This window comes from Pseudomonas sp. AC239 (genome assembly GCF_979258545.1).
On the sequence record NZ_OZ409864.1, the window covers coordinates 3,403,581 to 3,459,246 of the forward strand.

The 55,666-nt window shown below is 61.2% G+C and carries 54 protein-coding genes (1 of these 54 running past the window's edge); 38 read left to right on the forward strand and 16 right to left on the reverse strand.

The annotated features are described in order from the left end of the window. On the reverse strand, positions 1–2,083 hold the 5' portion of the coding sequence (rapA, locus tag ACZ0AZ_RS15470; protein ID WP_415763440.1) for an RNA polymerase-associated protein RapA. The gene continues 764 nt to the left of window position 1, outside the view; the window shows 2,083 of its 2,847 coding nt (coding positions 1–2,083); its start codon is at positions 2,081–2,083; its stop codon lies beyond the left edge, outside the window. Positions 2,084–2,322: 239 nt separating this feature from the next. On the opposite strand from rapA, the gene ACZ0AZ_RS15475 reads away from it, so the two are divergent. The 3 genes from ACZ0AZ_RS15475 (at position 2,323) to ccoM (ending at position 3,178) form a co-directional block, all read left to right on the forward strand. After that, a complete protein-coding gene (locus tag ACZ0AZ_RS15475; RefSeq protein ID WP_024011931.1) occupies positions 2,323–2,664 on the forward strand; it encodes a hypothetical protein in 342 nt (113 codons plus the stop codon). A gap of 94 nt (positions 2,665–2,758) precedes the next feature. Then, complete coding sequence (locus ACZ0AZ_RS15480; protein WP_165368411.1) at positions 2,759–2,920, forward strand: hypothetical protein; 162 nt, start codon at positions 2,759–2,761, stop codon at positions 2,918–2,920. 144 nt (positions 2,921–3,064) lie between these two features. Further along, positions 3,065–3,178, forward strand: coding sequence for a cytochrome c oxidase subunit CcoM (gene ccoM, locus ACZ0AZ_RS15485; protein WP_016771346.1), 114 nt, complete (start codon positions 3,065–3,067; stop codon positions 3,176–3,178). A 381-nt stretch (positions 3,179–3,559) separates the two neighbouring features. On the opposite strand, the gene ACZ0AZ_RS15490 is transcribed toward ccoM, so the two are convergent. From ACZ0AZ_RS15490 to ACZ0AZ_RS15500, 3 genes are all read right to left on the reverse strand, one after another. Next, positions 3,560–3,910, reverse strand: coding sequence for a hypothetical protein (locus tag ACZ0AZ_RS15490; RefSeq protein ID WP_463537682.1), 351 nt, complete (start codon positions 3,908–3,910; stop codon positions 3,560–3,562). 25 nt (positions 3,911–3,935) lie between these two features. Next, the gene (locus ACZ0AZ_RS15495; protein ID WP_016771345.1) at positions 3,936–5,411 is read right to left on the reverse strand and encodes an inorganic phosphate transporter; all 1,476 of its coding nucleotides are present in this window, start codon (positions 5,409–5,411) and stop codon (positions 3,936–3,938) included. Between the two features lie 371 nt (positions 5,412–5,782). Then, the gene (locus ACZ0AZ_RS15500) at positions 5,783–5,983 is read right to left on the reverse strand and encodes a hypothetical protein (protein ID WP_008080067.1); all 201 of its coding nucleotides are present in this window, start codon (positions 5,981–5,983) and stop codon (positions 5,783–5,785) included. A 631-nt stretch (positions 5,984–6,614) separates the two neighbouring features. Between ACZ0AZ_RS15500 and pcaR the strand changes: the two genes are divergently transcribed. The 11 genes from pcaR to pcaC all read left to right on the forward strand — a co-directional run bounded on the left by pcaR (position 6,615) and on the right by pcaC (position 17,687). Next, positions 6,615–7,457, forward strand: a complete 843-nt coding sequence (gene pcaR, locus ACZ0AZ_RS15505; protein WP_016771343.1) for a pca regulon transcriptional regulator PcaR — start codon at positions 6,615–6,617, stop codon at positions 7,455–7,457. Between the two features lie 293 nt (positions 7,458–7,750). Further along, positions 7,751–9,097 (forward strand): 4-hydroxybenzoate transporter PcaK, encoded by a 1,347-nt coding sequence (gene pcaK / locus ACZ0AZ_RS15510; RefSeq protein WP_463537683.1) that lies wholly within the window; start codon positions 7,751–7,753, stop codon positions 9,095–9,097. A 269-nt stretch (positions 9,098–9,366) separates the two neighbouring features. Continuing rightward, complete coding sequence (locus tag ACZ0AZ_RS15515) at positions 9,367–10,224, forward strand: CoA transferase subunit A (protein ID WP_073475850.1); 858 nt, start codon at positions 9,367–9,369, stop codon at positions 10,222–10,224. After that, positions 10,224–11,003 (forward strand): CoA-transferase subunit beta, encoded by a 780-nt coding sequence (locus tag ACZ0AZ_RS15520; RefSeq protein WP_039762659.1) that lies wholly within the window; start codon positions 10,224–10,226, stop codon positions 11,001–11,003. The genes ACZ0AZ_RS15515 and ACZ0AZ_RS15520 overlap by 1 nt, the downstream gene beginning before the upstream one ends. Further along, positions 11,000–12,205, forward strand: coding sequence for a 3-oxoadipyl-CoA thiolase (gene pcaF, locus ACZ0AZ_RS15525; protein ID WP_463537684.1), 1,206 nt, complete (start codon positions 11,000–11,002; stop codon positions 12,203–12,205). Before ACZ0AZ_RS15520 ends, pcaF begins: the two co-directional genes overlap by 4 nt. Positions 12,206–12,241: 36 nt before the next feature. Next, complete coding sequence (pcaH, locus tag ACZ0AZ_RS15530; RefSeq protein WP_463537685.1) at positions 12,242–12,946, forward strand: protocatechuate 3,4-dioxygenase subunit beta; 705 nt, start codon at positions 12,242–12,244, stop codon at positions 12,944–12,946. 1 nt (position 12,947) lies between these two features. Next, positions 12,948–13,514, forward strand: a complete 567-nt coding sequence (pcaG, locus tag ACZ0AZ_RS15535; protein ID WP_129998852.1) for a protocatechuate 3,4-dioxygenase subunit alpha — start codon at positions 12,948–12,950, stop codon at positions 13,512–13,514. A 261-nt stretch (positions 13,515–13,775) separates the two neighbouring features. Next, positions 13,776–15,071 carry an MFS family transporter gene (locus ACZ0AZ_RS15540; RefSeq protein WP_039762664.1) on the forward strand — a complete coding sequence of 432 codons (1,296 nt, stop codon included), beginning with the start codon at positions 13,776–13,778 and terminating at the stop codon, positions 15,069–15,071. Positions 15,072–15,116: 45 nt separating this feature from the next. Further along, complete coding sequence (locus ACZ0AZ_RS15545; RefSeq protein WP_463537686.1) at positions 15,117–16,481, forward strand: 3-carboxy-cis,cis-muconate cycloisomerase; 1,365 nt, start codon at positions 15,117–15,119, stop codon at positions 16,479–16,481. A gap of 11 nt (positions 16,482–16,492) precedes the next feature. Then, complete coding sequence (gene pcaD, locus ACZ0AZ_RS15550; RefSeq protein WP_463537687.1) at positions 16,493–17,284, forward strand: 3-oxoadipate enol-lactonase; 792 nt, start codon at positions 16,493–16,495, stop codon at positions 17,282–17,284. Between the two features lie 10 nt (positions 17,285–17,294). Beyond that, complete coding sequence (pcaC, locus tag ACZ0AZ_RS15555; RefSeq protein WP_129998855.1) at positions 17,295–17,687, forward strand: 4-carboxymuconolactone decarboxylase; 393 nt, start codon at positions 17,295–17,297, stop codon at positions 17,685–17,687. Between the two features lie 175 nt (positions 17,688–17,862). Here the strand turns inward: pcaC and ACZ0AZ_RS15560 are convergent, their stop codons facing one another. From ACZ0AZ_RS15560 to emhA, 4 genes are all read right to left on the reverse strand, one after another. Further along, on the reverse strand, positions 17,863–19,122 hold the full coding sequence (locus tag ACZ0AZ_RS15560) for an OprD family porin (protein WP_129998856.1): 1,260 nt from the start codon (positions 19,120–19,122) through the stop codon (positions 17,863–17,865). Positions 19,123–19,564: 442 nt separating this feature from the next. After that, a complete protein-coding gene (emhC, locus tag ACZ0AZ_RS15565; protein WP_129998857.1) occupies positions 19,565–21,025 on the reverse strand; it encodes an efflux RND transporter outer membrane subunit EmhC in 1,461 nt (486 codons plus the stop codon). After that, positions 21,022–24,186, reverse strand: coding sequence for an efflux RND transporter permease subunit EmhB (gene emhB / locus ACZ0AZ_RS15570; protein WP_039762672.1), 3,165 nt, complete (start codon positions 24,184–24,186; stop codon positions 21,022–21,024). The genes emhC and emhB overlap by 4 nt, the downstream gene beginning before the upstream one ends. A 3-nt stretch (positions 24,187–24,189) precedes the next feature. After that, positions 24,190–25,347, reverse strand: coding sequence for an efflux RND transporter periplasmic adaptor subunit EmhA (gene emhA, locus ACZ0AZ_RS15575; RefSeq protein ID WP_039762673.1), 1,158 nt, complete (start codon positions 25,345–25,347; stop codon positions 24,190–24,192). 266 nt (positions 25,348–25,613) lie between these two features. On the opposite strand from emhA, the gene emhR reads away from it, so the two are divergent. Further along, positions 25,614–26,246, forward strand: coding sequence for an efflux system transcriptional repressor EmhR (emhR, locus tag ACZ0AZ_RS15580; protein WP_016771330.1), 633 nt, complete (start codon positions 25,614–25,616; stop codon positions 26,244–26,246). Between the two features lie 211 nt (positions 26,247–26,457). Here emhR and ACZ0AZ_RS15585 read toward each other — a convergent pair whose 3' ends face one another. Genes ACZ0AZ_RS15585 through ACZ0AZ_RS15595 form a run of 3 tightly spaced genes read right to left on the reverse strand, consistent with a single transcriptional unit; the run spans position 26,458 to position 29,044 of the window. Beyond that, a complete protein-coding gene (locus ACZ0AZ_RS15585) occupies positions 26,458–27,507 on the reverse strand; it encodes an alkene reductase (RefSeq protein ID WP_016771329.1) in 1,050 nt (349 codons plus the stop codon). 33 nt (positions 27,508–27,540) lie between these two features. Beyond that, the gene (locus ACZ0AZ_RS15590; RefSeq protein WP_016771328.1) at positions 27,541–28,707 is read right to left on the reverse strand and encodes an MFS transporter; all 1,167 of its coding nucleotides are present in this window, start codon (positions 28,705–28,707) and stop codon (positions 27,541–27,543) included. Positions 28,708–28,741: 34 nt separating this feature from the next. Next, positions 28,742–29,044: an ArsR/SmtB family transcription factor gene (locus tag ACZ0AZ_RS15595; RefSeq protein WP_016771327.1), complete on the reverse strand. Its 303-nt coding sequence runs from the start codon at positions 29,042–29,044 to the stop codon at positions 28,742–28,744. Between the two features lie 168 nt (positions 29,045–29,212). Here ACZ0AZ_RS15595 and ACZ0AZ_RS15600 point away from each other — a divergent pair, with 168 nt between their 5' ends. Continuing rightward, on the forward strand, positions 29,213–29,791 hold the full coding sequence (locus ACZ0AZ_RS15600) for an acyl carrier protein phosphodiesterase (RefSeq protein ID WP_415763428.1): 579 nt from the start codon (positions 29,213–29,215) through the stop codon (positions 29,789–29,791). Between the two features lie 125 nt (positions 29,792–29,916). Here ACZ0AZ_RS15600 and ACZ0AZ_RS15605 read toward each other — a convergent pair whose 3' ends face one another. Next, the gene (locus ACZ0AZ_RS15605) at positions 29,917–30,708 is read right to left on the reverse strand and encodes a lysophospholipid acyltransferase family protein (RefSeq protein ID WP_463537688.1); all 792 of its coding nucleotides are present in this window, start codon (positions 30,706–30,708) and stop codon (positions 29,917–29,919) included. Further along, entirely contained in the window at positions 30,708–31,463 is a 756-nt protein-coding gene (gene olsB, locus ACZ0AZ_RS15610) for an L-ornithine N(alpha)-acyltransferase (RefSeq protein WP_101158428.1), read from the reverse strand. Before olsB ends, ACZ0AZ_RS15605 begins: the two co-directional genes overlap by 1 nt. A 153-nt stretch (positions 31,464–31,616) precedes the next feature. Here olsB and ACZ0AZ_RS15615 point away from each other — a divergent pair, with 153 nt between their 5' ends. From ACZ0AZ_RS15615 to ACZ0AZ_RS15635, 5 genes are all read left to right on the forward strand, one after another. Next, the gene (locus tag ACZ0AZ_RS15615) at positions 31,617–32,495 is read left to right on the forward strand and encodes an acyl-CoA dehydrogenase middle domain-containing protein (protein ID WP_463537689.1); all 879 of its coding nucleotides are present in this window, start codon (positions 31,617–31,619) and stop codon (positions 32,493–32,495) included. 181 nt (positions 32,496–32,676) lie between these two features. Then, positions 32,677–33,756: a serine hydrolase domain-containing protein gene (locus ACZ0AZ_RS15620; RefSeq protein WP_463537690.1), complete on the forward strand. Its 1,080-nt coding sequence runs from the start codon at positions 32,677–32,679 to the stop codon at positions 33,754–33,756. Next, a complete protein-coding gene (locus tag ACZ0AZ_RS15625; protein ID WP_129998861.1) occupies positions 33,753–34,049 on the forward strand; it encodes an amidase in 297 nt (98 codons plus the stop codon). The genes ACZ0AZ_RS15620 and ACZ0AZ_RS15625 overlap by 4 nt, the downstream gene beginning before the upstream one ends. 170 nt (positions 34,050–34,219) lie before the next feature. After that, positions 34,220–34,810 carry a YceI family protein gene (locus ACZ0AZ_RS15630; protein WP_076566324.1) on the forward strand — a complete coding sequence of 197 codons (591 nt, stop codon included), beginning with the start codon at positions 34,220–34,222 and terminating at the stop codon, positions 34,808–34,810. A 1-nt stretch (position 34,811) separates the two neighbouring features. Next, positions 34,812–35,969, forward strand: a complete 1,158-nt coding sequence (locus ACZ0AZ_RS15635; RefSeq protein ID WP_039762686.1) for a phospholipase D-like domain-containing protein — start codon at positions 34,812–34,814, stop codon at positions 35,967–35,969. Positions 35,970–36,110: 141 nt separating this feature from the next. Here the strand turns inward: ACZ0AZ_RS15635 and bglX are convergent, their stop codons facing one another. Next, a complete protein-coding gene (gene bglX / locus ACZ0AZ_RS15640) occupies positions 36,111–38,402 on the reverse strand; it encodes a beta-glucosidase BglX (protein ID WP_463537691.1) in 2,292 nt (763 codons plus the stop codon). A gap of 258 nt (positions 38,403–38,660) precedes the next feature. On the opposite strand from bglX, the gene ACZ0AZ_RS15645 reads away from it, so the two are divergent. The 6 genes from ACZ0AZ_RS15645 (at position 38,661) to ACZ0AZ_RS15670 (ending at position 43,342) form a co-directional block, all read left to right on the forward strand. After that, positions 38,661–39,269, forward strand: a complete 609-nt coding sequence (locus ACZ0AZ_RS15645; RefSeq protein ID WP_325720121.1) for a LemA family protein — start codon at positions 38,661–38,663, stop codon at positions 39,267–39,269. A gap of 13 nt (positions 39,270–39,282) precedes the next feature. Then, positions 39,283–40,032: a TPM domain-containing protein gene (locus ACZ0AZ_RS15650; protein WP_129998865.1), complete on the forward strand. Its 750-nt coding sequence runs from the start codon at positions 39,283–39,285 to the stop codon at positions 40,030–40,032. A gap of 33 nt (positions 40,033–40,065) precedes the next feature. Further along, entirely contained in the window at positions 40,066–40,683 is a 618-nt protein-coding gene (locus tag ACZ0AZ_RS15655) for a TPM domain-containing protein (RefSeq protein WP_463537692.1), read from the forward strand. A 256-nt stretch (positions 40,684–40,939) separates the two neighbouring features. Continuing rightward, positions 40,940–42,166: a class I SAM-dependent methyltransferase gene (locus tag ACZ0AZ_RS15660; protein WP_415763425.1), complete on the forward strand. Its 1,227-nt coding sequence runs from the start codon at positions 40,940–40,942 to the stop codon at positions 42,164–42,166. A gap of 169 nt (positions 42,167–42,335) precedes the next feature. After that, complete coding sequence (locus ACZ0AZ_RS15665; RefSeq protein WP_039762696.1) at positions 42,336–42,917, forward strand: DJ-1/PfpI family protein; 582 nt, start codon at positions 42,336–42,338, stop codon at positions 42,915–42,917. An 80-nt stretch (positions 42,918–42,997) separates the two neighbouring features. Then, the gene (locus ACZ0AZ_RS15670; protein WP_039762698.1) at positions 42,998–43,342 is read left to right on the forward strand and encodes a YegP family protein; all 345 of its coding nucleotides are present in this window, start codon (positions 42,998–43,000) and stop codon (positions 43,340–43,342) included. A 164-nt stretch (positions 43,343–43,506) separates the two neighbouring features. Here ACZ0AZ_RS15670 and ACZ0AZ_RS15675 read toward each other — a convergent pair whose 3' ends face one another. Further along, positions 43,507–44,526, reverse strand: coding sequence for a DUF4917 family protein (locus ACZ0AZ_RS15675; RefSeq protein WP_039762700.1), 1,020 nt, complete (start codon positions 44,524–44,526; stop codon positions 43,507–43,509). Between the two features lie 154 nt (positions 44,527–44,680). On the opposite strand from ACZ0AZ_RS15675, the gene yiaY reads away from it, so the two are divergent. Beyond that, complete coding sequence (yiaY, locus tag ACZ0AZ_RS15680) at positions 44,681–45,829, forward strand: L-threonine dehydrogenase (protein WP_463537693.1); 1,149 nt, start codon at positions 44,681–44,683, stop codon at positions 45,827–45,829. Here yiaY and ACZ0AZ_RS15685 read toward each other — a convergent pair. Continuing rightward, complete coding sequence (locus ACZ0AZ_RS15685; RefSeq protein ID WP_463537694.1) at positions 45,790–46,185, reverse strand: hypothetical protein; 396 nt, start codon at positions 46,183–46,185, stop codon at positions 45,790–45,792. The two genes, yiaY and ACZ0AZ_RS15685, sit on opposite strands and share 40 nt — an antisense overlap. A gap of 19 nt (positions 46,186–46,204) precedes the next feature. Here ACZ0AZ_RS15685 and ACZ0AZ_RS15690 point away from each other — a divergent pair, with 19 nt between their 5' ends. The 10 genes from ACZ0AZ_RS15690 (at position 46,205) to ACZ0AZ_RS15735 (ending at position 55,665) form a co-directional block, all read left to right on the forward strand. Continuing rightward, the gene (locus ACZ0AZ_RS15690) at positions 46,205–47,308 is read left to right on the forward strand and encodes a hypothetical protein (RefSeq protein WP_463537695.1); all 1,104 of its coding nucleotides are present in this window, start codon (positions 46,205–46,207) and stop codon (positions 47,306–47,308) included. A gap of 87 nt (positions 47,309–47,395) precedes the next feature. After that, positions 47,396–48,307 (forward strand): LysR family transcriptional regulator, encoded by a 912-nt coding sequence (locus tag ACZ0AZ_RS15695; RefSeq protein ID WP_463570782.1) that lies wholly within the window; start codon positions 47,396–47,398, stop codon positions 48,305–48,307. Positions 48,308–48,554: 247 nt separating this feature from the next. Continuing rightward, on the forward strand, positions 48,555–49,748 hold the full coding sequence (locus ACZ0AZ_RS15700) for a CaiB/BaiF CoA transferase family protein (protein ID WP_039760837.1): 1,194 nt from the start codon (positions 48,555–48,557) through the stop codon (positions 49,746–49,748). Continuing rightward, complete coding sequence (locus ACZ0AZ_RS15705; RefSeq protein ID WP_463537697.1) at positions 49,745–50,671, forward strand: hydroxymethylglutaryl-CoA lyase; 927 nt, start codon at positions 49,745–49,747, stop codon at positions 50,669–50,671. Before ACZ0AZ_RS15700 ends, ACZ0AZ_RS15705 begins: the two co-directional genes overlap by 4 nt. Before the next feature lie 188 nt (positions 50,672–50,859). After that, positions 50,860–52,191 (forward strand): MFS transporter, encoded by a 1,332-nt coding sequence (locus ACZ0AZ_RS15710; RefSeq protein ID WP_039760841.1) that lies wholly within the window; start codon positions 50,860–50,862, stop codon positions 52,189–52,191. A gap of 194 nt (positions 52,192–52,385) precedes the next feature. Continuing rightward, on the forward strand, positions 52,386–53,120 hold the full coding sequence (locus ACZ0AZ_RS15715) for a PA3715 family protein (RefSeq protein ID WP_129998873.1): 735 nt from the start codon (positions 52,386–52,388) through the stop codon (positions 53,118–53,120). A gap of 36 nt (positions 53,121–53,156) precedes the next feature. Beyond that, complete coding sequence (locus tag ACZ0AZ_RS15720; RefSeq protein ID WP_125917737.1) at positions 53,157–53,876, forward strand: PA3715 family protein; 720 nt, start codon at positions 53,157–53,159, stop codon at positions 53,874–53,876. A gap of 4 nt (positions 53,877–53,880) precedes the next feature. Then, complete coding sequence (gene fos, locus ACZ0AZ_RS15725; protein WP_122691684.1) at positions 53,881–54,297, forward strand: fosfomycin resistance glutathione transferase; 417 nt, start codon at positions 53,881–53,883, stop codon at positions 54,295–54,297. A gap of 60 nt (positions 54,298–54,357) precedes the next feature. Continuing rightward, positions 54,358–54,996 carry a LysE family translocator gene (locus ACZ0AZ_RS15730; protein ID WP_463537698.1) on the forward strand — a complete coding sequence of 213 codons (639 nt, stop codon included), beginning with the start codon at positions 54,358–54,360 and terminating at the stop codon, positions 54,994–54,996. A 165-nt stretch (positions 54,997–55,161) separates the two neighbouring features. Then, entirely contained in the window at positions 55,162–55,665 is a 504-nt protein-coding gene (locus tag ACZ0AZ_RS15735; RefSeq protein WP_129998876.1) for a DUF4142 domain-containing protein, read from the forward strand. Position 55,666 lies beyond the last annotated feature (1 nt).

The window sequence follows — 55,666 nt, forward strand, 5'->3', positions numbered from 1 at the left end:
ACTGGTCGTCCTGCTCGAGGATCGCCTCGACCAGCGCTTCACCTTCGCCAGCGCCGCCGGAATTCAATTCCAGCAGACGGTCGCGGCCGGTGTGCAGCTCGGCTTCGAGACGCTCACGCTCGGCGCGTGCTTCGTCGATCAGCGCTTGCCACTCGCCGTCATCGGCTTCTTCGAGCAGCGGCAGCAGGCGCGGGCCGAACTGGTGCTGCAAGGCGTTGCCGGTCGGGCAGGTGTTGAGGAAGGCGTTGAGCGCCTCGTGGTACCACTGGAACAGGCGCTGTTGCGGGCTGGTTTCCAGGTACGGCACGTGCAGTTCGATGATGTGTTTCTGGCCGATCCGGTCGAGACGACCGATGCGCTGCTCGAGCAGGTCCGGGTGCGACGGCAGATCGAACAGCACCAAGTGGTGAGCGAACTGGAAGTTGCGACCTTCACTGCCGATTTCCGAACAGATCAGCACCTGCGCGCCGAATTCTTCGTCGGCGAAGTAGGCGGCGGCGCGGTCACGCTCGAGGATGTTCATGCCTTCGTGGAACACCGTGGCCGGGATGCCGGAACGCACGCGCAACGCGTCTTCCAGGTCCATCGCGGTTTCGGCGTGGGCGCAGATCACCAGCACTTTGGTGCGCTTGAGCATTTTCAACTGATCGATCAGCCACTCGACGCGCGGGTCGAATTTCCACCAGCGCTCTTCTTCGCTGGCGTCCGGCTGGGCCTGGAAGCTGACTTCCGGGTACAGCTCGGCGTGTTCGCCCAGCGGCAGTTCGAGGTATTCGTCGGGGCACGGCAGCGGGTACGGGTGTAGTTTGCGCTCCGGGAAACCCTGCACGGCGGCGCGGGTGTTGCGGAACAGCACGCGGCCGGTGCCGTGGCGATCGAGCAGCTCACGCACGAGGCGGGCGCTGGCTTCAGTATCGCCATCGTTGACGGCGGTGAGCAGGGCTTCGCCTTCGTTGCCGAGGAAACCGTGAATGGTCTTGTGCGCCTCGGCGGAGAGACGGCCCTTGTCGAGCAGTTCCTGCACCGCTTCGGCGACCGGACGGTAGTTGTCGCTCTCGGCGCGGAACGCGGCCAGGTCGTGAAAACGGTTCGGGTCGAGCAGGCGCAGACGGGCGAAGTGGCTGTCCTGACCGAGTTGTTCCGGGGTGGCGGTGAGTAGCAGCACGCCGGGGATGACTTCGGCCAGTTGCTCGACCAGGGAATATTCCGCGCTGGCTTTTTCTTCATGCCAGACCAGGTGGTGCGCTTCGTCGACCACCAGCAGGTCCCAACCGGCAGCGAACAAGGCGTCCTGTGCCTTCTCGTCGTCGACCAGCCACTCCAGCGCGACCAGCGCCAGTTGCGTGTCTTCGAACGGGTTGGTGGCATCGCTTTCGATGAAGCGTTCTTCGTCGAACAGCGCGACCTGCAGGTTGAAGCGGCGGCGCATCTCCACCAGCCACTGATGCTGGAGGTTTTCCGGAACCAGAATCAGCACGCGGTTGGCGCGGCCCGAAAGCAGTTGGCGATGGATGACCAGACCGGCTTCGATGGTTTTACCCAGTCCCACTTCGTCCGCCAGCAATACCCGTGGGGCGATACGGTCGGCGACTTCGCGGGCGATGTGCAACTGGTGTGCGATCGGCTGCGCGCGCACGCCGCCCAGGCCCCAGAGCGAGGACTGCAACTGGCGGCTGGTGTGTTCAAGGGTGTTGTAGCGCAGGGAGAACCACGACAGCGGGTCGATCTGCCCGGCGAACAGGCGGTCGCTGGCCAGACGGAACTGAATGAAGTTAGACAGCTGGGTTTCCGGCAGGGTGACCACTTCGTTCTGCCCGTTGAGGCCGTGATAGACCATCAGCCCGTCGACATCATCGACCTGCTGCACGGTCATCTTCCAGCCTTCGAAATGGGTGATGGAGTCGCCCGGCGAGAACCGCACGCGGGTCAGGGGCGCATTCCGTAGCGCGTACTGGCGGGTTTCGCCAGTGGCCGGGTAAAGCACGGTCAGCAAGCGGCCGTCCTGTGCCAGAACGGTGCCTAAACCAAGCTCTGCTTCGCTGTCACTGATCCAGCGTTGCCCCGGTTGATACTGCTGCGCCATGCTGCCTGACTCCCACCTTGAAAAAGCGGGCTATCTTAACGGAATGCGACCCTGAGGGCCAAAGGAATAGGAGCAGCGGCAAGCTTTTAGCTTCGAGCTGCAAGCTGAAGCCGAGGCGTCATGTGTCGCTTTTTTCAAGCGGCAGGGCACCAGTCAGTGTCTACCGGGTCACAAGTTTGCGACAGGCGGCTCAAGGCACCTGCACGCCAGCCGATAGCCTGCAGACAGGAGACCTTTATATGTTGCCACCGATGCTCCCCTTGAGCGCCGTGCCGATCACTTCCCAGCAGGATCCGATCCGCCAGCGGCCGGACATCCCGCCAGTGGTGCCGGTGCAGGAAAGCTCCAACGAAAGCACGATCGATCTGCAGAAACGTGATCCGGAAGAGGATCGCCTGCTGGCGCGCGAAGAGCAGCGTCGCCAACAGGAGCGTGATCGTCGGCGTCGCGAGGCGGATGAGGATCCTGAAGAGCATTTGGCCGTGCCGGGCACTGAGCTGAACGCTGACAACACCGTACCGGTGGTGCCGTTGATAGACGATCAGCCGCGTCAGGGCTTGTGGGTCGATATCGAGATTTGACCGGTGACTGGTCAGCGTCTGCGCCACGCGGCATGATTGGCGCAATCCTGCCGGTGACGGCAGCTCTGATCTCTTTTGCGACGTGCCGGACGCCATGAGCCAAGACGACAAACTGATCGACCTCAGCACTGAACGCGCCAAGCGTGTGCATGACCTCAACGAGAAACGCTTGAACGAAGTGCGCAACGCCTTCGAGCAGGCGATGCCGTTGGGAAAAACCAAGAAAAAGTCGAAGAACAAGCCGAAAAAGCGTTGATCTCCCACTGCATTGGTTGATGCAGGTCAGTTATTTCCCCTCCTTTATTTCTCAACGTTGCGGATATTGATCCTGGTCAATATGTGCGCCTGTGTGTTTGTTAATTTGAATCCATCGCAGCAAAGCAGGGCCAGGAGGCCAGTCATGTTTTTCGATAACGTGGTGTTTGCCGGGGTTCTTACGGTGGGGCTCATGGTGCTGTTTTTTGCAGGGTTTGGATTTTTTATCTGGAAGGATGCGCATAAACGGCGCAAGTGAGTTCTTCTGGATTTGATGGGCACGCAAGGCATTTTGGGGCGACTTCGGTTGCCCCTTTTTTGGCCGTGGCGGCCTGTGGGCCGACCAGGCTGTTTGGGGTTTGGGTGAATATCCGTTGCTTCGGGAGTGGCTGCTGGCGGTTTCGCCCTTACGGCGAGTCACCTTTTTCAAACGCCAAAAAGGTAACCCAAAAGGCTAGCTTCTACGTTCGGCCCTCGCAGGCTCGGGTTCCTTCGCTGCGGGACTGATCCGGGCGCAGCGGCTCCGGTTTGCTTCGCTGCACCTCCTTCCGCTGTGTACGACTGCGTCGTACGGTCGCTGCGCTCCCACGCCCGGATCAATCCCTCCACTCAGCCTTCCGACGTCGCCGGTGGATCAAGATCAAGAGCACTCGAGCTTGCGCTCATTGTTGAGTGGGGCGGCTTTGCCGCGGGCTGCTGCGCTGCTTTGCTTTTGCTTTTGTGGGAGCGACCTGCTCGCGAAGGCGGCCTGATAGCCGACCTGTTCTGGAGTGGTACGAGATACAAGGAGCTGCCGAAGGCTGCGATCTTTTGATCTGGCATTTGCGTTGGCTTTTGATCTTTTTGCCCCTTCGGCAGGCTTCGTTACGGGATCGGTCGACGTCTTGAAGAGTGAAACGCTGTAAAAGCGAAACCATAAGCAGCCGTTACGGTAGCAACGGATATGCTCCCAATCCCCAATAACAAAAAAGGCGTGATCCTCACGAATCACGCCTTTTCCAATCAACAGCTAACGATCAACTACCCAACGCCTTCGAAGCCAGCCAGAACAACCCGGCCGACAGCGCCACGGTCGCCGGCAAGGTCAGTACCCAGGCCAGCAGAATAGTCTTCACCGTGCCACCCTGCAGGCCGCTTTTATTGGCAACCATGGTCCCGGCCACACCCGAAGACAGCACGTGAGTGGTCGACACCGGCAGGCTGAAAATGTTGGCCATGCCGATCAGGCTGGCTGTGGTGATCTGTGCCGACATGCCCTGCGAATAAGTCATGCCTTGCTTGCCGATCTTCTCGCCAATGGTCAGCACCACACGCTTCCAGCCGACCATGGTGCCCAGGCCCAGTGCCAGGGCAACCGCCAGAATCACCCAGAACGGCGCGTATTCGGTGGTGGTGGTCAGGTCTTTGCGCAGCTTGTCGAGGTCAGCCTTTTCACGGGCTTCCAGGCCTGGCAGCTTGCCGACTTTCTTCGCTGTGTCGTCCAGGCAGAGCAGGTAGCGACGCACTTCGATGCGGCTGTCCGATGACAGCGAATGGTAGTCCGCTACACCTTTGAGGGTGTGCAGCAGGGCGGTGATGGTCGGTTCGGTCTGCTGCGGGTTGCAGCGGAATTTCTCCGGCAGGTCGCCTTCCACGCTCTTGCCCAGTGCCAGGAACTCGCCCAGCGAATCGGCGTTGCGCTGGTAGAACTGGCTCAGGTGCAGGGTCGCGTCGCGGGTGCGTTCGATCTGGTAGGTGGTGCTGTTCAGGTCGAGCACGAACTGCGCCGGGACGATGCCGATCAGCACCAGCATGATCAGGCCGATGCCCTTCTGACCGTCGTTGGAACCGTGCACGAAGCTCACGGCCATGGCCGAGATCACCAGGACCAGACGGTTCCAGAACGGTGGGTGCTTTTTGTCGTCGATCTTGCGGCGCTGTTCCGGCGTCTTGTGCATCTTCGACAGCGGGCGCCACCATTTCAGGCCGATCAGCACCAGTGCGGCGATGAGGAAGCCGGCCATCGGCGAGAACACCAGCGAGGCGCCGATGTCGATCGCTTTCTGCCAGTTCACGCCATCTCTCAACGGGATGTCGTTGATCAGCGCGTTGGCCAGGCCGACACCGAGGATCGAGCCGATCAGGGTGTGCGAGCTGGAAGCCGGGATACCGAAGTACCAGGTGCCCAAATTCCAGGCGATGGCCGCGGCGAGCAACGAGAACACCATCGCCAGGCCATGGCCGGTGTTCACATTGATCAGCAGCTCAACCGGCAGCAAGTGGACGATGGCATACGCCACGCCAACGCCGCCCAGCAGCACGCCGAGGAAATTGAACACACCGGAAAAGAACACCGCCAGGTGTGGCGGCATGGCTTTGGTGTAGATAACAGTGGCTACCGCGTTAGCGGTGTCATGAAATCCATTGATGAACTCGAAGGCGAGGACAAACGTCAGGGCGAGCAAGAGGCTCACAAGCACCCAAGCATCCAGTCCGCTGAATAAATCGATCATGAAGGTTTTCTGACCCGGTCGTAAGGGGGCGCGATTATGCCAGAAAAGACAGGAAATCGATGCCCCGTCTGCTCATTGGTCACAGGCATCTGCGATCTAATTTGTTGCAGGGCGTGAAAACCAAGCGCTGCGCAGGGTTTTTCAACTAATTGATTTTAATGAAGAAATTGGATTTTTAAGGCAAATTTTCCGACGCCGCATAGTCTCAAACGTTTGTCTGAAATATCTCTGAAACCTGTGGGACGCTCGTTCACAAGCCGCAAAACAGTGATGCAGCCGCTGCCCGCGGATAGCGGGCGCGCGAGGTGTCGTCTTGCCACCGCGCTGTGGCCGAGGTGGACGCCGACTATCGAATGCTCAACCGCCGTGGCTCATGGCTCTTCGGCTTTGAGTTCCTTTTCGATCTTTTCGATTTCCTGCTTGAACACCTGATCCTGAACGGTTGGGCGCTTGCGCCATGCCTTGCGTTCCGGTTCCGGCTGAGCGGCGTAGGTGGTGACTTCCCCGCCGTAAACTTCCTTGTAACGTTGTTCCTGGCGCTCTAGTTCCGCGCGCAGTTCGTCTTTTGTCACGGTGCTACCTGTATGAGTTGAATTGAATATCCGGTGAAACACACTGCAACGAGTCAATTGCGCGCCCCCGCCAGTCATCCACAGCCCGATCAGGCGCGGAGACATTGAAGAGGCAATCAAGACTTCCGTGTTACAGGCGGCTACGGCACCAGATAAAAACTGACGCAGCATCAGTTTCCTGTTTCAGCGAGCGCTGGCGTTGCATGTGTGATGGGCGCCGGGCGCTGGCCGGAGCTGAGACGAAGGACCTCGTTTCAGCAAGTCGCAGGCTTTTGATTAAAGCGCCGCGATTAGGGTGCATTATAGCGGCCGATTCGGGAATGACTATCTTTGCCAAGTTAAAAACGGTTCTGAATGTGTGATGGTTTTGTTGCTGGCAACTTTTGCCGCTAGTTAAGTGTAAAGACAGCGTTATAGAACAGGCGTTCTGTTTTTGGCGCCATTAACTGGAACAACTAAGTTGCGAGCAGAATCGCTAAAGCGGCCTCAAGGATGAAGAGGAGGGCAGGGGTCTGGATTGCGATTATCGGTCGGCGGTTCGATAATCGCCCAATGTTGGCGCCCCGGTGCTTGTGCATCGCGCGGCGAGCCGTTTGACTAGGCATCGATGCGTGCCGGACAAGGACAAGAAATGAACGATCAAATGCGCAACTCTTTCACGTCGGTGGCGCCGCCCATCGTCGCCTCGCCGGCCAAGCGCATTCAGGCGCTGACCGGTGATCCGGATTTCATGACCTCGCTGGCCCGTGGTCTGGCGGTGGTGCAGGCGTTTCAGGAGCGTAAACGCCACCTGACCATCGCGCAGATCAGTCATCGCACGGAAATTCCCCGCGCCGCCGTGCGCCGTTGCCTGCACACGCTGATCAAGCTCGGCTACGCCACCACCGACGGGCGCACCTATTCGCTGCTGCCGAAAGTGCTGACCCTCGGCCACGCCTATCTGTCCTCGACGCCGCTGGCGGTCTCGGCCCAGCCGTATCTGGACCGTATGAGCGAGCAATTGCACGAAGCCTGCAACATGGCGACGCTGGAGGGCGATGACATTCTCTATATCGCGCGTTCGGCGACCACTCAGCGATTGATCTCGGTCGACCTTTCCGTCGGTGGGCGGTTGCCGGCGTATTGCACGTCGATGGGGCGGATTCTGCTAGCGGCACTGGATGACACCTCCCTGGGCGAATACCTCGACCACGCTGAACTCGTGGCCAAGACCAGCCGCACCATTCATACCCCCGACGCTTTGCTCGAATGTTTGCAGCAGGTGCGTCAACAGGGCTGGTGCATTGTCGATCAGGAACTGGAACAGGGCCTGCGCTCGATCGCCGTGCCGGTGTACGACGCCTCGGGGCAAGTGGTCGCCGCGCTGAATGTCAGCACCCACGCCGGGCGAGTCAGCCGCGCGGAACTGGAGCAGCGCTTCTTGCCCGGCCTGCTCAGCGCCAGTCGCGACCTCAGTGCGCAGTTGTTCGCCTGAGGAAGCTGTTCGATAAACGCACAGTGTTGCGTTTATCGAATTGACGCTAAAACCCTCGGATCATTAATGTCGCGGCAGCGTCATCCGGCGCTGATGTGAATGAGCTCGCCGGACTGTCGACCCCATAATAATGACAAGAGGCAACTCACCATGCGCTCGCTCCCCGACTGTCCGTATCCCACCCGTTGTTGCCGGGTTCACCGCAACGCCTGATAACAACCTTCTATTCTTGTGACCGTGCCTTCCTTTGGCCGGCCGCCGTTCGACTGCGTTTTTTGCGTGGAATAAAAATAATGAACCAGCCTCAGTCCGCTGTGGGTAACTGCCTCGATGTGCAGACCTTTATCAACGCCCAACCGATCTCGCGCTATCAGTGGCGAGTGGTGATCCTGTGTTTCCTGATCGTATTTCTCGACGGCCTCGACACCGCCGCCATGGGCTTCATCGCCCCGGCGCTGTCGCAAGACTGGGGCATTGATCGCGCCAGCCTCGGCCCGGTGATGAGTGCCGCGCTGATCGGCATGGTCTTCGGCGCGCTCGGCTCCGGCCCGTTGGCTGACCGCTTCGGGCGAAAAGTCGTACTCGTCGGTGCGGTGATTCTGTTCGGCGGCTTCAGCCTGGCCTCGGCTTACAGCACCAACGTCGAACAACTGCTGGTGTTGCGCTTCCTCACCGGCCTCGGTCTCGGCGCGGGCATGCCCAACGCCACGACGCTGCTCTCGGAATACACCCCGGAGCGCAAGAAGTCGCTGCTGGTGACCAGCATGTTCTGCGGCTTCAACCTCGGCATGGCCGGCGGCGGTTTCATCTCGGCAAAACTGATCCCGGCCTTCGGCTGGCACGCGTTGCTGATGATCGGCGGGATCCTGCCATTGATCCTCGCGGTAGTGCTGCTGTTCTGGCTGCCGGAATCGGCGCGCTACCTGGTGGTGCGCAACCGAGGCACCGACAAAGTACGCAAGACCCTCGCGCCGATCGACCCGGTTGCCGTCGCCCAGGCGTCGAGCTTCAGCGTGCCGGAACAGAAAACCGTGAAGGCGCGCAATGTCTTCGCGGTGATTTTCTCCGGCACTTACAGCACCGGCACGCTGCTGTTGTGGCTGACCTATTTCATGGGCCTGGTGATCGTATACCTGCTGACCAGTTGGCTGCCGACGCTGATGCGCGACAGCGGTGCGAGCATGGAACAGGCCGCGTTCATCGGCGCGTTGTTCCAGTTTGGCGGCGTGTTGAGCGCGGTCGGGGTGGGCTGGGCGATGGACCGCTTCAATCCGCACAAGGTCATCGGCATTTTCTACCTGCTGGCCGGGGTGTTTGCCTACGCGGTAGGGCAAAGCCTGGGCAACATCACCTTGCTGGCGACGCTGGTGCTGGTGGCAGGCATGTGCGTCAACGGCGCGCAATCGGCGATGCCGTCATTGGCCGCGCGCTTCTACCCGACGCAAGGACGCGCGACCGGGGTGTCGTGGATGCTCGGCATCGGCCGCTTCGGCGCGATCCTCGGCGCGTGGATGGGCGCAACCTTGCTCGGCCTGGGCTGGAATTTCGAGCAGGTGCTGACCGCGCTGGTGATCCCGGCGGGGTTGGCGACGGCGGCGGTGTTGATCAAGGGCATGGTCAGTCATGCGGATGCGACCTGAATCGGGCGCAGATCGTTATTGAACAGGCTGGCCCCTTCGCGAGCAGGCTCGCTCCCACATTCTGGAATGCATTCCAAGGTGGGAGCGAGCCTGCTCGCGAAGCTTTTGATCTGATTGTTAGCTGAACAACAATCCGTTCGATAAACGAACACTCAGTCGATTATCGGATTGTTTGGCGATTTTCCCGAGCTTAATCTTCAGTGACTCCGGCGCTGAACCTCGCGCCTTTTTATCACTGGCGATTCCTTACAAGAACAGGAGCCCGCTCCATGGCTGAGATCCTTTCGCTGCACGACGCGGTGAAGCAATTCGTCAACGACGGCGATACCGTCGCCCTCGAAGGCTTCACGCACCTGATCCCTACAGCAGCGGGTCATGAAATCATTCGTCAAGGCAAGAAAGATCTGACGCTGGTGCGGATGACGCCTGACCTGATCTACGACCAACTGATCGGCGCCGGTTGCGCGCGCAAACTGATTTTCTCCTGGGGCGGCAACCCGGGCGTGGGCTCTCTGCACCGTCTGCGTGACGCGGTCGAGAAACAATGGCCGCATCCGCTGGAAATCGAAGAGCACAGCCACGCCGACCTCGCCAACGCCTACGTTGCCGGCGCGTCCGGCCTGCCGTTCGCGGTGCTGCGTGCCTACGCCGGCTCCGACCTGCCGAAGGTCAATCCGCTGATCAAAACCGTGACCTGTCCGTTCACCGGCGAAGTGCTGGCGGCAGTGCCATCGGTACGCCCGGACGTCACCGTGATTCACGCGCAGAAAGCCGACCGCAAGGGCAACGTGTTGCTCTGGGGCATTCTCGGTGTGCAGAAAGAAGCCGCGCTGGCCGCCAAACGCTGCATCGTCACCGTGGAAGAAATCGTCGACGACCTCAACGCACCGATGAACGCTTGCGTACTGCCGACCTGGGCCTTGAGTGCGGTCTGTCACGTGCCGGGCGGCGCGCATCCGTCCTACGCCCACGGTTACACCGAGCGTGACAATCGTTTCTATCAGGCGTGGGACCCGATCGCTCGCGACCGTGAGACGTTTACCGCGTGGATCAACGAATACATCCATGGCTGCGCTGACTTCAGCGAATTCCAGGCCAAATTGGCCGCTGCTTCGGAGGCCAAGTAATGACTTACACCACCAATGAAATGATGACCGTCGCGGCGGCCCGGCGCCTGAAGAACGGCTCGGTATGCTTCGTCGGCATCGGCCTGCCCTCGAAAGCCGCCAACCTTGCGCGCCTGACATCATCGCCGGACGTAGTGCTGATTTACGAATCCGGCCCGATTGGCGCCAAGCCGAGCGTACTGCCGCTGTCCATCGGTGACGGCGAGTTGGCCGAGACCGCCGACACCGTGGTGCCGACCGGTGAGATTTTTCGCTACTGGCTGCAGGGCGGGCGCATCGACGTCGGTTTTCTCGGCGCCGCGCAGGTCGACCGTTTCGGCAACATCAACACCACCGTGGTCGGCGACTACCACGCGCCAAAAGTGCGTCTGCCGGGTGCCGGTGGCGCGCCGGAGATCGCCGGTTCGGCGAAAAGCGTGTTGATCATCCTTAAACAGTCGGCGCGGTCGTTTGTCGACAAACTCGATTTCATCACCTCGGTCGGTCATGGCGAGGGTGGCGATTCGCGTAAACGTCTGGGCCTGCCGGGCGCCGGGCCGGTGGGCATCATCACCGACCTGTGCATCATGGAACCGGAGGAGGGCACCCACGAATTCGTGGTCACTGCGCTGCATCCGGGCGTGACCCGCGAGCAAGTGGTCGCCGCCACCGGTTGGGCGATTCGTTTTGCCGACTCCGTTGCAACCACCGCTGAGCCGACCGAAGTCGAGCTGACCGCACTGCGTGATCTTGAAGCGCGCACCGCTGCCGCCCACGGTCAGGCGCCGGGAGAAGCATGATGCGTGACGTGTATATCTGCGATGCGATTCGCACCCCTATTGGCCGTTTCGGCGGCGCACTGTCCGCCGTGCGCGCCGATGACCTCGCCGCCGTGCCGATCAAAGCCTTGATGGAGCGCAATCCATCGGTGGACTGGAAGGCGGTCGATGAGGTGTTCCTCGGCTGCGCCAATCAGGCCGGCGAAGACAACCGCAACGTTGCGCGCATGGCATTGCTGCTCGCCGGCCTGCCGGACAGTGTGCCCGGCGTGACGCTCAATCGCCTCTGCGCCTCGGGCATGGACGCGATCGGCACCGCATTCCGCGCCATCGCCAGTGGCGAGATGGAGCTGGCGATTGCCGGTGGCGTCGAATCGATGTCCCGCGCGCCGTTCGTGATGGGCAAGGCCGACGCGGCGTTTTCGCGCAATATGAAACTGGAAGACACCACCATCGGCTGGCGTTTCATCAACCCGCTGATGAAGGCGCAGTACGGCGTCGATGCCATGCCGCAGACCGCTGATAACGTCGCCGACGACTACAAGGTTTCGCGCGCAGATCAGGACGCCTTTGCCTTGCGCAGTCAGCAACGTACCGCCGCCGCTCAAGCCGCCGGATACTTCGCTGAAGAAATCGTCGAAGTGCGCATCGCCCACAAAAAAGGCGAAACCGTGGTCAGCGAGGACGAACATCCGCGCGCCGACACCACCATTGAAGCGCTGGCCAAACTGAAACCGGTCAACGGCGCGGACAAAACCATTACTGCCGGCAATGCCTCCGGGGTCAACGATGGTGCTGCTGCGCTGATTCTGGCGTCAGCCGAAGCGGTGAAAAAACACGGCCTGACCGCCCGCGCAAAAGTGCTCGGCATGGCCAGCGCCGGTGTCGCGCCACGGGTGATGGGCATCGGCCCGGTGCCAGCGGTGCGCAAACTGACCGAGCGCCTCGGCGTCGCCGTCAGCGATTTCGACGTGATCGAGCTCAACGAAGCGTTTGCCAGCCAGGGCCTCGCGGTATTGCGCGAGTTGGGCCTGGACGACGATGCGCCGCAGGTCAACCCGAATGGCGGCGCGATTGCTCTCGGTCACCCATTGGGCATGAGCGGTGCGCGGCTGGTGCTGACTGCCCTGCATCATCTGGAAAAGACTGGCGGCAAGAAAGGTCTGGCGACCATGTGCGTCGGTGTTGGCCAGGGTCTGGCCCTGGCCATCGAACGTGTCTGACGCGCTGCGGCACTTACAAGAACTGAGGAAAGCGAAATGACTGACAAGCCTGGTTACCGTCGCCCACAGACAGGCACTCAGCCTGACTACCTGCACCCGACGTATCAATCCACCAACCTGCGCTCGCCGTCCAAGCCTTTGGTGTACCTGCCCCATTCACTTTCGGAAATCACCGGGCCGACCATCGGTGCCGAACACGTTGCCGAGAAGGACAATGACCTCACCGCACAGCACGACGGCGAGCCGTTGGGCGAGCGCATCATCATTCACGGCCGCGTGCTCGACGAAGACGGCCTGCCGGTGCCGGGGATTCTGGTGGAGATCTGGCAGGCCAACGCCGCCGGCCGCTACAACCATGCCCGCGACCTGCACGACGCGCCGCTGGACCCGAACTTTACCGGCACCGGCCGCACCGTCACCGATGCCGATGGCTGGTACCAGTTCCAGACCATCAAGCCCGGCGCCTATCCGTGGGGCAACCACCACAACGCCTGGCGCCCGGCGCATATCCATTTTTCCCTGTTCGGGCCGAGCATCCTTACGCGTCTGGTCACGCAAATGTACTTCCCCGGTGATCCGCTGCTGGCGTACGACCCGATCTACAACTGCGTGCCGGACACTTCGGCCAAGGAACGCTTGATCGCCAGTTTCGATCTGGAAAAAACCATTCCGTCCTACGCCCTCGGTTACCGCTGGGACATCGTGCTGCGCGGCCGTGAAGCCACGCCGATGGAGAAATAAGATGACGCTCTATGCGACCACGTCCCACACCGTCGGGCCGTATTACCACATCGGCCTGACCTGGCTGAACCGCGAAACCCTGGCCAACGAACTGACCCTCGGCGAGCGCGTGGCGATCACCGGCCAGGTGGTGGACGGCAATGGCGATGTCGTCAACGACGCCATGCTCGAAGTCTGGCAGGCCAACGCCGCCGGCAAGTACGACCACCCGGAAGACCATCAGGACAAGCCGCTGGATCCGAATTTCGAAGGTTTCGGTCGGGTGCCAGTGGACGCCGAAGGGCGCTTCCGTTTCACCACGATCAAACCCGGCACCGTGCCCGGCCTGAAAGGCTCGACTCAGGCGCCGCATCTGGTGGTATTGGTGTTCGCCCGAGGGTTGGTGAAGCACCTGCTGACGCGGATTTATTTCGAGGGTGACCCGGCGAACGTTGCTGATCCGTTGCTCGAGTGTGTGCCGGCGGAGCGTCGTCAGACATTGCTGGCCAAGGCGGATGCATCCGGCGTTTACCAGTGGAATGTAGTTCTGCAGGGCACCGATGCCGAGACGGTGTTCTTCGATTATTGAGAGAACACCCCAAATCCCCTGCAGGACAGATTCCCTGTGGTGAGGGGATTTATCCCCGCTGGGCTGCGAAGCAGCCCCAAAAACCAGTCGGCGGGGTATTCAGATGAACCGCGTGTATCTGATTTGCGAGTGCTTCGCACTCGAGCGGGGATAAATCCCCTCGCCACAAAGCTGATCCAAGCGCGGGTGACGATCCGATGTGGAACGGGACTGTTGCAAAGTATGTCTAGACTGTGACTGTCCCTATCGAGTGAAAAAACAATGACAACGCCCACCTCCCATTACACCGGTGAAGAGCGCAGCAAGCGCATCTTCGCCATCGTCGGCGCTTCGTCCGGCAACCTCGTCGAATGGTTCGACTTCTACGTCTACGCCTTCTGCGCTATCTATTTCGCCCCGGCGTTCTTCCCCTCCGATAACCCGACGGTGCAACTGGTCAACACCGCTGGCGTGTTCGCTGCCGGGTTCCTGATGCGTCCGATTGGTGGCTGGATTTTCGGCCGCGTCGCTGACAAGCACGGGCGCAAGAATTCGATGCTCATCTCGATTCTGATGATGTGCTTCGGCTCGCTGTTGATTGCCTGCTTGCCAACGTACAAGGACATCGGTGTCTGGGCGCCAGTGCTGTTGCTGTTCGCGCGTTTGCTGCAAGGTCTGTCGGTCGGCGGCGAATACGGCACCACCGCGACTTACATGAGCGAAGTTGCGCTCAAGGGTCAGCGCGGTTTCTTCGCCTCGTTCCAGTACGTCACGTTGATTGGCGGGCAACTGCTGGCGGTGTCGCTGGTGGTGGTGCTGCAACAGTTCCTCACTGAAGAAGATCTGCGTGCCTACGGCTGGCGGATTCCGTTTGTGGTCGGTGCGGTGGCGGCGCTGATTTCGCTGTTCCTGCGTCGTTCGCTGAAGGAAACCACCAACGAGGAAACCCGCGCGCACAAGGACGCCGGCAGCATCACCGCGCTGTTCCGCGATCACAAAGCGGCGTTCATCACTGTGCTCGGCTACACCGCTGGCGGATCGCTGATTTTCTATACCTTCACCACCTACATGCAGAAATACCTGGTGAACACCGCCGGCATGCACGCCAAGACCGCCAGCTACATCATGACTGGCGCGCTGTTCCTGTATATGTGCATGCAGCCGTTGTTCGGCATGCTCGCCGACAAGATCGGCCGACGTAACTCGATGCTCTGGTTCGGCGCCCTCGGCACGCTGTTCACCGTGCCGATCCTGCTCAGCCTGAAAAGCATCAGCAGTCCGTTCCTCGCCTTTGTACTGATCACTCTGGCGCTGGCGATCGTCAGTTTCTACACCTCGATCAGTGGTCTGGTGAAAGCCGAGATGTTCCCGCCTGAAGTCCGCGCGCTGGGTGTCGGCCTGGCCTACGCAGTGGCGAATGCGATCTTCGGTGGCTCGGCAGAGTTTGTTGCCCTGAGCCTCAAGGCCGGCGGCATGGAAAACGCCTTCTACTGGTACGTCACGGCGATGATGGCGGTGGCCTTCCTGTTCAGCCTGCGTTTGCCCAAGCAGGCGAAGTATCTGCACCACGATCTGTAAACCCATGTGCGCGGGCTGCGAGGCCCGCGCCGGCAAGGACTGTTTATGACTCAGCGACCGGGCAATCAATTGTTCGATGCCTATTTCACCGCCCGCGATATGCGCGAAGTGTTCTGCGATCAGGGCCGCGTACAGGCGATGCTCGATTTCGAAGCGGCGCTGGCCCGGGCCGAAGCGCGGGTCGGGCTGATTCCTTCATCGGCGGTGGCACCGATTGCCGCAGCGTGCGAGGCGGGCCTGTACGACTTTGCGGTGCTGGGTGAGGCGATCGCCACGGCCGGCAATTCGGCGATTCCACTGGTCAAGGCCTTGGGCAAGCAGATCGCCTCGACCGATGCCGAAGCCGAGCGCTATGTGCATCTGGGTGCGACCAGTCAGGACGTGATGGATTCCGGGCTCATCCTGCAATTGCGCCAGGCGCTGGCGCTGATCGAAAAGCAACTGGCGCAACTGGCCGACTCGCTCGCCACTCAGGCACAACGTTTCGCCACTACGCCACTGGCCGGGCGCACCTGGCTGCAACACGCCACGCCCGTGACCCTCGGGATGAAAATTGCTGGATGGCTGGGCGCCGTCACGCGCAGCCGTCAGCGTCTGCAACAACTGAAACCGCGTCTGCTGGTGCTGCAATTCGGTGGCGCCTCCGGCACGCTCGCGGCGCTGGGTGAACAGGCGTTGCCGATCGCCAAAGCATTGGCCGAAGAGCTGCAACTGACCCTGCCCGAGCAACCGTGGCACACCCAGCGTGATCGCATCGTCGAATTCGGCGCTGTGCTTGGCTTGATCGCCGGCAGCCTCGGCAAATTCGGCCGCGACATCAGCCTGTTGATGCAGACCGAAGCAGCGGAGGTTTTTGAGCCTGCGGCACCGGGCAAGGGCGGTTCGTCGACCATGCCGCACAAACGCAATCCGGTCGGCGCGGCGGTGCTGATCGGCGCGGCCACGCGGGTGCCGGGGCTGGTGTCGACGCTGTTCAGCGCGATGCCGCAGGAGCACGAACGCAGCCTCGGTTTGTGGCATGCCGAATGGGAAACGCTGCCGGAAATCTGCTGCCTGGTGTCCGGTTCGCTGCAACAGGCGCGTTTGCTGGCCGATGGGCTGGAGGTCGATGCGGCGCGCATGGCCCGCAACCTCGAATTGACCCAAGGCCTGGTGCTGGCCGAAGCGGTGAGCATCGTCCTCGCCCAACGCGTCGGCCGCGACACCGCGCATCACTTGCTCGAACAATGCTGCAAACGCGCCGTGGCCGAGCAACACCATTTGCGTGCGGTGCTCGCTGACGAGCCGCAAGTCACCGCCGAACTCAGTGGCGCTGAACTCGATGATCTTCTGAACCCCGCGCATTACCTTGGCCAGGCGCAAGTCTGGGTCGAGCGCGCGGTGGCTGAACACAACGCTTTGACTGTCTGAAGGAGAGGGCTGTGGCTTTCGTTCAACTCGCCGATGGCGAACTGCATTATCAAATAGAAGGCCCGGCCGCTGCGCCGGTGCTGGTGCTGTCCAACTCGCTGGGCACCGACCTGCACATGTGGGACGCGCAAATGCCGGCGTTCGCCGAGCATTTCCGCGTGCTGCGTTTCGACACGCGCGGCCATGGGCAATCGCTGGTCACCGAAAGGCCGTACAGCATCGAACAACTCGGTCGCGACGTGCTCGGTCTGCTCGATGCGCTGCATATCGAGCGCGCGCATTTCTGCGGGTTGTCGATGGGCGGGCTGATCGGTCAGTGGCTGGGGATCAATGCCGGGCATCGTCTGCACAAACTGATCGTGTGCAACACAGCGGCGAAAATCGGCGATCCGTCGGTATGGAATCCGCGCATCGAAACCGTACTGCGCGACGGCCCGGCGGCGATGGTCGCACTGCGTGATGCCTCGATTGCGCGCTGGTTCACCCCGGACTTTTCCGCAGCGCATCCCGAGGCGGCGAAGAAGATTACCGACATGCTTGCCGCAACCAATCCACAAGGTTATGCGGCCAACTGCGCGGCCGTGCGCGACGCCGATTTCCGTGAACAACTGGCTTCGATCAACGTGCCGTTGCTGGTGATTGCCGGCAGCGAAGATGCGGTAACTCCGCCGTCCGGCGGGCACTTCATTCGCGACCACGTGCGCGGTGCCGAGTACGCCGAGTTCCATGCGGCGCATTTGTCCAACGTGCAGGCCGGTGCCGCTTTCAGCGACCGTGTGCTGGCGTTTTTGCAGGCTCAGTGAGGAAGAATTTGTGGACGAGAAACAACGTTACGACGAAGGCATGCAAGTCCGCCGCGCGGTGCTGGGCGATGCCCACGTCGATCGCAGCCTGACCACGCTGACTGAGTTCAACTCGGAATTCCAGGAGATGATCACCCGCCACGCCTGGGGCGATATCTGGACCCGCCCGGGCCTGCCCCGGCACACCCGCAGCCTGATCACCATCGCCATGCTGATCGGTATGAACCGCGAGGGCGAACTGAAACTGCACCTGCGCGCAGCGGCCAACAACGGCGTGAGCCGTGCCGAGATCAAGGAAGTGATCATGCAGAGCGCAATCTACTGCGGCATCCCGGCGGCGAATGCGACGTTTCATCTGGCGGAATCGGTGTGGGATGAGCTAGGAGTCGAATCCCGGGATTGATGGCGCCCGAAATTACGCCTTCGCGAGCAAGCTCGCTCCCACATTGGAGTTGTGTCGATCACAAAACAAATGTGGGAGCGAGCTTGCTCGCGAAGACCATTTCATATTCGACAGAGATGTCGACAGAAGCTGCGCTTTCACGAGCAGGCTCGCTCCCACAGTGGGGCATGTGTGGTTAGAGAAGGCTGATCGGGTAGCTGACGATCAACCGGTTCTCGTCGAACTCGTTGTTGCTGAAGTCGCGGCGCATGGTCGAGTTGCGCCATCTGACGTTCAAATCCTTCAACGTGCCGCTCTGCACCGTGTAACCCAGTTCCGACTCGCGACCCCATTCCTTGCCGTCGGTGATCGTCCCGGTGTGCACGTTGTCGCCGCTGATGTAGCGGTTCATCAGGGTCAGGCCGGGGATGCCCATGGCGGCGAAGTTGTAGTCGTGGCGCAACTGCCAGGAGCGTTCCTGAGCGTTGTCATAACTGGCGTTGTAGCTGTCGTTGGCCAGCGTCCCGCCACTGGTGCCGTTGACGCGCATCCAGGCGCTGTCGCCGGTGAGTTTCTGCAGGCCGAGGTAGAACGTGTTGCCGCCATACTTGGCCGAAAACATCCCGTACCAGGTCTTGTTGTCCAGATCGCCGGCGCGAGCGCTGCCATCTTCCTTGCCGTAGAAAAAGCCGAGGTTGGCGCCCAGCGTCCAGTCGCCGAGCGGCTGGCTGTGCAGCACGTTGAGGTACTGCTGGCTGTAGATGTCCTTGAGTTGCGCGTTCCACAAGCCGATCTGCGTGCGCTTGTCGTTGAACAGGTATTCGCCGCCCTGGAAGTTGAAGCGATCTGAGGTGAACGCGGCTTTGCCGGTCATCGACATGTCGCTCATGCTGCTGTCGTCGCGCGGGCTGTTGGCGCGGAACTGGCCGCCATAGAGGGTCAGGCCGGCGATTTCCTTCGAGGTGATCTGGCCGCCACGGAAGGTTTGCGGCAGCGAGCGACCGTCGTCCGAACGCAGAATCGGCAGCACCGGCATCCACTCACCGACCTTGACTTCGGTCCGCGAAAGCTTGGCCTTGAAGGCGACGTTGGTGCGGCCAAAGTTGTCCGCCGGGCGACCGTCATGGTCCAGCGGCAACAACTGCGTGCCGCCCGTGCCTTTACCGCCATCGAGCTTGACCGAATACAGCCCGAGCACGTCCATGCCGAAGCCGACCGTGCCTTGGGTGAAACCGGATTTGGCGTCGAGGATGAAACTCTGCGTCCACTCTTCAGCTTTGCCTTGGGTCTTGGTCGGGTTGGTGAAGTTGCGGTTGATATAGAAGTTGCGCAGGTTCAGGTTGACCTTGGCGCCCTCGACGAAACCGCTTTCTTCGGCGCTGGCTGGCAGGGCCAGACCGGCGATAGTCAGGGCGATCACAGCGGGCAATGCGTAGGGCACAGGGAAAACTGTCATGGACTTGGGTCTCTCTTGTTTTTTTAGGGCGAACGGCTGCGCTGGCGCGGCGTTGGCGGCGCAGGCAACGTGATGCAGGTCTGAGATGAAACCGTGGCGGTCAGCCGGGCGGGGCAGGGCGCTGGAGCATGGTGTCGAACCTTGTTGTTATTGGTTTTCTGGTTCGAATGGTGAAGCGCCTGGAGGTTCGGGTTCAATTGCTGAAAGCGGGTTTTGGGCGGTTATCGAACGCAAGATTCAGCCGGTTTTTGGGTGAATGTGAGGGCCTCATCGCTGGCAAGCCAGCTCCCACAGATTTTTGCATCGCTCACAAATTTGGGTACACCACAGAACATTGTGGGAGCTGGCTTACCAGCGATGAGGCCAGACAAGACAACGTAGTTTTATGGCAGGCAACAAAAAGCCCACCAGTCGGTGGGCTTTTTGTTTCACTCGATGATGATCAGAACAGCTTCATCTTCGGCGCTTCTTCTTTCAGCGGTTCGTTCTGCGCAGTTTGCGCATTCCAGCCACCGCCCAATGCCTTGTACAGGTTGACCGCGCTGTTCAGCTGCGCGAGGCGGTCGGTGATCAGCGCTTGTTGCGCGCTGAACAGCTGACGCTGGGCATCGAGGAAGGTCAGGTTGCTGTCGACGCCGATGCGATAGCGACGTTCGGCCAGGCGGTAGTAATCCTGGTTGGCCTGAACGAAGTCACGTTGCGCCTGCAGCTGCTCGGTATAGGTCTGGCGGGCGGCGAGGCCGTCGGCGACTTCCTGGAAGGCGGTCTGGATCGACTTCTCGTAGTTCGCCACGCCAATGTCCTTCTGGATCTTGGCGTAGTCGAGGCTGGCGCGCAGGCTGCCGGCGTTGAAGATCGGCAGGTTGATCTGCGGCTGGAACAGCCACGTCCCCGAACCACCCTTGAACAGGCCGGACAGATCCGGGCTCAGGCTGCCCGCGTTGGCGGTCAGGCTGATGCTCGGGAAGAACGCTGCACGCGCCGCGCCGATGTTGGCGTTGGCCGCCTTCAGGTTGTACTCGGCTTGCAGAATGTCCGGGCGGCGTTGCAGCAGATCCGAAGGCAGACCGGCCGGCACGTCGCTGAGCAGGTCATCGGACAGCGGTTTGGCCGCTTGCAGGTTGGCCGGGATACCGGTGCCAAGCAGCAGGGTCAGGCTGTTTTCGTCCTGCGCGACCTGGCGGGTATAGCGCGCCAGCTGTGCCCGGGCGTTTTCCACGGAAGTGCGCGACTGCGCCAGATCCAACGCCGAGGCCACACCGACTTCGTTGCTGCGGCTGGTCAGCTTGTAGCTTTCTTCGAAGGCACCCAGGGTGTCCTGCGTCAGCTTGAGCAGTTCCTTGTCCGCCTGCCAGGTCAGGTAGGCATTGGCGACGTTGGCGACCAGACTGATCTGCGTACTGCGGCGTGCTTCTTCAGTAGCGAAGTATTGTTGCAGCGCTTGCTCGCTCAGGCTGCGCACCCGACCGAACAGATCGAGTTCGTAGGCGCTGACGCCGACGGTCGCCGAGTAGGAGCTGGTGATCCCCGACTCGCCGGTCTGCGAGGCACGGGCCGGCAGACGCTGGCGGCTGCCGGCGGCATTGGCCGACACTGCCGGGAACAGGTCGGCGCGCTGGATGCGGTACTGCGCCGCGTAAGCGTCGATGTTCAGCGCCGCGACACGCAGGTCGCGGTTGTTTTCCAGGGCGACCTGGATCAGCTGTTGCAGGGCCGGGTCATGGAAAAACTGCTTCCAGCCCTGTTCGGCAGCGGCTTGCGCCGGAGCCTGGGCCGGCGAGTACGCCGGCCCCTGCGGGTACTGGCCTGCGACCGGAGCCTCAGGCTGCTGATAGTCAGGTATCAGCGAGCAACCGCTCAGCACGAAGGCGGCGACTGCGATGGAGAGTAGCGACTTGCTCATTGGCCAGCCTCTTTAGGAGTTTCAGTAGTCTCATCCGCGTCGGTCTTTTTGCGCTGACCGATGGACGACACAGTAACGAAGAACAGTGGGACCCAGAAGATCGCCAGGATCGTGGCCGTGAGCATACCGCCAATCACGCCGGTACCGATCGCATGTTGACTGCCTGAACCGGCGCCGGTGGAAATCGCCAGCGGCACAACACCGAGGACGAAGGCCAGCGAGGTCATGATGATCGGGCGCAGACGCATGCGGCAGGCTTCGATTGCCGCTTCACGCAGGGTGCGTCCCTGTTCATGCAGTTCCTTGGCGAATTCGACAATCAGAATGGCGTTTTTAGCCGCCAGACCGATGGTCGTCAACAAGCCCACCTGGAAGTACACGTCGTTGGACAGACCGCGCAGGCTGGTGGCCATCAGTGCACCGATGATCCCCAGCGGTACCACGAGCATGACAGCGATCGGAATCGACCAGCTCTCATACAGCGCCGCCAGACACAGGAACACCATCAGCAGCGACAGGGCGTACAGCGCTGGCGCTTGCGAGCCGGACAGACGTTCCTCGTAGGACAGACCGGTCCAGGAGATACCGACACCGGACGGCAGCTTCTTGGCAATCGCTTCGACTTCAGCCATCGCCTCACCGGTGGAGTAACCCGGCGCCGGAGCCCCGAGGACCTCGACCGCTTCCACACCGTTATAGCGCGCCAGTTTCGGCGAACCGTAGACCCACTCGCCCTTGGCAAATGCCGAGAACGGAACCATGGTGCCTTCGGCGTTACGCACGTACCACTTCTTCAAGTCTTCCGGGCTCATGCGCGAGTCCGGCTGGCCCTGCACGTAGACTTTCTTCACCCGACCACGGTCGATGAAGTCGTTGACGTAGCTACTGCCCAGCGCGATCGACAGGGTGTTGTTGATGTCGCTGATGGTGATGCCGAGGGCACTGGCCTTCTCGTCGTCGATTTCCAGTTGGAACTGCGGTTCATCGTTCAGGCCGTTCGGACGCACCTGGGTCAGCACCTTGCTTTGCGCCGCCATGCCGAGGAACTGGTTGCGCGCTTCCATCAGTTTTTCGTGGCCGATACCGGCACGGTCCTGCAGGAACACGTCGAAACCGGTGGCGTTACCCAATTCCAGAACCGCTGGCGGGGCGAAGGCAAACACCATCGCGTCGCGGAAGCTGAAGAAGTGTTGCTGGGCACGCGCAGCGAGGTTGAACACGCTGTTGTCCGCGTTACGTTCGCCCCACGGCTTGAGCATGATGAACGCCATACCCGAGCTCTGACCACGGCCGGCGAAGTTGAAGCCGGTCACGGTAAACACCGAAGCCACCGCGTCCGCCTCACCGCCGTCCTTGTTCGGACGCAGCAGGTACTCACGCATTTCATCCACCACCACCTGCGTACGCTGGGCACTGGAACCGGCCGGGGTCTGCACCTGAGCGAACAGTACGCCCTGGTCTTCTTCCGGGAGGAATGCGGTCGGGATGCGGGTGAACAGCCAGATCATGCCGACGACGATCAGCAGGTACGCCAGCAGGTACGGCGCCTTGCGGGTCAGCATGTTGCCGACGCCACGCTCGTAGCTGCGTACGCCACGGTCGAAGTTGCGGTTGAACCAGCCGAAGAAACCTTTCTTCGGAGTTCCGTGCTCGCCTTTCGGAATCGGCTTGAGCATGGTTGCGCACAGCGCAGGGGTGAAGATCAGGGCAACCAGTACCGACAGGGCCATGGCCGACACGATGGTGATCGAGAACTGCTTGTAGATCACACCGGTGGAGCCGCTGAAGAACGCCATCGGCAGCAGTACCGCGGAGAGCACGAGGGCGATACCGACCAGTGCACCCTGGATCTGGCCCATGGATTTCTTCGTCGCTTCTTTCGGTGACAAGCCTTCTTCGCTCATCACCCGCTCGACGTTTTCCACCACGACGATGGCGTCGTCCACCAGCAGACCGATGGCCAGCACCATGCCGAACATGGTCAGGGTGTTGATGCTGAAACCGGCGGCGGCGAGGATGCCGAATGTACCGAGCAGTACCACCGGCACGGTCATCGTGGTGATGACGGTGGCGCGGAAGTTCTGCAGGAACAGGAACATCACCAGGAACACCAGCGCGATCGCTTCGACCAGGGTGTGCACCACGCCTTTGATCGACTCGGTCACCACCGGGGTGGTGTCATACGGGAACACCACTTCCATGCCTTGCGGGAAGAACGGCTTGAGGCTGTCGATGGTGTTGCGCAGCGCTTTGGCCGTATCGAGGGCGTTGGCGCCGTTGGCCAGTTTCACCGCCAGACCGGACGCCGGGCTGCCGTTGAACTGGGCGCTGATCGCGTAGTTCTCACCGCCGAGGCCGACTTCAGCCACGTCTTTGAGGCGCACCTGCGAGCCGTCCTTGTTGACCTTGAGCAGAATTTCCTTGAACTGCTCGGCGGTCTGCAGACGGGTCTTGCCGATGATCGTCGCGTTCAGTTGCTGGCCCTGCACGGCAGGCAAGCCACCGAGCTGACCGGACGACACCTGGACGTTCTGCGCAGCAATGGCGTTTTTCACGTCGACCGGGGTCAGGTTGAAGTTGTTCAACTTGGCCGGGTCGAGCCAGATCCGCATCGCGTACTGCGCACCGAAGACCTGGAAGTCACCGACGCCAGCGGTCCGCGAGATCGGGTCCTGCATGTTCGACACGATGTAGTTGGACAGGTCGTCCTTGGTCATGCTGCCGTCACGCGACACCACGCCGATCACCAGCAGGAAGTTCTTCACTGCCTTGGTCACGCGGATACCCTGTTGCTGCACTTCCTGCGGCAGCAGCGGGGTGGCCAGGTTCAGCTTGTTCTGGACCTGGACCTGCGCGGTGTCGGAGTTGGTGCCTTGCTCGAAGGTTGCGGTGATGGTCATGCTGCCGTCGGAGTTACTTTCCGAAGATACATAACGCAGGTTGTCGATACCGTTGAGCTGTTGCTCGATGACCTGCACCACGGTGTCCTGCACGGTTTGTGCGGACGCACCCGGGTAGGTCACCTGGATCGCAATGGCCGGTGGCGCAATGCTCGGGTATTGGTTGATCGGCAATTTCAGGATCGAAAGTGCCCCGACCAGCATGATCACCAGGGCGATTACCCAGGCGAAAATCGGACGGTCGATGAAGAATTTTGACATGGGTTACTCCCCTTTGCCGCCGGCGGCTTTGTCAGCTGCCTGTGCGGGGGCCGGGTTCTTGGTGCCGACGTTAGTCGCCTCGGTCGCTTTGACCTCGACGCCCGGTTTGACGTACTGCAGCCCTTCGGTGATCAGACGATCGCCGGCTTTCAGGCCGTCTTCGATCAGCCACTGGCTGCCGACGGTGCGGCTGGCCTTGAGCTGACGCAGCTCGACTTTGTTGTCGGCGCCGACGACCAATGCGGTCGGGGTGCCTTTGAGGTCGCGGGTCACGCCTTGTTGCGGCGCAAGGATCGCTGCGCTGTTGACGCCGGCCTGCAGTTGGGCGTGAACGAACATGCCTGGCAGCAGGGTGTGATCCGGGTTCGGGAACACCGCGCGCAGGGTCACCGAGCCAGTGGTCTGGTCAACCGAGACTTCGGAGAATTCCAGCTTGCCGTCGAGCTTGTACTGGCTGCCGTCTTCCAGGGTCAGCTTGACCGCAGCGGCGTTGTCGCCAGCCTTCTGCAGACGGCCGCTTTCCAGTTCGCGGCGAAGTTCCAGCAGTTCCACCGACGACTGGGTCACGTCGACGTAGATCGGGTCGAGCTGCTGAATCACTGCCATTGCATCGGCCTGGCCATTGCTGACCAGTGCGCCTTCGGTGACCGAAGAGCGGCCGATACGGCCAGAGATCGGCGCGTAGACCTTGGTGTAACGCACGTTGATCTGCGCAGTCTGCAGCGACGCTTCCGATTGCAGGCGGTTGGCCAGCGCGGTGTCGTATTCCTGACGGCTCACCGCTTGCTCATCGACCAGCTGCTTGTAGCGGTCGGAGATCGACTTGGTCGAACGCAGGTTGGCTTCGGCGCTTTTCAAGGTCGCTTCGTAGACCGACGGATCGATCTGATACAGCTGCTGGCCGGCTTTGACGTCGGCGCCTTCCTTGAACAAACGCTTGAGGATGATGCCGTTGACCTGCGGGCGAACTTCAGCGATGCGGAACGCACTGGTGCGGCCCGGCAGCTCGGAGGTGAGGGTAAAGGCTTGTGGTTGCAGGGTGACGACGCCGACCTGAGGAGGCGGAGCGGCAGGGGCCGCTTCTTCCTTTTTACATCCGCTGAGCAGCGATGCCAGGGCGACGGCAGTGACCAGAGCGGTAACAGCTGGCTTGAATTGCATGAAGATCCTCGGGTCAGGCGCGCAAGAAGCGCACAAGAAGTGTGAAAGAGTAAAAATCGGGCACCGGGTGGATAAGTAGCTTGCTAAGTAATATACTTACGTTCATGGTTGTTTGTAAACACCTGCGCCGCGTACCCACCCTGATACAAAAGTCGTCGCAAGGTTTGAAATTGTAGGCCGGGGAGTCGATTCACGAGAGATCGCCCCCTCTTTATTCAGCGGATATTCAGCCATCCCTGAAACATCCTGTTTGAGGTTTTACTGCCATGGTCCGTCGTACCAAAGAGGAAGCTCAGGAAACCCGCAGCCAGATTCTGGAAGCGGCCGAGAAAGCCTTCTATGAAAGGGGGGTTGCCCGCACCACCCTGGCGGACATCGCGACCCTCGCCGGCGTGACGCGTGGCGCCATCTACTGGCATTTCAGCAACAAGGCCGACCTGGTCCAGGCCATGCTCGACAGCCTGCACGAACCGCTGGATGAACTGGCCAAGGCCAGCGAAAGCGAGGACGAACCGGACCCGCTGGGCTGCATGCGCCAGTTGCTGATTCATTTGTTTCATCAAGTTGCACTGGACCCGAAAACCCGGCGCATCAACGAAATTCTGTTTCATAAGTGCGAGTTCACCGATGAAATGTGCGATCTGCGCCAGCAGCGCCGGACGGCCAGTCTCGATTGCAACTTGCGCATCGGCCTGACCCTGCGTAATGCGGTGAATCGCGGCCAGTTGCCGGAAGATCTCGACACTGCCCGCGCGGCGATCAGCATTCATGCCTACATCGACGGCCTGCTGTACGGCTGGCTGCTGGCCCCGGACAGCTTCGAACTGCACGCCGAGGCTGAACGCTGGGTCGACACCGGGCTGGACATGCTGCGCCTGAGCCCAAGCCTGCGCAAATGAAACAAAATGCGCAATTGCCCAGGGAGATGTCAATCAGCCGCCATGGCTGATGATCGCGGCGGGGAGTTTAAACGTAGCCAGCCGCGGATTTTGTAGGGAAATTGTGTCGCTGTTGTGAAACGTTGTTCGCTGGCTCTTACCCTGCGCCAACAGCAAAAAGCCCCGGACTTTCACAAGTCCGGGGCTTTCTCGTTTCTGCGCTACAGCGTGATTACAAGGTCGGATAGTCGATATAGCCGACCGGACCCTTGCCGTAGAAAGTCTCCGGATGTGGCTCGTTCAACGGCGCATCGGCCTGCAAACGTGCCGGCAGATCCGGGTTGGCAATGAACGGCACGCCGAACGCGACCGCGTCTGCCTTGCCACTGGCCAGCCACTCGTTGGCGCTTTCCTTGGTGAACTTCTCGTTGGCAATGTATGGGCCGCCGAACGCTTCTTTCAGTTGCGGGCCGAGGCTGTCCGCGCCTTCTTTTTCGCGCGAGCAGATGAACGCGATGCCACGCTTGCCCAGTTCACGGGCGACGTAGGTGAAGGTTTCGGCGAGGTTGTCATCGCCCATATCGTGGGAATCGGCACGCGGTGCCAAGTGCACACCAACGCGACCAGCGCCCCAGACTTCGATCGCGGCGTCGGTCACTTCCAGCAGCAGGCGCGCACGGTTTTCCAGCGAGCCGCCGTACTGGTCGGTGCGCTGGTTGGTGCTGCTTTGCAGGAACTGGTCGAGCAGGTAGCCGTTGGCGCCGTGGATTTCCACGCCGTCGAAACCGGCGGCTTTGGCATTCTCGGCGCCAGTGCGGTAGGCGTCGACGATGTCGGCGATTTCAGCGGTTTCCAGGGCGCGTGGGGTTGGATAGTCGGCCAGTGGACGCACCAGGCTGACGTGGCCCTTTGGCTGGATGGCGCTTGGCGCGACCGGTGCTTCACCGTTCAGGTACGAAGGGTGAGAGATGCGGCCAACGTGCCACAGTTGCAGGAAGATCTTGCCGCCAGCGCCGTGAATCGCCTTGGTCACGTTGGCCCAGCCACGCACTTGATCGTTGGACCAGATGCCCGGGGTGTCCGGGTAGCCGACGCCCATCGGCGTTACCGACGTGGCTTCGCTGAGGATCAGGCCGGCCGAGGCGCGTTGTACGTAGTATTCGGCCATCAGCGCGTTCGGCACACGGCCTTCGTCGGCGCGGCAGCGGGTCAGCGGGGCCATGATGATGCGGTTGTTCAGCTCGATGTCGCCAAGTTTGATCGGGTCGAAAATAGTCGCCATGTCTAGAAGCCTCTCTTTAATGAAGGAAGTTGATCAGTTGGAAGCAGGCGCCAGCTCGGCATTGCCGTTCTGGCGGAAAGTAATCAAGGTCACCAGCAGGGCCAGTACAGCCAGCGCGGCGGCAGCCAGCGGCACGCTGGTCAGGCCGTAGCCGTGGGCGATAACGCTGCCGCCAACCCAGGCGCCGAGGGCGTTGCCGACGTTGAAGGCGCCGATGTTCAGGGTCGAAACCAGGTTCGGTGCAGCCTTGCCAAAGGTCACCACGTTGACTTGCAGCGCCGGCACAGCGGCGAAACACGCGGTGGCCCAGAGGAACAGGGTGATCTCGGTCGGGATCAGCGCAACGCTCGTCCAGCTCAGTACCGTGGAAACCACGGCCATGGCGATAAACACGCCGATCAGCGTGGCGGCCATGCCTTTGTCGGCAAGTTTGCCGCCGATGATGTTGCCGACCGTCAGGCCCAGACCGATGAGCATCAGCGTCCAGGTCACGCCACGCGGCGACACGCCGGTGACTTCGCCAAGCAGCGGCGCGACATAGGTGAACAGGGTGAACACCGAGGCGGCGAACAGCGCGGTCATGCTCAGCGACAGCCAGATGCCGGCGCCTTTGAGCGCGGCGAGTTCGGCGCGCATGTCGAGTTTTTCTTCGTCACGCTTGGCCGGCAGGAACCGGATCAGGCCGATCAGCGCGATCACACCGATGACGGTCACCGCCCAGAAGGTCGAACGCCAGCCGGCTTCCTGACCCAGCGCCGTGCCCAGTGGTACGCCCAAAACATTGGCCAGGGTCAGACCGGTGAACATCAACGCGACCGCCGAGGCACGTTTGTTTGGCGCGACCAGATTGGCCGCCACCACCGAGCCGATGCCGAAGAATGCACCGTGGCACAGCGCGGTGACCACTCGGGCAAACATCAGCACGTTGTAGTCGCTGGCGATGGCGCAGAGCAGGTTGCCGACAATAAAGATGCCCATCAACGCCACCAGCGCGGCCTTGCGCGGCAGTTTCGCGGTGGCCAGCGCCATGAATGGTGCACCGATGGCCACGCCCAGGGCGTAACCGGTGACCAGCCAGCCAGCGCCGGGAATCGACACACCGAGGTCCGCCGCCACGTCGGGCAGCAGGCCCATGATGACGAACTCGGTGGTGCCGATGGCGAAGGCGCTCAGGGCGAGAATGAGGAGCGAAAGGGGCATGCAGGTTTCCTTGTCGGCTGGCTGACGTTAAGGGTCAGAGCTCTTTACTGAGGGTGCTGAGAAACGCCTGGATGACGTCCTCGTTACGTTTGAAAAAATGCCACTGCCCGGCCTTCTGGCTGCTGATCAGCCCGGCGCGTTGCAGGGTCGCCAGGTGCGCCGACACGGTCGATTGCGACAGGCCGCAACGCTGATCGATCTGCCCGGCGCAAATACCGTATTCATGGTTGTGCAACTGCTCGGGGAATTCGCCTTTCGGGTCTTTCAGCCAGTTGAGGATGTCTCGCCGTACTGGGTGCGCCAGGGCTTTTATTATTTCGTCGAGGTCGAGGTTCATGGCTTGGGCTCGTGGTGGCAGTGGCGATATATCGCGATGGAGCGAACTTTAAATCGTTGGATCGCGATATACCAATATGAAAATGGTCTGACGAGCGAATAAATCGCTATATCGGGTTATAACGATATGGGCGTGTCGGATGACCGGACGCGGTGCTAAGCTGCGCCCATGAACTATCTCGCGCACTTGCATCTCGGCGGCCAGCGCCCCGGTCAGTTACTCGGCAGCCTGTATGGCGACTTCGTCAAAGGTCGGCTGCAAGGCCAATTCGACCCGGAAGTGGAGGCGGCGATCGCGCTGCATCGGCGCATCGATGTGTTCACTGATCGGCATCCCTTGGTCGACATCGCTTTGGGCCGCTTTACCGAAACGCGGCGGCGTTACGCCGGAATCGTCCTCGATGTGTTTTTCGATCACTGCCTGGCGCGAGACTGGCCGCTGTATGCCGACCGACCGCTGGAGCAGTTCACCGCAGACGTCTATCAGGTGCTGTCCCGCGAACGACAGTTGCCGGAACGGCTGGCAAAGATCGCCCCGCACATGGTCGCCAACGACTGGCTGGGCTCGTATCGCGAATTCGAGGTGCTGGAACAGGTGTTGCGCGGGATCTCGCGACGGCTGACCAGACCCGAGGAATTGGCCGGGGCGATGGCGGAGTTGCGACGCTTGTATGAACCGTTGAGTGAAGATTTCAGCCTGTTTTACCCGCAACTGCAGGATTTTGCAGTGCAATCACATACAACCTGAATTCCTGTGGGAGCTGGCTTGCCAGCGATAGCTTCGGCACATTCAACTTTGATGTTGATTGATCGACCGCTTTCGCGGGCAAGCCCGCTCCCACAGGGGGCCAAGGTGATTTTGGCATTTGTGTTTCAGGCAGCGATTGCCGGGCGCATGGGCGATTGTCGGGTTTCCGGAATCGATCCAAACAACACCTTCTGCACCGCCTGCTGCGCTTCGAACGCCAGCGCGGCACGTTCGCGGCCCTGGCATTCAATCGGCTTGAGCAGATGCACTTCGACGTCGCCGCAGTCATGGCTGAACAGGCGCATCAGGTGCGAGAGTAGGTCATCGTCACCAATGAACGGTGCGAGCGTGTCGATTTCGCCGTCACGCAGATAACGGATCGCCACCGGTTGCAGCATCACCTCCGAATCGATCGCCGCCGACAGCAGTCGGCCATGAAAAGTGCGCAGCGAACGGCCATCGGTGGTGGTACCTTCGGGGAACATCAGCAGCGCATGTTCGGTTTGCAGATGGCGGGTCATCTGCTTGCGGATCAACTGGCTGTCGCCCGACCCACGGCGGATGAACAGGCTGCCGGCCTTGGCCGCGAGCCAGCCGGCCACCGGCCAGGTGCGCACCTCGGCCTTGGACAGAAACGACAGCGGCGTGAGCATGCCCAGCAGCGGAATGTCGGTCCACGAGATGTGATTGCTGACCCACAGCATCGGCTGTTTTGGCAGCTCGCCATGGACGCTCACGCGAAACGGCAGGGCATTGCTCAGCCGCGCCATGAAGAAGCGCGACCAGCGCTGGCGCCGCTCCATCGAATGGGCCAGACCGAGGCGTTCGAACACGCCGAAAACGCTGGCCATGGTCAGCCCCAGCGTCACCACCAGCAGCACTCGCGCGATTCGCGCGTACACCCGCAACCGGCTCATTACACGGCCGCCTTGAAGTGCTTGGCGTAGCGCGGGCAGAGTTCGTCGCGCTTGAGCAGGATGAACACGTCGGCGACCTGGAAGTCTTCGTCCCAGCACGGCTCGCCGCAGATCTTCGCACCGAGGCGCATGTAGGCCTTGAGCAGCGGCGGCATTTCGGCGATGACGTTGGACGGGATATCCAGCGTCGGCAGCGGATTTTTCGGCTCGGCGCGCAGATGTTCGGTGCACAGGTAACGCTCGCGCAGACGCTGCATGATCGCGTGGGCCTGAATGCCGCCGTCCTGCATCGGGATGCTCGCGCAACCCATCAGGTAGCTGTAGCCGCCCTGATTGAGCACTTCGGCCAATTCACCCCAGAGCACGGCGATGGTGCCGCCGTTGCGGTACGCCGGATCGACGCAGGTGCGGCCGATTTCCAGGATCGGGCCTTGCAGATGCGCCAGGCCATGCAGGCTGAATTCCTCTTCACTGTAGAACTTGCCGAGGCTGCTGGCGGCGGTGTGATCGAGCAGACGCGTGGTCGCTACCAGACGCCCGGTGTTCAGATCACGCACGCCGATGTGGCTGCAGTGAACATCATAATCATCCATGTCCAGACCCAGTTCCGCGCCTTTCAGTTTGGCGTTGAATTCGCCACTGAAGACGGCGAAGCGCAGGGCCTGGGCTTGCTGCAAGGCTTGTGCGCCGATCAGGCGTTCGGCTTGCAGGCGGCGTTCATTGCCGGTGTCGCTGATGCGGGCGATTTGCGTCATGTGAATCTCCGTACGGGCCTTTAACCCGTCGTGGGTTGCAGCCGATCGACTTTCTTTATGCAGCCGTGTTGTGCAAAGTCAGGCTATGTAGCCCCGGTGTCATCGCCATGAACGTTCGGTGATGCTTATATGACAGCCCACAAGGAGGCGCCCATGCCTTGGACAGATCTGCTGCACCGCCGTGAACGCTTGCCCGCCGTTGCCGATCTGGCCGAGGGCTTTGCGACGCTGTTGCAGACGCTGGGCAACGTCACGCCGTTCGAATTGGCGGTGGCCGGCGGGCGGCGGATGGCCACGCCGGGGCTGGCGTTTCTGGTTGGTTATCAGGCGGCGCTGCGCATGTTGTGGCCGAGCGCGCCGCTGAGCCTCGGTGCCTTGTGCGCAACCGAACAGCGCAGCCTGCGCCCGGCCGATATGCACACGCGGCTGAGGGATTTGCGCCTGAGCGGACGCAAGGATTTCGTCACCGCCGGCGATGCCGCCGACTGGCTGCTGGTGGCGGCACGTAGTGAGGAGCCGGGCGAAACACCGCGCCTGAGTCTGGCGGTGGTGTATCCCGGCGAGCCCGGCGTGAAGGTGGAAAAACTACCGGCGTTGCCGCTGATGCCGGACATCAGCCACGGCCGCCTGCACCTCGACGGCGCCCTGTGCGAGCTGCTCGCTGGCGATGGCTGGGACGCCTACGTCAAACCGTTTCGCAGTCTTGAGGATGTCTACGTGCTCAGCGCCATGACCGCGTGGCTGTACGGCATCGGCCAGGACAGCAATTGGCCGCAGGCCCTGCAATTGCGTTTGCTGGCGCTGCTGGCCGGGTGCGCCGAGGCCAGCCGGCAAGCGCCGAGCAATCCGGCCGGACATGTGCTGTTGGGTGGGTTGTTTGCGCAGTTTGAATCCCTCAAGACCGAGGTAGATCAGGCGTTGTTGCAGGGTAATCCTGCGTGTGCGGCGATGTGGCAGCGTGATCAAGGCGTGATGCAGTTGGCTGCAGGGGCCCGGGCCAAGCGCTTGGCCAAGGCTCTTGCGTTGGCCTGACTGGCCTCATCGCGGGCAAGCCCGCTCCCACAGGTTTTAAAGGTGTTCATGAAATGTGCGTTCACTTGGGACCCCTGTGGGAGCTGGCTTGCCAGCGATGGCAATTTCATGGACGACCAACATCTAAAATTTGTCATGAGCTCCGACTAGGCTCAGCAGGTTCATTCCCAGAGCCTCAACCATGTTCAAAGGCCTGTCCCTGTTCCTGCTGCTGATCAGCCTCACCGCCCACGCCGAACAATGGCCCGGCGAGCAATGGCCGACCGCCCCGCAGATCGCCGGCCCGGCCGTCGATGCGCTGGAAGCCTACGCCTTCGCGCCCCGCAACGACGCCACCCGCGAAGGCATCCGCACCGACGCCTTGCTGATCATCCGCGACGGCCAGATTCTCTACGAACGCTACGCCGCTCCGACCACTGCACAGACTCCGCACCTGACCTGGTCAATCAGCAAAAGCCTGCTGGCCACGCTCCTCGGCGTGGCATACGGCGAAGGCCTGTTCAAGCTCGACGATCCGGCGCTGAAGTTCTACCCGGCGCTGGACAAACACCCGGCGATCACCCTCGGCCATCTGCTCAACTGGGCCTCCGGTCTGGATTGGCAGGAGGACTACGAATACGCGCCGCTGAAATCCTCGGTGGTGGCAATGCTCTACACCCGCGGCCATCGCGACATGGCCGCGTTCGCCGCCGCACACGACAGTTACGCCCCAGCGGGTCAGGCTTTTCGTTATTCCAGCGGTGACAGCAATCTGCTCGCCGCCGCCCTGAAAAGCATGGTCGGCCCGCAGCGTTATGCCGATTATCCGTGGACAGCATTGTTCGAGCCGTTAGGCATTCGGCATGCCGTTTGGGAAAGCGATGCCAGCGGCACTTTCGTCGCCTCGTCCTATGCCTATCTCACCGCGCGGGATCTGGCGCGGGTGGGCCTGCTGATGGCGCGCGGCGGGCGCTGGAACGATCGGCAGTTACTGCCCGAGGATTGGGTGGCATTCAATCTCAAGCCCTTTGCCGGCTACAAGGCGCAGCAGGACGAAGCCGTGCCCGGCGGCCATTGGTGGCTCAATCGGCCAGTCGATGGCGCACCATCACCATGGCCCGACGCCCCACCCGACACCTTCGCCGCCCTCGGCCATTGGGGCCAGGCGTTGTACGTGATGCCCAGTGAAAAGCTGGTGATCGTGCGTTACGGCGATGATCGTGATGGCAGCTATAAGCACAACGAATTGCTCAAACGCGTCTTGCAGGCGGTGCGGCCATGAAGCGCTTTCTATTGTTGCTGCTGATCGTGCTGCTCGGCTGGGGTTGGTATGAACGGGAGAATCTCTGGGCGTTCCCGGACATCATCAGCGCCTACACCGCCAAGGAATATTGCTCGTGCCGGTATGTGATGAACAACGATGCCGGGTATTGCCGTGGTTATGTAAAGCAATGGCTGCCAACCAGCGGTTTTACCGATGATGTTTCCAGCAAAACCATCACCGTCAGCGGTATGGGCCGCAGTAACAGCGCGCAATGGCTGAGCGAACGCCAGGGCTGTCGCCTGAATCCTTGAATTATCTGGTCTCCCCTGTGGGAGCGAGCCTGCTCGCGAAATCGTCGCAAGCCGCAATACATGCTGTGCGGCGAGCATTGCATTCGCGAGCAGGCTCGTTCCCACAGGGCTTGCAATAACTTGGCGGGCGGTTAAGGTTCGTGCAGGTTTATCGCCCCCACGAGTGTTCAATGTTCAACCGCTCCCTCTATACAACCTTCGCCAGTCTGCTGTTGACCGCCGCGGCACTGCCGGCCCAGGCCAATTGGTATCTGGACGGCGAGTCGTCGCGGCTGTCGTTCGTCAGCACCAAGAACGCCAGCGTGTCGGAAGTGCAGCGCTTTCTGGTGCTGCACGGCAAGGTCGATCCCAACGGTCGTGCCGAGGTCGAAGTCGAGCTCGAATCGATCAACAGCGGTATTCCGCTGCGCGATGAGCGCATGCGCAAGGAGCTGTTCCAGATCGAGCAGTTTCCCGCAGCGACCATCACCACCCAGATCGACCTGCGCCCGATCAACGATCTGGCCTCCGGCGCGCAGCTGGAATTGCGCCTGCCGCTGACCGTCAGCCTGCACGGCAAGCAGCACGAATACCCGGCCGAGTTGCTCGCCACGCGTCTGGATGATCGGCGCTTTCAAGTGGTCACGCTGGAGCCGCTGGTGATCAATGCCGAGGATTTCGATCTGGCGCCGGGTCTGGAAAGCCTGCGCAAACTCGCCGATCTCTCGGCCATCAGTCTGTCGGTGCCGGTGGGTGCGGTGCTGATTTTCACGGCGCGCTGACATGCGCGGTGCGGTGTTCCCCTGGCGTGACGGCAACCGTTTCGAACTGTTGATCGACGGCCCGCAGTTCTTTCCGCGCATGCTCGAGCACATTGCCGGGGCAAAAGAGCAAATCGAACTGGAGCTGTATCTGGTCGAGGCCGGTGCCTGCGCCGAAGCCATCGTGCAGGCACTGGTCGCGGCGGCCGAGCGCGGCGTGCGCGTGCGTTGCCTGTTCGATGATTACGGCAGCCTCGCGTTCACGCTGCATCTGCGCCAGCGCCTGACGCAGGCCGGGGTCGAGCTGCGTTTCTACAATCGCCTGAGCTGGCGGCGCTGGGTCGGCAATTTCTATCGTGATCACCGCAAGTTGCTGCTGGTCGATCAATGCCTGGCAGTGGTAGGCGGCACGGGTGTGACCGATGAATTCTGGACGCCCGGTCATGATGTCAGCGAGTGGCACGAAGTCATGGTCGAGATCAGCGGCCCGTTGGTGATCGATTGGCAATTGCTGTTTGACCGGCAGTGGATCGCCAACCGTTACCGCCGCGCCTGGCGCCCAGCCGCGCATTTCGGTCTGCCGCGCCTGCCGCGTGTGCCGGACAAGGGCGAGGGCATGGGCCGCGTGGCTTACGCCGACGCCCGACAGCACCGCGACATTCTGCAGTCACTGTTCCGCGCCTTGAACAGCGGCCAGCAACGCATCTGGATGGCTACGCCGTACTTTCTGCCAACCTGGCAAATCCGCCGCTCGCTGCGCAAGGCCGCTGCACGCGGCGTCGATGTACGGCTGCTGCTGACCGGGCCGCGCACCGATCACCCTTCAGTGCGCTACGCCGGGCATCGCTATTATCCGCGCCTGCTCAAGGCTGGCGTGCAGATCTTCGAATACCAGCCGTGCTTCCTGCACCTGAAAATGGTTCTGGTGGACGAATGGGTAAGCATCGGTTCGTGCAACTTCGATCACTGGAATCTGCGTTTCAATCTGGAGGCGAATCTGGAAGCGCTGGACCCGGCGCTGACGGCAGCGGTGGAGGCGAGCTTTGTGAAGGATTTCGGCTTGAGTCAGCTGGTGAGTCTGGAGGAATGGCAGCGCCGACCGTTGTGGCGGCGGGTCAAGCAGCGCGTGTGGGGCTGGGTGGATCGGTTGGTGGTGAATATTCTAGATAGACGCGGATAACCACGATTTTGAATACACCCTGAATCCAAGGTGGGAGCGAGCCTGCTCGCGAAAGCGGTGTGTCAGTCAGCAATTGTTTAGCTGAATGACCGCTTTCGCGAGCAGGCTCGCTCCCACAGGGGGTTTGCGGTGTTGTTGCGGTTACAGCAATTCAAAACTCTGCTGCGTCACCGCCTGCGAGTCCAGGCCGATCTGTACGTTGAACTTGCCAGGCTCGGCGGCGTATTTGAGCTGGGCGTTGTAAAACTTCAGGTCTTCCTCGGTGATGGTGAAGTGCACGACTTTCTGTTCGCCGGCCTTGAGCATGATCTTCTGGAAGTTCTTCAGTTCTTTCACCGGACGGATCATCGAGCCGGTGACGTCCTGGATGTACAGCTGCACCACGGTTTCGCCGTCACGCTTGCCGGTGTTCTTGACCATGACGCTGGCGTCGAGCTTGCCGCTGGCGTTCAGGGTGGTCGATGACAGCGCCATATCGCTCAGGGCGAAGGTGGTGTAGCTCAGGCCATAGCCGAACGGGAACAGCGGACCGGTGGTGTCATCGAAATACTGCGAGGTGTAGTTGCCCGGTTTGCCCGGTGTGAACGGCCGGCCAATGCTCAGGTGGTTGTAGTAGGTCGGGATCTGGCCCACGGAACGCGGGAAGGTCACCGGCAGTTTGCCCGACGGGTTGTAGTCGCCGAACAGCACGTCGGCGATGGCGTTGCCGCCCTCGGTGCCGCTGAACCAGGTTTCCAGAATCGCGTCGGCCGACTGGTTCTCTTCGAGAATCGTCAGCGGGCGGCCGTTCATCAACACCAGCACCAGCGGTTTGCCAGTGGCTTTGAGCGCGCGGATCAATTCGCGCTGGGTTTCCGGGATGTTCAGGTCAGTGCGGCTCGAGGATTCGTGGGACATGCCACGGGACTCGCCGACAGCCGCGACGATCACGTCAGCATCCTTCGCCGCTTTCACCGCTTCGTCGATCAGCACGTTCGCCGGGCGCGGGTCATCGACCACTTCCGGGGCATCGAAGTTGAGGAAGTTCAGGTAGTCGAGGACCTTCTTGTCGTCCGTGATGTTGGCGCCACGGGCATAGATCAGGTTGGCCTTGTCGCCGATCACCGAACGCATGCCATCGAACAAAGTGACCGATTGCGCTGGACGTCCGGCGGCGGCCCAACTGCCCATCATGTCGATCGGCGCTTTTGCCAATGGACCGACCAGCGCGATTTTCGCGTCTTTCTTCAGCGGCAGGGTTTCGTTCTGATTCTTCAGCAGCACCAGACTGCGCCGCGCCACTTCGCGGGCCTCGGCGCGGTGCAGGCGGCTATCGGCGTAGGTGTCGACCGGGTCGTCTTCGGCCTTGCCGATGCGCAGGTACGGGTCCTTGAACAAGCCCATGTCGTACTTGGCCGCGAGCACTTCGCGCACGGCGTTATCGATGTCTTTCTGTTCGATCTCGCCAGACTTGAGCAGCCCCGGCAGCTCTTTGCCGTAGAGGGTGTCGTTCATGCTCATGTCGATGCCGGCCTTGATCGCCAGCTTCGCCGCTTCGCGACCGTCGCGGGCGACGCCGTGCTTGATCAGTTCGAAGATCGCACCGTGATCGCTGACCGCCAGGCCTTTGAAGCCCCAGTCCTTGCGCAGCAGATCATTCATCAGCCAGGTGTTGGCCGTGGCCGGAATGCCGTTGATCGAATTCAACGCCACCATCACACCGCCAGCGCCGGCATCGATCGCGGCGCGGTAGGGCGGCAGGTAATCCTGGTACATCTTCACCGGGCTCATGTCGACGGTGTTGTAGTCGCGACCGCCCTCGACCGCGCCGTACAGCGCGAAGTGCTTGACGCTGGCCATGATGCTATCGGCGGCGCTCGGGGTCTCGCCCTGATAGGCCTTGACCATGACTTTGGCGATGCGCGAGGTCAGGTAGGTGTCTTCGCCAAAACCTTCGGAGCTGCGGCCCCAGCGCGGGTCACGGGAGATGTCGACCATCGGCGCGAAAGTGATGTCGAGGCTGTCGGCGGCGGCCTCTTTAGCCGCAACGCGACCGGACTGGCCGATGGCATCCATGTCCCAGCTCGATGCGAGGGCCAGTGGAATCGGGAAAATCGTACGGTGACCATGGATCACGTCGTACGCGAAAAACATCGGAATCTTCAGGCGACTGCGCATGGCCGCGTCCTGCATCGGACGGTTTTCCGGGCGGGTGATCGAGTTGAACGTGCCGCCGATGTTGCCGGCGGCGATTTCCTTGCGGATCAGCTCACGGGGCATTTCCGGGCCGATGCTGATCAGGCGCAACTGGCCGATCTTCTCGTCGAGGGTCATTTGTTTCATCAGGTTGCTGATGAAAGCGTCCTTGTTTTCCAAAGGTACCGGGGTCGTGGCGGCCAGTACCTGATGACTGGCCAGGCTGACGAACAGACCCAGCAAACACAGCTTCTTCATGAATTTTTTCTCAAGGGCCCAAACGGTGATGCAACACCGGCCAGCCAAAATATAGGGAGCGACTATTGTTGTTCGGGTGCCGGCGCAAAATTCTGAGCCGGAAAACCGCAGCCGACAGCGGCAACGTGAACGCGAAGGGCACTTTTTAGCCGATTAACCCGTCGCATGCCAGTGGCGGCGCCGATTATGCCCCAACCGCTGGCCGGGAATGCCCAGCGCTCGGTTTTTAAATCCAATGTGTCATGGAGCATCACTGCAATGAATATCAGCCCAACCTACCGTTCACGGCTACAAGTCGCCACGTTGCTGGTGTGCGCCACGCTGTTGACCGCGTGCGGCATCAACAATATCCCGACCCTTGATGAACAGGCGAAAGCCGCCTGGGGCCAGGTGCAGAACCAGTACCAGCGCCGCGCCGACCTGATTCCCAATCTGGTGGAAACCGTGAAGGGCTATGCGGCCCACGAACAGGAAACCCTGACTGCTGTGATTGAGGCGCGAGCCAAGGCCACCTCGATTCAGGTCGATGCCAGCACCCTCGACAATCCCGAGAAGCTCAAGCAGTTCCAGCAGGCGCAGGATCAACTGACCGGCGCATTGAGCCGCTTGATGGTGGTCTCCGAGCGCTACCCGGATCTGAAGGCCAACCAGAACTTCCTCGCTCTGCAATCGCAACTTGAAGGCACGGAAAACCGCATTGCCGTGGCGCGTCGCGATTTCATTCTGGCGGTGCAGAAGTACAACACCGAGATCCGCACCTTCCCCGGTCGCCTGTGGCACAGCGTGATGTACAGCGATCTGCCGATGCGCGAGACCTTCGAAGCCACCACGCCCGGCGCGGAGAAGGCCCCGGAAGTGAAATTCTGATTCGAGGTTGCCCATGCGTGTGTTGAAACTGGGCCTGGTGCTGATGCTCTGGCTGTTCGCCGTCAGCGCCCGGGCCGAATTGACGTTTCCGCCGCTGAGCGGGCGCGTGGTCGATCAGGCGCAAATGCTCGAGCCATCGATTCGCGCGCAACTGAGCCAGCAATTGCAGGCGCACGAGCAGGCCACCGGCGAGCAATTGGTGGTGGTCACGCTGCCGGATCTGCAGGGCACCACCATCGAGGATTTCGGCGTTCAGCTCGGTCGGCACTGGGGCATCGGTCAGAAGGACAAGAACAACGGCGCCTTGCTGATCGTCGCCCGTGACGAGCGCAAACTGCGCATCGAAGTCGGCTATGGCCTGGAAGATCGCCTGACCGATGCGCAGTCGTCGGTGATCATTCATCAGGTCATCACCCCGGCGTTCAAGGCCGGCAACTTCAGCAAAGGCATCAGCGATGGCGTTGCGGCGATGCTGGTGGTGCTTGGTGGCAATCCGCTCGATGAGCCGTCGACCGTGTACGAATCCAGCGGCGACCCGGCGGATGATTTCATCTCGCGGCATCCGGCGCTGTTCATGTTTCTGGTGATGTTGTTCATCCTGACGGTGTTTGTCTGCCAGATGCTCGGTATCCTGCCTGCCGGCCGGGGCGGCTCCGGAGGAGGGGGCGGTTTCGGCGGTGGCGGCGGCTTTGGTAGCGGAGGCGGTGGCTTCAGCGGTGGCGGGGGCAGTTTCGGCGGCGGCGGTTCGTCCGGCGGCTGGTGAGATCAAAAGAATAATGAGCAGGCACTTTTCGACATGGCATTACTGACTGAACACGAACAACGCAAAGTCGCCGAGGCCATCGCCCGGGTCGAACGCGACACCGACGCCGAACTGGTCACGGTGCTCGCTGCCCGCGCCGATGACTACGCGTACATCCCGCTGCTCTGGGCCAGCCTGCTGGCGCTGGTGTTGCCGGGCATCGTCCACTACCTCACCGGCTGGCTGACCCTGCGCAGCCTGCTGCTGGTGCAATGGGGCATGTTCATCGTCCTGTGCCTGCTGTTTCGTCTGCCGAAGATCACCACCCATCTGGTGCCGCGCCGTGTGCGCCACTGGCGCGCCTCCAACCTGGCGCGGCGGCAGTTTCTCGAACAGAACCTGCACCACACCGTGGGCAGCACCGGCGTGCTGATTTTTGTCTGCGAGGCTGAGCGTTATGTGGAGATTCTGGTGGACGACGGGATTTCCAAACGGCTGGATAACAGCAATTGGGACGCGATTGTCGCGGCGTTTACCGAACAGGTCAGGCAGGGGCGCACGCTTGAAGGGTTTGTCACGTGTGTGGAGGCGTGTGGCGAGTTGTTGAAGGTGCACGTGCCGGTGACGCAGGTGAGGAACGAGTTGCCGAATCGGTTGGTGGTGTTGGGCTGAAGCAGTCGCGCATATTTGGCCTGTGTGGCGAGGGGATTTATCCCCGATCGGCTGCGTAGCAGTCGCAACACCTGCGCGCGTGGTTTGACGGGCCGAACACAGAGGGCCGCTTCGCGCCCCATCGGGGATAAATCCCCTCGCCACAAAGGTCGGTGTCATGGATTTTGCCGTTGGGTAAATAAGAGGATGTCCCCAACCCCCATCCCCCCTAAAATACCCGCCATTCCCGATTCCGCCCGTCCGAGGCCGCTTGTCCATGTCCGTTTCCGCTTCTTCCGCGCCGTCCGCCAAACCGGCCGCCGATCACCACGCCCAGTTCATCGAGCTGCTGCAAACCAGCCTCGGCGACAACGGTTTCATCAAACTGGTGCTGGCCAAGTACGTCGGTGAAGAGGCAGATCTGCAGCGGGTCATCATCAAACCGGTAACGGTCAAGGCGCAGCCGTGTCTGTCCTTCGTTTATCGCTACAAGACCCGCGACATCACCAAGAACCTGCCGCTTGACGAGGGCGTGGCGCTGATTGCCGCTCTGCTACCGACCTCGTTCAAAAATGCGCATTTACTGGCGCTGACCGACGAAGCACAGCTGGAATACAGCAAAAAGGGCAAGAGTTCGCTGTTCAAGAGCAAACCTCAGCAATTGCGCGAAGCGCCGTCCGCCGAGCACAACCGCGAGAAAAACCGCTTTCTCGAACTGAGCCGCCCGTTCCTCAAGGACCTCGGCGTGACCAATGCGCAACACGAGCTGATCCCGGCGATGTCGCGCAAGTGGAAGCAAATCAACAAGTTCATCGAAGTGTTCAGCCATGCCCTGACCTCGTCGCCGCTGGCGCTGGACAAACCGGTGCGGGTCGCCGATTTCGGTTCGGGCAAGGGCTACCTGACGTTCGCCATTCACGACTACCTGCGCAACACGCTGAAGGCCGAGGGCGAAGTCACCGGCGTCGAGCTGCGCGAAGAAATGGTCAACCTGTGCAACACCGCAGCGGCCAAGCTCGAGCATCCGGGGCTGGTGTTCAAGTGCGGTGACGTGCGCACCGTGGCGCCGAGCGAACTGGACGTGATGATCGCCCTGCATGCCTGCGACATCGCCACCGATTACGCGATCCACACCGGCATCCGCTCGGGAGCGTCGATCATCATGTGCTCGCCGTGCTGCCACAAACAGATCCGCCTGCAGATCCAGAGCCCGGCGCTGCTCAAGCCGATGCTGCAATACGGCTTGCACCTTGGCCAACAGGCGGAAATGGTCACCGATAGCTTGCGCGCGTTGTTCCTCGAAGCCTGTGGTTACGAGACCAAGGTGTTTGAATTCATCTCGCTGGAACACACCAACAAGAACAAGATGATTCTGGCGGTGAAACGCGCCGAGCCCGTTAATCCAGCGCAGTTGTTGGCGAAGATCGCAGAGCTCAAGGCCTTCTACCACATCAGCGAACACTGCCTGGAAAGCCTGCTGCGCGCTGACGGCTATATGCCTTAACAGGCAGCTGCAAGCTTCAAGCGGCAAGCTGCAAGCTGCAAGTTGAAGCATGACGCTGGTGTGCCTGATTTGGGTGATCTTGTTTTTTCTTGAGCTTGAAGCTTGCAGCTTGCAGCTCAATTTGGGTCTACCTTGAATACTCCCAGTCATTTCCCCGAGGAGTATTCCCATGGCCGCGAAAAAGATTCTGATGCTGGTCGGCGATTACGTCGAAGACTACGAAGTGATGGTGCCGTTCCAGGCCTTGCAGATGGTCGGCCACACGGTCCACGCCGTGTGCCCGGACAAGTCCGCCGGCAGCACCGTGCGCACGGCGATTCATGATTTTGAAGGTGATCAGACCTACAGCGAAAAACCCGGTCATCTGTTCGCCCTCAATTTCGATTTCGCCAAGGCCAGCGAAGCCGATTACGACGCGCTGCTGATTCCCGGCGGTCGTGCGCCGGAATACCTGCGGCTGAACGACAAAGTCCTCGAACTGGTGCGCGCGTTCGACAACGCCGGCAAGCCCATCGCAGCGGTCTGCCATGGTGCGCAACTGCTCGCGGCAGCGGGGGTGCTTGAGGGGCGTGAATGCAGCGCGTATCCGGCCTGCGCCCCGGAAGTACGTCTGGCGGGCGGCACCTACATCGACATTCCGGTGACCGACGGCCATGTTCAGGGAAATTTCGCCACCGCTCCGGCGTGGCCGGCGCATCCTAAATGGCTGGCCGGTTTCCTCGGTCTGCTCGGTACGAAAATCACCTTGTAGTCGAGGCAGGCGACAGATCGCAGACGCTGGTCTTTACTCTGAAGCGCGAAATCTCTCAATCGCCCCCAGGAGAAACAGACATGTCCGGATGGTACGAAGTGAGCAAAAGCAGCAACGGCCAGTTCAGGTTCGTGTTGAAAGCGGCGAACGCCGAAACGATTCTGACCAGTGAGCTGTATAGCACCCGCGCCGGTGCCGACGGTGGTATCGCATCGGTTCAGACCAACAGCCCGCTGGCTGAGCGTTACGAAAAAAAAGCGACGAAGGATGGTCACCCGTATTTCAACCTGAAGGCAGCCAATCACCAGATCATCGGCAGCAGCGAGTCGTATTCATCGGATGGCGCGTGTGACAAGGGCATCGCCAGCGTGAAGGCCAACGGCCCGACGAAAACCATCAAGGACAAGACCCTGCCTGTCCTCTGAAATCCGACATCAACCTGTGGGAGCGAGCCTGCTCGCGAAAGCGGTGTTCCAGTCACCTTTTGTATTGGCTGACAGGCCGTCTTCGCGAGCAGGCTCGCTCCCACAGGTGACCGCATTCCAATGAGGGAGCGAGCCTGCTCGCGAAGGCGTCAGCCCGGCCAATATCAAACCTCAACCGGTACCGACAATTTCGGATCACCCAGCGCATGACTCTTGGCATCAAAGAACCGCAACTCAACCCCGGTGCCTTCAAACACCTTGGCGTAGTGACGCTTCTGATGCTGGATGAACGCGGCACTGCGCGGGTAGATCGAGATCGCCACGCACTTCGGTCTGGCGAGGCGCAACGCCCGCACCAGGTGCGCATCCTGCTCGCCCAGCGCGTGGCCGAAGATGCACAGGCTGTTATCGTGGGCCAGTAACTGCTCGTAGCAGAACGACAGATAATCCGAGCTGCGGATGGTCTTCAGCTTGTCCGCACTTGGCCCTTCGGTGACGAACAGTGGCACATCATCCAGCGTCTTGATCGTGTTGTTGATGGCGAAGCTGCCGAGCAGGGTGCCTTCGGTCGAGGTCAGTTTGCGTGCGGTGCCGTCCTGATTGCGCACCAGATGCAGACCACCGTGCAGGTACAGCAGACGCGGTTTGTCGGTGGCGCTCTGGCTCAGATCGAAACTCGCGTCCGCGCCATTGAACAGGTCGTCGATGGCTTCGCCCGGGTGTTGCAGCGCCCAATGGTTGAGCAAGTCGTAGTTGGTGGTGAACACCGTGCGGTAGCGTGCCAGTTCAGCATTGAGCACCGCCAGAGTCGAAGGCTGGACCAGCCGCCACGGGATGTGCACCGCGTGCACGGTGTTGATCAGTGCTTCCTTGATCGCGTAATAGCGATTGCGCGGCGCCGCCGAGCTCACCGCCAGCGCCTTGTTGACCCGGCTGGTGGTTTTCAAGGCGCCCAGCACTTGCTCGAAGCTGCGGGTTTGCAGCGCATCGAACACCGCCAGTTCCGATGGGCTCAGCGGTTTCTCTTCGACCGTACGGGCGTTTTCGAACAGCGAGTCGTAGCCGAAGTCATCCCATACCGCGCGACTGGCGCCGTTGCCCACCAGCAAACCGCTGAAAGCGGTCGTGGCGCGCAGGGCACTCCAGTCTTCGAGGGTGGCATCGACATTGAGAAAATCGGTCATTGCTTGGGCGATCTCAAAACAAAGGGCAGATGGACGGCGACTTTATCACGAGCGGACATTGAGCCAGATCAACATTGCTTGTGACCGATCGGTCGATCCTGTGTGAATCCGCCGAATCGAGGCAGTCGATCCGGCTCCAGTCAGGAGACATACGATGAGCAGCACCTTCTTCATTCCGGCGGTCAACATCATGGGCAGCGGCTGCCTCGACGAAGCCATGCTTGCCATCCGCAATTACGGTTTTCACAAGGCATTGATCGTCACCGACGCCGGGCTGGCCAAGGCCGGCGTCGCCGCGATGATCGCCGAGAAACTGGCGATGCAGGACATCGATTCGGTGATCTTCGACGGTGCCAAACCCAACCCGAGCACAGCCAATGTCGAATCAGGTCTGGGGCTGTTGAAGGAAAGCCGTTGCGATTTCATTGTGTCGCTGGGCGGCGGCTCGCCGCACGATTGCGCCAAGGGCATTGCCCTGTGCGCGACCAATGGCGGGCGGATCGGCGATTACGAAGGTGTCGACCGTTCGAGCAAGCCGCAACTGCCGCTGGTTGCGATCAATACCACCGCCGGTACTGCCAGCGAGATGACGCGCTTCTGCATCATCACCGACGAATCGCGCCACGTGAAAATGGCCATCGTCGACCGCAACGTCACGCCGCTGCTGTCGGTCAACGACCCTGAATTGATGGTCGCCATGCCCAAAGGCCTGACCGCCGCCACCGGCATGGACGCGCTGACCCACGCCATCGAAGCCTATGTCTCGACCGCCGCCAATCCGATCACCGACGCCTGCGCTTTGAAGGCCATGAGCCTGATCAGCAGCAACCTGCGCCTGGCCGTGCGCGACGGCAGCGACCTGGCGGCGCGGGAGAACATGGCTTACGCGCAGTTCCTCGCCGGCATGGCGTTCAACAACGCCTCGCTTGGATTTGTCCACGCCATGGCGCATCAACTCGGCGGTTACTACGACTTGCCTCACGGCGTCTGTAACGCCGTGCTGTTGCCGCATGTGCAGAGTTTCAATGCGCAGGTCTGTGCTGATCGCCTGCGGGACGTCGCCCACGCCATGGGCGCGGACATTCGCGGTTACAGCGCGGAAGAGGGCGCCCAAGCGGCGATCAATGCCATTCGCAGTCTGGCCAAAGATGTCGAGATTCCCGGCGGACTGCGCGAGTTGGGCGCCAAGCTCAGCGACATCCCGGTGCTCGCCGCCAACGCCTTGAAGGACGCCTGCGGACTGACCAATCCGCGGGCGGCGGATCAGCGCCAGATCGAAGAGATTTTTCGCAATGCGTTTTGAATGAAAGCGCGCAGGCGAGCGAAGTCGAACAGTCCTTCGCTTGCTTCTGCGACCACGGCAAATGTCCGCACACGGCCCCAATCTGAAACCTGGCCGGCGATGTTGTGGACAGCGGATATCCGGTATTGCCCGACCGCCAGGGAGGGTGCAGCCGGGGTTTGCCATTTCCGGTCGCTTTCGACCGCTGCTCTGGCAATCTCCAGGCCAGTGTCCAGATCGAAAATACTGACGAAACCCTCGGCTCGCGTGACATCTCCTGAAAACATCAGCGGCGTATCGACCTGCGCGCCCTCAATCGGTTCGACAACGCCCGGGACGTCGATCTCGGGCCGCAGTCGCACCTCGTATTCGCGCACGTCACTCCATGCAGACGTGATGCGCCTTGCGCGGCTGGATGCCGATGGAAATCCGGATCCGGCTTTCGGCGAAGGCGGATATCTCAGCGGCCAGTTCGGCACAGGCTCGCTCACGCAAGGCGGGCCGTTGATCGTTGATGCGCTCGGACGGTTCTGGATGTGCGGTGTGATTGGCGTGGTCAAAGACAAGACGCTTGAATACCAGCAAGTCATCGCCCGGTTTCTGTCCGATGGCTCGCCGGACATTGATTTCGGCGGCGACAGGAATGGCTACCGGATTGTGCCCATGCGAATTCCGGCACTCTTTGGGGCCACGCAGGGGCAACTGCTGCTGGCCAAATCCGATCCGCAGCTTGCGCAGCCGGACAGGCTGCTGTTCGTGACCGCGCAAAAGGGCAGTGGCCTGTTGACGCGGTTCAATCTCGATGGCTCGGACGATTTATCGTTCGCCAGCAACGGTTGGCTGCCCCTGTCGCTGCCAGGCGTGGCCATTTCGTTGTCCGGGATCATCCAGCTCGACGATGGACTGATTTTGCTGCATGGCAAAACCGAAATCACCAATCAGGGGCTGGTCATGGCATTCGACCACAACGGGAAAGTTGCAGAAGCGTTCGGCGACAAGGGCGTACTGCTATTGAACCTTCAGCGCGATGGCCACCCGCTCGAAAGCCGCGTGGAGCAGATCATTGAGCAAACGGCAGAGCGCTTGCTGCTGCTCGGTTCGGCGGTCGAGTCAACGGAAGGCACGAAACTGCAACATGCGTTCATCAGTGGTATCAACCATACCGGTGAGCTGGACGAAACGTTCAATAGCAAAAATCCTGTGATCACCCCAGCGACACAGCTACTGGATCTCAGGCAATGGACGGCAGGGTTTGCGCTGGACGACATCGCCGGCAAACGGATCGTTGCAGTCGGCCAGACCTCGGGCAGCGCACGGGGCTTGTTGACGGGAGGCTTTCTGGTCGATGGTGCAGTGGATGATTCGTTTGATGTCGAGGGCTCGAGAGACGTTTCGTGGTCAGCCATCGACGCTTGCCTGCAAGGCTCTTCAGTCCTGGTATTGGGGCGCAGGGACGACAGCGCACAATTGGTCCGCTTGTTGACCGCGGCTGTCGCATAACGGCGCAAGACCATCGGACATCGAGCAGGCAGAGGTAAAACCGGGCTATCCTGCCGGCTCGGATGAACCTCTGCCTTCGAGCCCAGCATGCTGCAAAAAAGCCTGATCCGCCGTCTCGACCTGATCACTCTGCAACTGTTCGTCGCCGTCCACGAAGAGGGCACCCTGACCCGTGCGGCTGCGCGCGAAGCCATTGCGGTTTCGGCGGCGAGCAAGCGGCTGATGGAGTTAGAGGAGGCGTTGGGCATCGCTTTGTTCGTGCGCCAGGCCAAAGGCATGGTCCTTACGCCGGCCGGTGAAACCCTGCTGCACCACGCGCGGCAGATGCTCTTCAATGTGGAAAAGATGGGCCTGGAACTGGGCGAGCACAGCCACGGTGTGCGTGGTTACGTGCGCATGCTGGCCAATCTTTCGGCGATCATTCAGTTTCTGCCCGAAGACTTGCGCGACTTCTCCGCGCGGCATCCCCAGGTCAAGACCGACCTTGAAGAGCGGCCCAGCGCCGGGGTGATTCAGGGCGTGCTCGACGGCGTTGCGGACCTCGGCATCTGCTCCGACGACAGCGACACCAAAGGTCTGCACAGCGCGTTGTATCGCCAGGACAAACTGGTGGTGGTGATGCTCCCGGAGCATCCGTTGGCTGCGCGTGAATCGGTGGCCTTCGATGAAACCCTCGACAGCGACTACGTTGGTTTGCACGCGGCCAGTTCGATCAACATGCGTACCCATGCAGCGGCGCGGCAGGCGGGCAAAGTCCTGCGCATCCGAATTCATGTGCCGGGATTCGATGCGGTGTGCCGGATGGTCCAGGCGAACATGGGCATCGGCATTCTGCCGCAGCGAGCCTATGAGTTGTTTGGTCAGGCACTGGGCTTGCGTGCGGTGCCGCTGACCGATGCGTGGGCGGATCGCGCGCTGATTGTGGTGGTGCGCGATGAGGCGGGGTTGTCACCGGTGAGCCGGATGTTGTTTGAGCATTTGCGTGAGCAGGGCGCCTGAATCTCTATTGAATGGGCCGGCCTCTTCGCGGGCAAGCCCGCTCCCACAGTTTCCAGCGTGTATGCAAATTGTGCGGCTGACTTTGAACCCTGTGGGAGCGGGCTTGCCCGCGAAGGCGGCTTCGAATTCACCACATCGCTCAAGCATTCGCATTTCGCGAACGCCCATTGCCGAGTGACGGCTGGATTCGCTGACGATCGTTCCTCTAGCCTTGGCGACATATTCCAAGAACAAGAGGTACCCCGCGATGACTGCCCCTTTGAGTGCAATCAAAGTGATCGAGATCGGCACCCTGATCGCCGCGCCGTTTGCCGCGCGCATGCTTGCCGAGTTCGGCGCCGAGGTGATCAAGATCGAAGCCATGGGTCAGGGCGACCCGCTGCGCAAATGGCGCAAGCTGCACGAAGGCACATCGCTGTGGTGGTACCTGCAATCGCGCAACAAGAAATCCCTGGCGCTCAATCTGAAATCCGCTGAAGGCATCGAGCTGGTCAAGCAACTGGCCGGTGATGCAGACGTAATCATCGAAAACCTGCGCCCCGGTGCGCTGGAAAAGCTCGGTCTGGGTTGGGACGTGCTGCATGCGCTGAATCCGAACCTGACCCTGGTGCGTATCTCTGGCTACGGCCAGACCGGCCCGTACCGCGACCGGCCCGGTTTCGGTGCGATTGGCGAGGCCATGGGCGGCATTCGCTACACCACCGGCAATCCCGATTCGCCACCAGCTCGGGTCGGCGTCAGCCTCGGCGATTCGCTGGCCTCGCTGCACGCAGTGATCGGCGCGCTGATGTCGCTGTTGCGGGTCAAGACCGGGCAGGGCGGCGGGCAGATCGTTGACGTATCGCTGGCCGAGAGCGTGTTCAACGTCATGGAAAGCCTGGTACCGGAATACGACATGCTCGGCCATGTGCGCGAACGCAGCGGCGGCGCCTTGCCGGGCATCGCGCCCTCCAATACCTACCTCACCGCCGACGGTGCCTACGTGGTGATCGCTGGTAACAGCGACCCGATCTACAAGCGCCTGATGCACACCATTGGCCGCGCTGATCTGGCCGACGCAGAAGAATTCGCCCACAACGACGGCCGCGCGGCCAAGAGCGGCTTGCTCGATGCAGCCATTACGCACTGGACCAGCAGCCTGCCGATCAACGAAGTCCTGGCTGCTCTCGAAGCTGCCGAAGTGCCGGCCGGGCGCATCTACTCGGTGGCTGACATCGTCGCCGATCCGCACTATCAGGCGCGGGACATGTTGCTCAATGCCGAGTTGCCCGGTGGCGCAACGGTGAAGATGCCCGGCATCGTTCCCAAACTCTCGGAAACCCCCGGCGGGGTGAACTGGTCGGGGCCGAAGCTGGGCCAGCACACCGACGATATTCTCGCCAATCTTGGCCTGACTGAACTCGACATCGAACGCCTGAAAGGCCAAGGGGTGGTGCAATGATCACTGACTATTCGCAAACCCTGATCGTCCAGGAAGTCTCGCCGCGCGATGGTTTACAGATCGAGCCGACATGGGTGGAAACCGCTGACAAGATCGCCCTGATCAACCAACTGTCGCAGGCCGGATTCAGCCGCATCGAAGCCGGCTCGTTCGTCTCGCCCAAAGCCATTCCGGCCCTGCGTGACGGCGAGCAAGTGTTCAACGGCATTCAGCGTCAGCCAGGGGTGATTTACGTGGCGTTGATCCCCAACCTCAAAGGCGCGCAACGGGCACTGGCGGCGAATGCCGATGAGTTGAATCTGGTGATGTCCGCCAGCCAGACCCACAACCTGGCCAATATGCGCATGCGTTGCGAGGAGTCGCTGGCCGCGTTCGCTGACATCGTTGCGTTTGTCAGCGGCTCGGGTGTGCGCCTCAACGGCAGCATCGCCACCACGTTCGGTTGCCCGTTCGAAGGCAAGATTGACGAGGACCGCGTGCTGCACATCGTCGACGCCTATCAGGAACTCGGCATTCAGGGCATCAGCCTCGCCGACACTACCGGCATGGCCAATCCGCGTCAGGTCGATCGTCTGGTGCGGCGCGTTTTGCAGCGGGTTTCGCCGGCCGATCTGACCCTGCATTTCCACAACACTCGCGGCCTTGGGCTGTGCAATGTGCTGGCCGCTTACGAGGCCGGTGCACGGCGCTTCGATGCGGCGTTGGGTGGCCTCGGTGGCTGTCCGTTTGCGCCGGGTGCGTCGGGCAACATCTGCACTGAAGATCTGGTGAATCTGTGCGAAGAAGTCGGCATTCCCACCGGGATCGATTTGCCGCTGCTGCTGGAACTCTCGCGCGGCTTGCCGGCGCTGTTAGGCCACGACGTCCCCGGCCAACTGGTCAAGGCCGGGCGCAACTGCGATCTGCATCCGATCCCCACCTGAGACACACCAGTACCCCTGTGGGAGCGGGCTTGCCCGCGATGACGGCAGCAAATTCAACGAAAGCGTTAGCTGAACTGACGCCATCGCTGGCAAGCCAGCTCCCACACAAAAGCGCTCCACAGTGAGCGTCATCACCAGACAACAAAAACAATCGGACGCCCATCGGTAGTCCGCCTGGAGAAAAACCTATGAGCCTCAATGTAATGGAGGCGGGCGTGAATCCGTCCGTCGATCACGACGCCGAAAAAGCCCTGATCAGCAAAGTCGCCTGGCGCCTGATGCCGCTGATCATGGTCTGCTACCTGTTCGCCTTTTTCGATCGCATCAACATCAGCTTCGCCAAATTCCAGCTGCAGACCGACCTGAGCCTGAGCGATACCGCGTATGGCTTGGGCGCCGGGCTGTTCGTGGTCGGTTACGTGCTGTTCGAAGTGCCGAGCAACATGATGCTGTACAAGGTCGGCGCGCGGCGCTGGATCGCGCGGATCATGATGTCGTGGGGCGTGGCGACGGCGGCGATGGTCTTCGTCAACAGTGAGTGGCAGTTCTATGCGCTGCGCTTCGTGATCGGCGCGATGGAAGCCGGGTTTGCGCCGGGCGTGCTGTATTACCTGACCCTGTGGTTTCCTCAGCACTTCCGTGGCCGGATCACGTCGATGCTGTTTCTCGCCTCGGCGTTTGCCGGACTGGTCGGCGCGCCGTTCTCGGGGCTGGTGCTGCAACACCTCGACGGCGTGTTGCAGATGCGCGGCTGGCACTGGTTGTTCCTGCTCGGTGGTGTGCCGTGTATCGCCCTCGGTTTTCTCGTGCTGACCCAACTCAAGGACCGCATCGAGGATGCGCACTGGCTGACGGCTGACGAGAAGAAATTGCTCTCCAGCCGCATCGCCCATCACGAGCCACACAAGAGCGGCGGCTCATTGCTCGCGGCGCTGAAAATTCCCGGTTTCCTGACGTTGGGTTTGATCTACTTCCTGATTCAGGTCGCGTCCTACGGCCTGAATTTCTGGGCACCGCAATTGATCCGCAGCGCCGGCACCGAAAGCCCGGTGATGATCGGCCTGCTGACCGCCATTCCGTACATCTGCGGGGCGATCAGCATGGTGGTGATCGGGCGCTTGTCAGACGCCACCGGTGAACGGCGCAAGTTCGTCGCCGGGCTGGTGATCGTCGGTGCGATCGGCTTTTTCAGCGCAGGGATCTTCGCCAGCCACACGACCTTCCTGATCGTCGCGCTCGGCCTGCTCGGTGCGGGCATCATCGCTTCGATTCCGAGCTTCTGGACACTGCCACCGAAGCTGCTGGCGGGCGCCGGTGCCGGCGCGGCAGGCGGGATCGCGGTGATCAATACCTTGGGTCAGTTCGGCGGGATCGTCAGCCCGGTCATGGTCGGGCGCATCAAGGACCTCACCGGCAGCACCACCCCGGCGCTGTACGTCATCGGCGTCGCCGCGCTGATCGCGGCAGCGTTGCTGCTGTGGGGCTTGCCGCAGAAGTTGCGTACGCTCGACAAGTATTGAGATTGGCTGCGTCGGCGATGACGCCTTCGCGAGCAGGCTCGCTCCCACATTTGCAATGCGGATTTCCTGTGGGAGCGAGCCTGCTCGCGAATTCCGACTTCAGACACATGAGAGGATTCGCTGGCCAGATCTGTTGAATCCTCCGATGCAGAAAGGGATAGTGCGCGCCTGGAAATATCTTCAAGGAGCAGGAAGTGACAATGAAGTCCATATGGATCAGCGCTGCCGCGCTCTGCGGGTGGTTGATGGCTGGGCAGGCGTGGGCAGATTGCACGCCGCCTGCGGTCAGTGGCGAAGCGGACTTTTCTTTGTGCAAGGACTGGCCGGCTTATCCGTCGCTGACGATTACCGCGCTATCGACGTTCGTGCCCGATCCCGTCTATGGCCAGGACGGCAGGGTGGGTTCATACGATCTGGCTCTGGCCGTCACTACCGCTGGCAGCCCTAAGCCGCTGGCGACCTATCATCAGCGGTCGGCGTTTCTCTCCGATGCCATCGCGCTGGAGAGTCTGGAGCTGGATACGGCGCGTTATAAACTCACGTCCGACCTCCGTGCCTTCGGCGTACGCGCCCATTTCAAAGGCTCGTCGCGCGTCAATCCGCTGGATGAAACCCTGCTGTCGCTCTACGTGAAAGAGGGCGACAAACTGCGCCCGGTGCTGGATCGTTTGGTCGTCTACAGCTTCAGTGGCGAATGGGATGGCAATTGTGCCGGAGAGCGCTCGGAGACGGTGCGTACGCTTGAGATGGGCAAAACCAGTTCCCATGGTTACGCCGATATCATTGTCCGCTCGGTCACTACGGGCCTGGTCGGTGAGGGGCCACCCGACACCTGCGAGTCGAAAACTACCCACGAAAAGCCGGTGCTGACCACGTTGCGCTATGACGGCAAAACCTACGTTTTGCCGCAAGGTTTCAAGGGCATGTGACTGGTGTTACTGATACGAATACTTCAAGGATGAATCATGAATCTGCATCTCCGAATCTATATCGCCCTCGGCTTGTTCGCGCTTACGGCTGAGGTCCATGCCGCTTGCGAAGTAAAAAAATTCGACGGCCATACTCTCTCGCGCTGCAAAATCTGGCCTGCGTTCAACACTCAATCAATTGCAGCGAAGGCCACCTTCGTTCCCGATTCCGCGGGTGCTCAAGACGGCGTGTTCGATCTGGCACTGTCAGTAATCAACGCCACGACGGGAAACACAGTCGCCAGTTATGCCAAACCCGGCGCTTACAACTCCGATGCGATCAGCTTCGATGATCTGATCATCGATACGGCGCGTTACCGCTTGGCGGCGGATGTCCGTGCGTTCGGGCTGCGATCGACGTTCATGAGCCACGGTTCCAGAGCGAATCCGTACTCCAAAACCGACCTGGCTTTGTATGTTCGCGAAGGCAATCGCTTACGCCCAGTGCTGGAAGGCCTGGTGGTGCGCAAGGATTTCGGTGAGGGTACCGGGGAGTGCGATACGCGAGACACACGCATTCGCAGGACTGTCGAAATCGGCTCATCCAGCCACAACGGGTTTGCGGATCTGATCGTCAGTTCCAGCGGTTCGTTGATGGAGTCTTTCACTTCGGGCAAACAATGCGCTTCGAAAACCACCAACCTGAAGAACACCCAGGTCACCCTGATCTACGACGGCCAGCAATATGTCGTTCCCGAAGACCTCAGAGGTTACTGATTCGATGCTTACCGGTCTTAACCACCTGACCCTGGCCGTCCGCGATCTGCAGCGCAGTCTGGCGTTCTATCGCGATGTGCTGCAATTGGACGTTGAAGCGACGTGGGATAACGGCGCCTATTTGTCACTGCCCGGACTGTGGTTGTGCTTGTCAGAAGATCCTCAGCGCAGTGGGGAGCCGGGCGCGGACTATACCCATTACGCTTTGAGCGTGAGCGCGGCAGACTTCACTTCACTGGTTGAGACGTTGAAATCGGCTCAGGTGCCGCAGTGGCGAGACAACCGTAGCGAGGGCGCGTCGTTCTACTTTCTCGACCCCGACGGGCACAAGCTGGAAGCCCATGTCGGCGATTTGCAATCGCGGCTGGCTGCGTGTCGGCAGAAACCGTACCCCGGCATGCGTTTTAACGACGCGCAGTGATCGGGCGCAGTCGGCTGATATAGACTGGCCGCCACGTGTTCTGGCGCTCGCAGGTTTTCCATGACTCCATCATTGCTGTTGGCCGTTCTGGCTTCGGGTTTCATCTACGGGATCACCCCCGGGCCGGGCGTGCTGGCGGTGTTCGGCATTGGCGCGGCCCATGGGCGGCGGGCCGGGGCGGGGTTTCTGTGTGGGCATCTGCTCGGCGACGTGATCTGGTGCAGTACCGCGCTGGTGGCAATCGTCGGCGCCCGTGAGATCGGTAGCACCGCGTTCGATGTACTCGGCGTGCTCAGCGCGTTGTACCTGTTCTGGCTCGGCTGGCGTGCGGTGCGTGCCCAACGCCGTAGCGGCGACGAGGCGCAAGGCGCGGCGCGGCAGCCGTTCTGGCACGGCATCGTCTTCGGCCTGACCAATCCCAAGGCCTACCCGGTGGCGGTGGCGACCTTTACGGCGCTGCTGTCGAGCCGCGCCGAACTGCTCAACTGGTCGATGCTGCCGGCGCTGATCGCCCTGAGCTTTATCGGCGGTGCGCTGGCTTACGCTATCCTCATCGGCGTGGTCGGCGCACAGCGAGTGCGCATGGTGTATCAACGTCACGAATTGCTGATCACCCGTTTGTGCGGCGTGATGTTTATCGGTTTTGCCATTAACGCACTGGTGCACGCGCTGCCGGGTTTGATGCCCGACAAGGGCTGATGCTGAGCAAATAGTGACTGAACCGTTCGTCGCGCCTGCGGCAGTTTTTTTAAACCTTTGACCGTAAAAGCCTTCCTAACTGAGGCGGACAATTGTCCGCCGCGACTATTTGAGCAGCGGGCGAATCACGGCCCGCTTGAATTTCTCACGAAGGAGGGCGCGACCATGAGCCGGATGGCCACCCGTTTACGTAACGCCAGTTTTGCAACCCTGCTGGGCCTGTGCGCCAGCACGGCGTTTGCCCAGTCGCCAGCCGAATTCATCAACGATGCCTCCGCCAAAGGCATGGCCGACATCGAAGCCAGCCGTCAGGCCCATGGCAAGACCGAATCGAAAGAGGTCAAGGATTACACTATCGTTGTCATCAACGACCGCACCACGGCCAACCAGCATCTGGCGAAAATCGCCAAGAAACTCGACCTGCCGGTGGCCCCCCGCGAAGAGCTCGCCGACAAGGCCAAAGAGCTGATGCCGGAAGTGAAGGACGGCGCGACGTTTGATCAGGCCTACGCCGCGAGCCAGGTCAAAGCGACTGAAGAGGCCATCAGCCAGATCGAGCAGCAGGCGCAAACCACCGACGTGCCGGAAATCAAAGCGTTTGCCGATGAGACCTTGCCGAAACTGCAAAGCCATCTGGAGAAAGCTCGAGCGTTGCAGGCCAGTCGTTAAC

Excerpts from the sequence above, each read along its gene's own strand:
- ACZ0AZ_RS15475 (WP_024011931.1), top strand. The coding sequence starts at position 2,323 with ATGTTGCCACCGATGCTCCCCTTGAGCGCCGTGCCGATCACTTCCCAG.
- ACZ0AZ_RS15480 (WP_165368411.1), top strand. The coding sequence starts at position 2,759 with ATGAGCCAAGACGACAAACTGATCGACCTCAGCACTGAACGCGCCAAG.
- ccoM (WP_016771346.1), top strand. The coding sequence starts at position 3,065 with ATGTTTTTCGATAACGTGGTGTTTGCCGGGGTTCTTACGGTGGGGCTC.
- ACZ0AZ_RS15495 (WP_016771345.1), bottom strand. The coding sequence starts at position 5,411 with ATGATCGATTTATTCAGCGGACTGGATGCTTGGGTGCTTGTGAGCCTC.
- pcaR (WP_016771343.1), top strand. The coding sequence starts at position 6,615 with ATGAACGATCAAATGCGCAACTCTTTCACGTCGGTGGCGCCGCCCATC.
- pcaK (WP_463537683.1), top strand. The coding sequence starts at position 7,751 with ATGAACCAGCCTCAGTCCGCTGTGGGTAACTGCCTCGATGTGCAGACC.
- ACZ0AZ_RS15515 (WP_073475850.1), top strand. The coding sequence starts at position 9,367 with ATGGCTGAGATCCTTTCGCTGCACGACGCGGTGAAGCAATTCGTCAAC.
- ACZ0AZ_RS15520 (WP_039762659.1), top strand. The coding sequence starts at position 10,224 with ATGACTTACACCACCAATGAAATGATGACCGTCGCGGCGGCCCGGCGC.
- pcaF (WP_463537684.1), top strand. The coding sequence starts at position 11,000 with ATGATGCGTGACGTGTATATCTGCGATGCGATTCGCACCCCTATTGGC.
- pcaH (WP_463537685.1), top strand. The coding sequence starts at position 12,242 with ATGACTGACAAGCCTGGTTACCGTCGCCCACAGACAGGCACTCAGCCT.
- pcaG (WP_129998852.1), top strand. The coding sequence starts at position 12,948 with ATGACGCTCTATGCGACCACGTCCCACACCGTCGGGCCGTATTACCAC.
- ACZ0AZ_RS15540 (WP_039762664.1), top strand. The coding sequence starts at position 13,776 with ATGACAACGCCCACCTCCCATTACACCGGTGAAGAGCGCAGCAAGCGC.
- ACZ0AZ_RS15545 (WP_463537686.1), top strand. The coding sequence starts at position 15,117 with ATGACTCAGCGACCGGGCAATCAATTGTTCGATGCCTATTTCACCGCC.
- ACZ0AZ_RS15560 (WP_129998856.1), bottom strand. The coding sequence starts at position 19,122 with ATGACAGTTTTCCCTGTGCCCTACGCATTGCCCGCTGTGATCGCCCTG.
- emhC (WP_129998857.1), bottom strand. The coding sequence starts at position 21,025 with ATGAGCAAGTCGCTACTCTCCATCGCAGTCGCCGCCTTCGTGCTGAGC.
- emhB (WP_039762672.1), bottom strand. The coding sequence starts at position 24,186 with ATGTCAAAATTCTTCATCGACCGTCCGATTTTCGCCTGGGTAATCGCC.
- emhA (WP_039762673.1), bottom strand. The coding sequence starts at position 25,347 with ATGCAATTCAAGCCAGCTGTTACCGCTCTGGTCACTGCCGTCGCCCTG.
- emhR (WP_016771330.1), top strand. The coding sequence starts at position 25,614 with ATGGTCCGTCGTACCAAAGAGGAAGCTCAGGAAACCCGCAGCCAGATT.
- ACZ0AZ_RS15585 (WP_016771329.1), bottom strand. The coding sequence starts at position 27,507 with ATGGCGACTATTTTCGACCCGATCAAACTTGGCGACATCGAGCTGAAC.
- ACZ0AZ_RS15590 (WP_016771328.1), bottom strand. The coding sequence starts at position 28,707 with ATGCCCCTTTCGCTCCTCATTCTCGCCCTGAGCGCCTTCGCCATCGGC.
- ACZ0AZ_RS15595 (WP_016771327.1), bottom strand. The coding sequence starts at position 29,044 with ATGAACCTCGACCTCGACGAAATAATAAAAGCCCTGGCGCACCCAGTA.
- ACZ0AZ_RS15600 (WP_415763428.1), top strand. The coding sequence starts at position 29,213 with ATGAACTATCTCGCGCACTTGCATCTCGGCGGCCAGCGCCCCGGTCAG.
- ACZ0AZ_RS15605 (WP_463537688.1), bottom strand. The coding sequence starts at position 30,708 with ATGAGCCGGTTGCGGGTGTACGCGCGAATCGCGCGAGTGCTGCTGGTG.
- olsB (WP_101158428.1), bottom strand. The coding sequence starts at position 31,463 with ATGACGCAAATCGCCCGCATCAGCGACACCGGCAATGAACGCCGCCTG.
- ACZ0AZ_RS15615 (WP_463537689.1), top strand. The coding sequence starts at position 31,617 with ATGCCTTGGACAGATCTGCTGCACCGCCGTGAACGCTTGCCCGCCGTT.
- ACZ0AZ_RS15620 (WP_463537690.1), top strand. The coding sequence starts at position 32,677 with ATGTTCAAAGGCCTGTCCCTGTTCCTGCTGCTGATCAGCCTCACCGCC.
- ACZ0AZ_RS15625 (WP_129998861.1), top strand. The coding sequence starts at position 33,753 with ATGAAGCGCTTTCTATTGTTGCTGCTGATCGTGCTGCTCGGCTGGGGT.
- ACZ0AZ_RS15630 (WP_076566324.1), top strand. The coding sequence starts at position 34,220 with ATGTTCAACCGCTCCCTCTATACAACCTTCGCCAGTCTGCTGTTGACC.
- ACZ0AZ_RS15635 (WP_039762686.1), top strand. The coding sequence starts at position 34,812 with ATGCGCGGTGCGGTGTTCCCCTGGCGTGACGGCAACCGTTTCGAACTG.
- bglX (WP_463537691.1), bottom strand. The coding sequence starts at position 38,402 with ATGAAGAAGCTGTGTTTGCTGGGTCTGTTCGTCAGCCTGGCCAGTCAT.
- ACZ0AZ_RS15645 (WP_325720121.1), top strand. The coding sequence starts at position 38,661 with ATGAATATCAGCCCAACCTACCGTTCACGGCTACAAGTCGCCACGTTG.
- ACZ0AZ_RS15650 (WP_129998865.1), top strand. The coding sequence starts at position 39,283 with ATGCGTGTGTTGAAACTGGGCCTGGTGCTGATGCTCTGGCTGTTCGCC.
- ACZ0AZ_RS15655 (WP_463537692.1), top strand. The coding sequence starts at position 40,066 with ATGGCATTACTGACTGAACACGAACAACGCAAAGTCGCCGAGGCCATC.
- ACZ0AZ_RS15660 (WP_415763425.1), top strand. The coding sequence starts at position 40,940 with ATGTCCGTTTCCGCTTCTTCCGCGCCGTCCGCCAAACCGGCCGCCGAT.
- ACZ0AZ_RS15665 (WP_039762696.1), top strand. The coding sequence starts at position 42,336 with ATGGCCGCGAAAAAGATTCTGATGCTGGTCGGCGATTACGTCGAAGAC.
- ACZ0AZ_RS15670 (WP_039762698.1), top strand. The coding sequence starts at position 42,998 with ATGTCCGGATGGTACGAAGTGAGCAAAAGCAGCAACGGCCAGTTCAGG.
- ACZ0AZ_RS15675 (WP_039762700.1), bottom strand. The coding sequence starts at position 44,526 with ATGACCGATTTTCTCAATGTCGATGCCACCCTCGAAGACTGGAGTGCC.
- yiaY (WP_463537693.1), top strand. The coding sequence starts at position 44,681 with ATGAGCAGCACCTTCTTCATTCCGGCGGTCAACATCATGGGCAGCGGC.
- ACZ0AZ_RS15690 (WP_463537695.1), top strand. The coding sequence starts at position 46,205 with ATGCGCCTTGCGCGGCTGGATGCCGATGGAAATCCGGATCCGGCTTTC.
- ACZ0AZ_RS15695 (WP_463570782.1), top strand. The coding sequence starts at position 47,396 with ATGCTGCAAAAAAGCCTGATCCGCCGTCTCGACCTGATCACTCTGCAA.
- ACZ0AZ_RS15700 (WP_039760837.1), top strand. The coding sequence starts at position 48,555 with ATGACTGCCCCTTTGAGTGCAATCAAAGTGATCGAGATCGGCACCCTG.
- ACZ0AZ_RS15705 (WP_463537697.1), top strand. The coding sequence starts at position 49,745 with ATGATCACTGACTATTCGCAAACCCTGATCGTCCAGGAAGTCTCGCCG.
- ACZ0AZ_RS15710 (WP_039760841.1), top strand. The coding sequence starts at position 50,860 with ATGAGCCTCAATGTAATGGAGGCGGGCGTGAATCCGTCCGTCGATCAC.
- ACZ0AZ_RS15720 (WP_125917737.1), top strand. The coding sequence starts at position 53,157 with ATGAATCTGCATCTCCGAATCTATATCGCCCTCGGCTTGTTCGCGCTT.
- fos (WP_122691684.1), top strand. The coding sequence starts at position 53,881 with ATGCTTACCGGTCTTAACCACCTGACCCTGGCCGTCCGCGATCTGCAG.
- ACZ0AZ_RS15730 (WP_463537698.1), top strand. The coding sequence starts at position 54,358 with ATGACTCCATCATTGCTGTTGGCCGTTCTGGCTTCGGGTTTCATCTAC.
- ACZ0AZ_RS15735 (WP_129998876.1), top strand. The coding sequence starts at position 55,162 with ATGAGCCGGATGGCCACCCGTTTACGTAACGCCAGTTTTGCAACCCTG.